Source organism: Salmonella sp. SAL00653, assembly GCF_046552515.1.
GTDB classification, from domain to species: domain Bacteria; phylum Pseudomonadota; class Gammaproteobacteria; order Enterobacterales; family Enterobacteriaceae; genus Salmonella; species Salmonella enterica.
Window position 1 is genome coordinate 1 of the sequence record NZ_JBGDTY010000002.1, and the last position, 57671, is coordinate 57671.

General features: G+C 52.0%; 53 protein-coding genes, 1 tRNA gene and 6 pseudogenes (1 of these 60 running past the window's edge). 30 read left to right on the forward strand and 30 right to left on the reverse strand.

The genetic code is table 11. The annotated features are described in order from the left end of the window. Positions 1-755: 755 nt before the first annotated feature. The 3 genes and pseudogenes from ACLJRU_RS02720 to ACLJRU_RS02730 form a co-directional block, all read left to right on the forward strand. Positions 756-1031: a hypothetical protein gene (locus ACLJRU_RS02720; RefSeq protein WP_000021431.1), complete on the forward strand. Its 276-nt coding sequence runs from the start codon at positions 756-758 to the stop codon at positions 1029-1031. Positions 1032-1121: 90 nt separating this feature from the next. Next, positions 1122-1340: pseudogene (locus ACLJRU_RS02725) on the forward strand (transposase); the annotation flags it as partial. Positions 1341-1379: 39 nt separating this feature from the next. Then, positions 1380-1672 (forward strand): annotated as a pseudogene (locus ACLJRU_RS02730) (tyrosine-type recombinase/integrase); the annotation flags it as partial. Positions 1673-1687: 15 nt separating this feature from the next. Here ACLJRU_RS02730 and ACLJRU_RS02735 read toward each other — a convergent pair. Next, a tRNA-Arg gene (locus ACLJRU_RS02735) sits at positions 1688-1764 on the reverse strand. Positions 1765-2018: 254 nt separating this feature from the next. Between ACLJRU_RS02735 and fimW the strand changes: the two genes are divergently transcribed. The 4 genes and pseudogenes from fimW to fimZ all read left to right on the forward strand — a co-directional run bounded on the left by fimW (position 2019) and on the right by fimZ (position 5066). Next, positions 2019-2615, forward strand: a complete 597-nt coding sequence (fimW, locus tag ACLJRU_RS02740) for a fimbria biosynthesis transcriptional regulator FimW (protein ID WP_001539377.1) — start codon at positions 2019-2021, stop codon at positions 2613-2615. A 161-nt stretch (positions 2616-2776) separates the two neighbouring features. Further along, positions 2777-3089 (forward strand): annotated as a pseudogene (locus ACLJRU_RS02745) (diguanylate cyclase). Positions 3090-3107: 18 nt separating this feature from the next. After that, the gene (gene fimY, locus ACLJRU_RS02750; RefSeq protein WP_023235537.1) at positions 3108-3830 is read left to right on the forward strand and encodes a fimbria biosynthesis regulator FimY; all 723 of its coding nucleotides are present in this window, start codon (positions 3108-3110) and stop codon (positions 3828-3830) included. A 603-nt stretch (positions 3831-4433) separates the two neighbouring features. Then, positions 4434-5066, forward strand: coding sequence for a fimbria biosynthesis transcriptional regulator FimZ (gene fimZ, locus ACLJRU_RS02755; RefSeq protein ID WP_023235536.1), 633 nt, complete (start codon positions 4434-4436; stop codon positions 5064-5066). A 45-nt stretch (positions 5067-5111) separates the two neighbouring features. On the opposite strand, the pseudogene sfmF reads toward fimZ, so the two are convergent. The 5 genes and pseudogenes from sfmF to fimA form a co-directional block, all read right to left on the reverse strand. Next, positions 5112-5429 (reverse strand): annotated as a pseudogene (gene sfmF / locus ACLJRU_RS02760) (fimbria assembly protein); the annotation flags it as partial. Continuing rightward, positions 5420-7319, reverse strand: a pseudogene (gene fimD, locus ACLJRU_RS02765) (outer membrane usher protein FimD); the annotation flags it as partial. The pseudogenes fimD and sfmF, both read right to left, overlap by 10 nt. Before the next feature lie 30 nt (positions 7320-7349). After that, positions 7350-8042: a type 1 fimbria chaperone FimC gene (fimC, locus tag ACLJRU_RS02770; RefSeq protein WP_000935025.1), complete on the reverse strand. Its 693-nt coding sequence runs from the start codon at positions 8040-8042 to the stop codon at positions 7350-7352. Positions 8043-8085: 43 nt separating this feature from the next. Beyond that, entirely contained in the window at positions 8086-8619 is a 534-nt protein-coding gene (gene fimI, locus ACLJRU_RS02775; RefSeq protein ID WP_001539370.1) for a type 1 fimbrial protein subunit FimI, read from the reverse strand. Between the two features lie 75 nt (positions 8620-8694). Then, positions 8695-9249 carry a type 1 fimbrial protein subunit FimA gene (fimA, locus tag ACLJRU_RS02780; RefSeq protein ID WP_000681033.1) on the reverse strand — a complete coding sequence of 185 codons (555 nt, stop codon included), beginning with the start codon at positions 9247-9249 and terminating at the stop codon, positions 8695-8697. Positions 9250-9795: 546 nt separating this feature from the next. Here fimA and folD point away from each other — a divergent pair. From folD to ACLJRU_RS02805, 5 genes are all read left to right on the forward strand, one after another. After that, positions 9796-10662, forward strand: a complete 867-nt coding sequence (folD, locus tag ACLJRU_RS02785; RefSeq protein ID WP_000729165.1) for a bifunctional methylenetetrahydrofolate dehydrogenase/methenyltetrahydrofolate cyclohydrolase FolD — start codon at positions 9796-9798, stop codon at positions 10660-10662. Between the two features lies 1 nt (position 10663). Then, complete coding sequence (gene ybcJ, locus ACLJRU_RS02790; protein ID WP_000190281.1) at positions 10664-10876, forward strand: ribosome-associated protein YbcJ; 213 nt, start codon at positions 10664-10666, stop codon at positions 10874-10876. Positions 10877-11002: 126 nt separating this feature from the next. Further along, positions 11003-11548, forward strand: a complete 546-nt coding sequence (locus ACLJRU_RS02795) for a metal-dependent hydrolase (protein ID WP_001143571.1) — start codon at positions 11003-11005, stop codon at positions 11546-11548. Continuing rightward, positions 11541-11978: an STM0539 family protein gene (locus tag ACLJRU_RS02800; protein ID WP_001038574.1), complete on the forward strand. Its 438-nt coding sequence runs from the start codon at positions 11541-11543 to the stop codon at positions 11976-11978. Before ACLJRU_RS02795 ends, ACLJRU_RS02800 begins: the two co-directional genes overlap by 8 nt. Then, complete coding sequence (locus ACLJRU_RS02805; protein ID WP_000819114.1) at positions 11975-12799, forward strand: DUF2145 domain-containing protein; 825 nt, start codon at positions 11975-11977, stop codon at positions 12797-12799. The genes ACLJRU_RS02800 and ACLJRU_RS02805 overlap by 4 nt, the downstream gene beginning before the upstream one ends. Before the next feature lie 43 nt (positions 12800-12842). Here ACLJRU_RS02805 and cysS read toward each other — a convergent pair whose 3' ends face one another. Further along, positions 12843-14228, reverse strand: a complete 1386-nt coding sequence (cysS, locus tag ACLJRU_RS02810) for a cysteine--tRNA ligase (protein ID WP_000912376.1) — start codon at positions 14226-14228, stop codon at positions 12843-12845. A 172-nt stretch (positions 14229-14400) separates the two neighbouring features. Between cysS and ppiB the strand changes: the two genes are divergently transcribed. From ppiB to purK, 4 genes are all read left to right on the forward strand, one after another. After that, positions 14401-14895 (forward strand): peptidylprolyl isomerase B, encoded by a 495-nt coding sequence (gene ppiB, locus ACLJRU_RS02815; RefSeq protein ID WP_000255991.1) that lies wholly within the window; start codon positions 14401-14403, stop codon positions 14893-14895. Positions 14896-14897: 2 nt separating this feature from the next. Continuing rightward, on the forward strand, positions 14898-15620 hold the full coding sequence (lpxH, locus tag ACLJRU_RS02820; protein WP_000212287.1) for a UDP-2,3-diacylglucosamine diphosphatase: 723 nt from the start codon (positions 14898-14900) through the stop codon (positions 15618-15620). A gap of 117 nt (positions 15621-15737) precedes the next feature. Beyond that, on the forward strand, positions 15738-16247 hold the full coding sequence (gene purE / locus ACLJRU_RS02825) for a 5-(carboxyamino)imidazole ribonucleotide mutase (RefSeq protein ID WP_000098736.1): 510 nt from the start codon (positions 15738-15740) through the stop codon (positions 16245-16247). Next, complete coding sequence (purK, locus tag ACLJRU_RS02830; RefSeq protein ID WP_000815595.1) at positions 16244-17311, forward strand: 5-(carboxyamino)imidazole ribonucleotide synthase; 1068 nt, start codon at positions 16244-16246, stop codon at positions 17309-17311. The genes purE and purK overlap by 4 nt, the downstream gene beginning before the upstream one ends. Positions 17312-17351: 40 nt before the next feature. On the opposite strand, the gene ACLJRU_RS02835 is transcribed toward purK, so the two are convergent. Genes ACLJRU_RS02835 through ACLJRU_RS02850 form a run of 4 tightly spaced genes read right to left on the reverse strand, consistent with a single transcriptional unit; the run spans position 17352 to position 22003 of the window. Beyond that, a complete protein-coding gene (locus ACLJRU_RS02835) occupies positions 17352-18245 on the reverse strand; it encodes a carbamate kinase (protein ID WP_000855344.1) in 894 nt (297 codons plus the stop codon). Positions 18246-18248: 3 nt separating this feature from the next. Next, positions 18249-19058 carry a DUF2877 domain-containing protein gene (locus ACLJRU_RS02840; RefSeq protein WP_000821191.1) on the reverse strand — a complete coding sequence of 270 codons (810 nt, stop codon included), beginning with the start codon at positions 19056-19058 and terminating at the stop codon, positions 18249-18251. An 11-nt stretch (positions 19059-19069) separates the two neighbouring features. Further along, the gene (locus ACLJRU_RS02845) at positions 19070-20329 is read right to left on the reverse strand and encodes a DUF1116 domain-containing protein (RefSeq protein WP_000495330.1); all 1260 of its coding nucleotides are present in this window, start codon (positions 20327-20329) and stop codon (positions 19070-19072) included. Positions 20330-20338: 9 nt separating this feature from the next. After that, positions 20339-22003 carry an acyl-CoA synthetase FdrA gene (locus ACLJRU_RS02850; protein WP_000580906.1) on the reverse strand — a complete coding sequence of 555 codons (1665 nt, stop codon included), beginning with the start codon at positions 22001-22003 and terminating at the stop codon, positions 20339-20341. Positions 22004-22318: 315 nt separating this feature from the next. Here ACLJRU_RS02850 and allD point away from each other — a divergent pair, with 315 nt between their 5' ends. The 3 genes from allD to allE are packed head-to-tail and all read left to right on the forward strand — an operon-like array spanning position 22319 to position 25421. Next, a complete protein-coding gene (gene allD, locus ACLJRU_RS02855) occupies positions 22319-23368 on the forward strand; it encodes an ureidoglycolate dehydrogenase AllD (protein WP_023235530.1) in 1050 nt (349 codons plus the stop codon). 21 nt (positions 23369-23389) lie between these two features. Beyond that, positions 23390-24625 carry an allantoate deiminase gene (allC, locus tag ACLJRU_RS02860; protein ID WP_000589759.1) on the forward strand — a complete coding sequence of 412 codons (1236 nt, stop codon included), beginning with the start codon at positions 23390-23392 and terminating at the stop codon, positions 24623-24625. Between the two features lie 10 nt (positions 24626-24635). Continuing rightward, a complete protein-coding gene (gene allE / locus ACLJRU_RS02865; RefSeq protein ID WP_000540985.1) occupies positions 24636-25421 on the forward strand; it encodes a (S)-ureidoglycine aminohydrolase in 786 nt (261 codons plus the stop codon). A gap of 79 nt (positions 25422-25500) precedes the next feature. Here the strand turns inward: allE and glxK are convergent, their stop codons facing one another. The 10 genes from glxK to allA form a co-directional block, all read right to left on the reverse strand. Further along, a complete protein-coding gene (gene glxK, locus ACLJRU_RS02870) occupies positions 25501-26649 on the reverse strand; it encodes a glycerate 3-kinase (RefSeq protein WP_000706331.1) in 1149 nt (382 codons plus the stop codon). Between the two features lie 22 nt (positions 26650-26671). Continuing rightward, a complete protein-coding gene (locus ACLJRU_RS02875) occupies positions 26672-27970 on the reverse strand; it encodes a uracil/xanthine transporter (RefSeq protein ID WP_001539363.1) in 1299 nt (432 codons plus the stop codon). A gap of 58 nt (positions 27971-28028) precedes the next feature. Then, complete coding sequence (gene allB, locus ACLJRU_RS02880; RefSeq protein WP_023235529.1) at positions 28029-29390, reverse strand: allantoinase AllB; 1362 nt, start codon at positions 29388-29390, stop codon at positions 28029-28031. 78 nt (positions 29391-29468) lie between these two features. Further along, complete coding sequence (locus ACLJRU_RS02885; protein WP_001539360.1) at positions 29469-30923, reverse strand: allantoin transporter; 1455 nt, start codon at positions 30921-30923, stop codon at positions 29469-29471. Between the two features lie 95 nt (positions 30924-31018). After that, positions 31019-32266: an MFS transporter gene (locus tag ACLJRU_RS02890; RefSeq protein WP_000005060.1), complete on the reverse strand. Its 1248-nt coding sequence runs from the start codon at positions 32264-32266 to the stop codon at positions 31019-31021. A 65-nt stretch (positions 32267-32331) separates the two neighbouring features. Further along, complete coding sequence (gene glxR / locus ACLJRU_RS02895; protein WP_001539359.1) at positions 32332-33210, reverse strand: 2-hydroxy-3-oxopropionate reductase; 879 nt, start codon at positions 33208-33210, stop codon at positions 32332-32334. Positions 33211-33310: 100 nt separating this feature from the next. Next, positions 33311-34087, reverse strand: a complete 777-nt coding sequence (gip, locus tag ACLJRU_RS02900; RefSeq protein WP_000943591.1) for a hydroxypyruvate isomerase Gip — start codon at positions 34085-34087, stop codon at positions 33311-33313. A 12-nt stretch (positions 34088-34099) separates the two neighbouring features. After that, complete coding sequence (gene gcl, locus ACLJRU_RS02905) at positions 34100-35881, reverse strand: glyoxylate carboligase (protein WP_023235527.1); 1782 nt, start codon at positions 35879-35881, stop codon at positions 34100-34102. An 84-nt stretch (positions 35882-35965) separates the two neighbouring features. Next, the gene (gene allR, locus ACLJRU_RS02910) at positions 35966-36784 is read right to left on the reverse strand and encodes an HTH-type transcriptional repressor AllR (RefSeq protein ID WP_000141265.1); all 819 of its coding nucleotides are present in this window, start codon (positions 36782-36784) and stop codon (positions 35966-35968) included. 78 nt (positions 36785-36862) lie between these two features. After that, positions 36863-37345 (reverse strand): ureidoglycolate lyase, encoded by a 483-nt coding sequence (gene allA / locus ACLJRU_RS02915; RefSeq protein WP_001539355.1) that lies wholly within the window; start codon positions 37343-37345, stop codon positions 36863-36865. A gap of 226 nt (positions 37346-37571) precedes the next feature. Between allA and allS the strand changes: the two genes are divergently transcribed. Both allS and mnmH read left to right on the forward strand, forming a co-directional pair. After that, positions 37572-38498: an HTH-type transcriptional activator AllS gene (gene allS / locus ACLJRU_RS02920; RefSeq protein WP_000460165.1), complete on the forward strand. Its 927-nt coding sequence runs from the start codon at positions 37572-37574 to the stop codon at positions 38496-38498. Positions 38499-38567: 69 nt separating this feature from the next. Beyond that, positions 38568-39662 (forward strand): tRNA 2-selenouridine(34) synthase MnmH, encoded by a 1095-nt coding sequence (gene mnmH, locus ACLJRU_RS02925; protein WP_001154077.1) that lies wholly within the window; start codon positions 38568-38570, stop codon positions 39660-39662. 38 nt (positions 39663-39700) lie between these two features. On the opposite strand, the gene ACLJRU_RS02930 is transcribed toward mnmH, so the two are convergent. From ACLJRU_RS02930 to ybbA, 6 genes are all read right to left on the reverse strand, one after another. After that, complete coding sequence (locus ACLJRU_RS02930) at positions 39701-40360, reverse strand: methionine ABC transporter permease (protein WP_023235526.1); 660 nt, start codon at positions 40358-40360, stop codon at positions 39701-39703. Further along, positions 40353-41369 carry a virulence-associated ABC transporter ATP-binding protein SfbB gene (gene sfbB, locus ACLJRU_RS02935; protein ID WP_000569666.1) on the reverse strand — a complete coding sequence of 339 codons (1017 nt, stop codon included), beginning with the start codon at positions 41367-41369 and terminating at the stop codon, positions 40353-40355. Before sfbB ends, ACLJRU_RS02930 begins: the two co-directional genes overlap by 8 nt. A gap of 36 nt (positions 41370-41405) precedes the next feature. Continuing rightward, entirely contained in the window at positions 41406-42236 is an 831-nt protein-coding gene (locus ACLJRU_RS02940) for a MetQ/NlpA family ABC transporter substrate-binding protein (protein WP_000524317.1), read from the reverse strand. A gap of 256 nt (positions 42237-42492) precedes the next feature. Continuing rightward, on the reverse strand, positions 42493-43626 hold the full coding sequence (locus ACLJRU_RS02945) for a porin (protein ID WP_000152869.1): 1134 nt from the start codon (positions 43624-43626) through the stop codon (positions 42493-42495). 185 nt (positions 43627-43811) lie between these two features. Then, positions 43812-46226, reverse strand: coding sequence for a putative ABC transporter permease subunit YbbP (gene ybbP, locus ACLJRU_RS02950; protein ID WP_038393952.1), 2415 nt, complete (start codon positions 46224-46226; stop codon positions 43812-43814). Continuing rightward, a complete protein-coding gene (gene ybbA / locus ACLJRU_RS02955) occupies positions 46223-46909 on the reverse strand; it encodes a putative ABC transporter ATP-binding protein YbbA (RefSeq protein WP_001110598.1) in 687 nt (228 codons plus the stop codon). Before ybbA ends, ybbP begins: the two co-directional genes overlap by 4 nt. Here ybbA and tesA point away from each other — a divergent pair. The 3 genes from tesA to cnoX all read left to right on the forward strand — a co-directional run bounded on the left by tesA (position 46880) and on the right by cnoX (position 49333). Then, positions 46880-47494: a multifunctional acyl-CoA thioesterase I/protease I/lysophospholipase L1 gene (gene tesA / locus ACLJRU_RS02960; protein ID WP_001010574.1), complete on the forward strand. Its 615-nt coding sequence runs from the start codon at positions 46880-46882 to the stop codon at positions 47492-47494. The genes ybbA and tesA overlap by 30 nt on opposite strands. Before the next feature lie 154 nt (positions 47495-47648). Beyond that, a complete protein-coding gene (locus tag ACLJRU_RS02965) occupies positions 47649-48419 on the forward strand; it encodes an SDR family oxidoreductase (protein ID WP_001172802.1) in 771 nt (256 codons plus the stop codon). Between the two features lie 59 nt (positions 48420-48478). Then, a complete protein-coding gene (gene cnoX / locus ACLJRU_RS02970) occupies positions 48479-49333 on the forward strand; it encodes a chaperedoxin (protein WP_000116058.1) in 855 nt (284 codons plus the stop codon). Between the two features lie 85 nt (positions 49334-49418). Here cnoX and fetB read toward each other — a convergent pair whose 3' ends face one another. Further along, positions 49419-50198: an iron efflux ABC transporter permease subunit FetB gene (fetB, locus tag ACLJRU_RS02975; protein WP_023235524.1), complete on the reverse strand. Its 780-nt coding sequence runs from the start codon at positions 50196-50198 to the stop codon at positions 49419-49421. After that, positions 50185-50862, reverse strand: coding sequence for an iron efflux ABC transporter ATP-binding subunit FetA (gene fetA / locus ACLJRU_RS02980; protein WP_000140192.1), 678 nt, complete (start codon positions 50860-50862; stop codon positions 50185-50187). Before fetA ends, fetB begins: the two co-directional genes overlap by 14 nt. A 146-nt stretch (positions 50863-51008) precedes the next feature. Between fetA and ACLJRU_RS02985 the strand changes: the two genes are divergently transcribed. Together ACLJRU_RS02985 and ACLJRU_RS02990 are read left to right on the forward strand one after the other, a co-directional pair. Beyond that, complete coding sequence (locus tag ACLJRU_RS02985; RefSeq protein WP_000906146.1) at positions 51009-51926, forward strand: SPFH domain-containing protein; 918 nt, start codon at positions 51009-51011, stop codon at positions 51924-51926. Beyond that, entirely contained in the window at positions 51923-52375 is a 453-nt protein-coding gene (locus ACLJRU_RS02990) for an NfeD family protein (protein WP_000561177.1), read from the forward strand. The genes ACLJRU_RS02985 and ACLJRU_RS02990 overlap by 4 nt, the downstream gene beginning before the upstream one ends. On the opposite strand, the gene cueR is transcribed toward ACLJRU_RS02990, so the two are convergent. Beyond that, a complete protein-coding gene (gene cueR / locus ACLJRU_RS02995) occupies positions 52376-52792 on the reverse strand; it encodes a Cu(I)-responsive transcriptional regulator (RefSeq protein ID WP_001539345.1) in 417 nt (138 codons plus the stop codon). Positions 52793-52901: 109 nt separating this feature from the next. Between cueR and copA the strand changes: the two genes are divergently transcribed. The 4 genes and pseudogenes from copA to ybaK form a co-directional block, all read left to right on the forward strand. Further along, positions 52902-55403, forward strand: coding sequence for a copper-exporting P-type ATPase CopA (gene copA / locus ACLJRU_RS03000; protein WP_023235523.1), 2502 nt, complete (start codon positions 52902-52904; stop codon positions 55401-55403). 153 nt (positions 55404-55556) lie between these two features. Beyond that, positions 55557-56383: pseudogene (locus tag ACLJRU_RS03005) on the forward strand (lysozyme inhibitor LprI family protein). An 85-nt stretch (positions 56384-56468) separates the two neighbouring features. Next, positions 56469-57263, forward strand: a complete 795-nt coding sequence (locus ACLJRU_RS03010; RefSeq protein WP_000421861.1) for a TraB/GumN family protein — start codon at positions 56469-56471, stop codon at positions 57261-57263. Positions 57264-57464: 201 nt separating this feature from the next. Then, a protein-coding gene (gene ybaK / locus ACLJRU_RS03015; RefSeq protein ID WP_000186618.1) for a Cys-tRNA(Pro)/Cys-tRNA(Cys) deacylase YbaK crosses the window boundary here: on the forward strand, positions 57465-57671 show its beginning. Its footprint extends 273 nt past the window's final position; 207 of the gene's 480 nt are visible here — the first part of the coding sequence; its start codon is at positions 57465-57467; its stop codon lies off the right edge, out of view.

Here is a 57671-nt window from a genome sequence, read left to right on the forward strand (position 1 = left end):
GAATAACTTCAACATTATGAAAATCAGCGGATTCGGAAAGGTCTGGAGTGTAGCACTACAAATTGCTTTGATCGATAAAGACGATCAATAATCATTTGTTTAATAGTTTTTACATATAGTAATTACTTAAATTGATTGTTAAAATAGATAGATTGATATTGGAAAATACTTTGAATTACAGTGAGTTTGATGATTACCTGGTGATTTGGGACATACAAAGCTTTGCATGTTTCTCGAAGGTAGGTCGTGTGTTCGCATTGATGACAGGATAACTTGTTGGCTTAAACGGCGGTTACAGAAACTTCTAAGCCGTGGACTCAGGCTCTAATCCAGCATATTAATAACTTTAAAATCAATTGGTTATACTTGTTTTGGTTTCTTTTTTATCCCACTCTCTACTGGGGATTATGCGCTGCTGGCATGCAGATCATCAGAGGAATGTCGCTGGCGTTTTTCAGGGTGTAGATAAAACCGAATTAACAGATGAGAGAGACACTATTGTAGTAGACTCTACCTATGCGTAGAAATGTATCATCGGCCCATGAGATGCGACTAAATTTGGCGCCATGCCGAATGCCGGGAGTACATTTGATAATAAGCAGTATATTGAGGCTACAGAAAGCGTAAAAAAATGTATTTTGCCAGTAGCGGAATCTTATTCATCAAAAATCTCTCTAGTGCACCGTTGCATCTCCGAAATTGGCGGTCATGCGATATTACGACAGACAGGCACGGATATCACTGCCTGATCATTTTTGTCTATTGAGACTATCACGTGGCCGGATGTGAGAATCATCGGCGGGGTTATCGAGAACCTAGATATCTACCAGTTAACCGAAACTACAGCCATTTACTCCAGTTCCACACAGAATTGCAATGCTGATAATGTGCGCACGTTTGGTGGATATAACGGGATTTTCTTCATGCCGCTGGCAACAGGAACTCAAGGGGGCAACTTTGACGGGGTTTCCAATAATGTCTGTCGATTGGAGACGCGTTTCATTGGCCCTGTAGAAGAGAAAGAAAAATAAAACAAGGTGCATCTACGTTTTGTTGAGAGACTGTAATTTAAATTGTGTATCTGCCTGTTTTTGATATATTCATTCCGATAACGAGGACAGGTAAATTGCGGTGATGGCGAGATTGAACTGAACACGCCGCGTGACCGTGAAAACACCTTCAAACCTCAGTTGATTAAGAAGAACCAGACGCGGCCCACACAGATGGACAGCCAGATTTTATCGCTGTATGTCAAAGGCATGGTCACGCGCGAAATCTCCGCCACCTTCAAAGAAATGTACGACGCCGATGTGTCGCTCACATTGATATCCAAAGTCACAGCATCATAAACAAAGCCGTCTTCCTCGCGCTGGGTATCAACACCGAAGGCCAGAAAGCGCAGCCGGGTATGTGACTGGGCGAAAATAAAAATAGAAGACTTTCGCTTTCACGGCCTTAGGCACACATGGGCAAGCTGGTTAATTCAATCAGGAGTTCCACTGTCAGTGCTTTAGGAAATGGGGGATGGAAATCTATTGAAATGGTTCACAGATATGCTCACCTTGCGCCGAACCATTTAACGGAACACGCGAAGCAAATTGACTCGATTTTCAGTGATGATGTCCCAAATATGTCCCATATGGAAAATAAGGAGGGAATTAAAGAGGCATAACCAGTTGATATATAATGGCGCGCCCTGCAGGATTCGAACCTGCGACCCACGGCTTAGAAGGCCGTTGCTCTATCCAACTGAGCTAAGGGCGCCTTGTGAAGTGAAGACTTCGTGTAGACGAAACGCGAGAATTATACGGTCAGGCACTCCTGAGTCAATGGCTTTTGTTCTGGTTGCTGACTAAGTGTACGAATATCGTCTTTTCTGGCGCAATGCCAGGTTCCAGGAAATCGCCTGGACACATCTCAGCACACATAAAGTGGGAATTAAGGCCGCCGGTATTTAGAAAATCAATAAGTTTCTTTAATATTTCACCATGATTCACCTGCCGTGTAGGATATTTTTTATGCTGAGTATCGCTATTAAGGAACAAAACAGTCACTTTGAGCATGGTTTGAAAATCATCATGACGCGTCTGGCGAATCAATGGCAGCAGAAAATTGACTTTCTGCCGCCAGAAGAGATAGATAATGCCGATATCGCTTTCCTAGCCCTGGATGATGATTGGTTCAGCGCAGGCTATTACCAGATACCTATGCATACCCAACATCAGCTACGGGTGATTATTTGTAATAAATGCGATAAAGAAAAGCTCATGTTCAGACCATGTCTGTATATGCTGCCGCATATTTATCGGGAAGATGATGTTGAAGAAATTACCCGGAAAATGATATTGATCTTACATAAACGAGCGCTTCGACATAGCGTCCCTTCTAGCATTTGCCACTACTGCACGACTCGTCATTTTTCAGTAACAGAACGTCACCTGTTAAAACTGATCGCCAGCGGTTATCATTTAAGCGAAACGGCCGCTTTACTTTCACTTTCTGAAGAGCAGACAAAGTCACTCCGCCGGAGCATTATGCGAAAATTACATATTAAAACGGAGCAGCAGTTTTTAAAATATATTAGAGTTAACCTTCATTTCTTACTCAGTAAGTAAACTCACTTAACTTTTTACAAGGCTTACGAAATATCTCACCAATAATTAAGTAACGATACCTACAGGCATTTTTTTAACGCTGCCACAATGATGCCCATAATATCCTGATAGATTCAGGGGTCGAAAATATATGGCTGCATCATAAATGCCTGGAGGAGTGTTTGGTGGCACAGGGTACTTTATTAAAGGAAAGGATAAATCCCCCACACCTGGCGTCTTCGCCCACACGTCATTCATATCTCAACAGCGAATTGTTAAAATCTGAGCCAATCGTTAATCTCTCAACTGCGCAATTAATCGGCTATGAGGTCCTGACGCAACTTCCGTCAGAACATGATAGCGAAGTTTTTTTTTCAGCAGTTAATGCTGATGGAAGGCATTGAAACATCAGAGCAACGAAGCATTGCTTTTTACGCTGGTGCAACGATGGAACAAGGTTATTTATGGCCAGCCATATTACCAGATATATATTAGAACAATGGAAAAAGCAGGATGCGCAGCGTACCACGCAGGGAAAAACACCGCCGTTTAAGAAATGCTAAAGACTGCGCCTGCCGTTATCACTCTCCAACGCCGCAGATATTTGATCGCCTTGAGTTACTGAACCAACAGCTCAATTATGCCTTGCCGGTTGGTATCATTTCTCAGGCAATAATTACAACTGACAACTACCTCGGCTATTCGCTGAGTCACTACTTATTTTCCGGAAAACGTACCGCTGCATTCCGCTCATTAGATGACATTTCTTTGTGGATTGAAAAGGGGTCGCTCAGACAACTGATTGTAGATATGGAGACGCTACCTGTCTCCTGTATTGAGGCGCTTAACCAGCTACGCGCGCTCAGTTGGCAACAAAGCGATATCCAGTTTTACCTGCTGGTATCAGATAAAACCCCCGCTATAGCTCAGTTTATCCGTATGGCTGGGCGTTTTTTTGTCCTGTCGCGACGACAAAATCTGGCCTCTGTACGCGAAGCCTTGTTATCAGCCGCCAAACCTCGCTTATCGGAAAGCTTTAGCCGTACTGACTGGTTGATGATTGAAACTTTAGCGCAAGGTGCCTCTTTAAAAGAAATAGCACGTCAGCAAAGCGTACCTTATCATCGTGTAGTTTACCGGCTTAAACAACTTATCACCCTCCTTAACCTTCCCCACAGGCAAAGCTTTCTTCGGCTGCTCCAGCAGCTAAACGTTACTTTCCACGATATTTTTTAACGGAGTAACGTTTTGGTGAATAAGATTTTTTAAGAAATTACTTATTTTCACTTCCATTAAATGTAAATATTTCACATAAAATTAATATTTACAACTCGTCCTGGTAAGCGATAAAAATTTTTTTCTTACATCGCCCCCTGTCCCTCCTCGTTTTTTGAGGTCTCCAGCGTCAACATCTTTCTGTTATTACATAACAAATACTAAACAATTAGTCTTTCATATTATTTTTATACTTAAAAACAACAGTTTAAACTACTCAATGTCAACTCTAAAGAAAATAGCTCCACCACGGACAAATTTTCTATAACGCCACAGAACATCCTACCCGCTATCCATAATTCGCATTTCGCAAGACTTTTCCGAGAAATCAGACCAGGTATAATCCATATTGTTTTTACTTAATCAGAAATTTCTTTTTTGTTGGTGCAAAATGGATATTCCACATATTTATTACTCTTACGCAAAATAGCCAGTCAACAGGGAGGTCTCATTCTTTATTATTGCTCCACTGTGTGGTGCGTAGACCTGGCTATTTCACAATCTTTAAGGTGTCTGACGCTTATTCTAAAACGAAGGACGCATAACAGTCTGAGGCATACAACAATGAAACCTGCATCTGTTATCATTATGGACGAACACCCTATTGTAAGAATGTCGATCGAAGTTTTACTCGGTAAAAATAGCAATATTCAGGTTATCCTGAAAACGGATGATAGCCGAACAGCGATAGAGTATCTGCGCACTTATCCTGTTGACCTTGTCATTCTGGATATTGAATTACCGGGCACTGACGGCTTTACCTTACTTAAACGAATCAAATCTATCCAGGAACATACCCGGATACTTTTTTTATCGTCGAAATCAGAGGCTTTTTATGCCGGAAGAGCAATAAGAGCGGGCGCAAACGGATTTGTAAGTAAACGCAAAGACCTCAATGATATTTATAATGCGGTAAAAATGATTTTATCCGGCTATTCTTTTTTCCCATCTGAGACGCTTAATTTCATCAGTAATACCCGTACCCCCAAAGGTGGGCACCATGATATGCCACTATCTAACCGCGAAGTTACCGTGCTGCGCTATCTGGCCAATGGAATGTCTAACAAAGAAATTGCCGAGCAACTTTTATTGAGTAACAAGACTATCAGCGCGCATAAGGCCAATATATTTTCTAAACTTGGCCTTCACTCTATCGTTGAGCTTATCGATTACGCCAAATCACACGAATTATTGTAAATGTACTCCCGGCGAATTATCGTTCGGGAGCCACAATAACGGACACTAATTGTAATTGATCAGGAAGGTCGCATCCGCGTTAGCAAGTCCGGGCTGCACGCCATCGGCTAAGGCGATATAGTTCGCATAGAATTTCAGGGTAGCATTGCCGTTGTTGTCAATATCGACGGCCTTGCTGGCCTGTTCAAGCGGCAATCGACGTTGATCGCCATCGCGAATTTCAATCGCCAGTTTTTGCGCCATTGCCGTATCAGCAAGCGCCAGTAATGCCGTGCCGGGCGCTGGCGTCCCGGAAAACGTTATAGACGCCGACCCCGGCGGGCAGCCTTCAAGTTTTAGGCTAAAGGCTACCGGTTGCGTGCCGCCCACGCCGGTCTGCCAGCTATTGTCGCCGTCGCGGTTGCGGTTGGCGTTAAACGTGGCATAAGTACGATCAAGAAGAGTGTCGCGCGCATAACGCCGTCCGGTCAGAACGCTAAACGGAACGGACATATTGAATGCCAGAATGCGGTCGGCGCCTGAGATCCCCACCGATTCGTTCCACGACCATGACAGCGAATAACTTATGCCTTGCCATCCACTGGCGTATCCCAGTTGATACCAGGTATTGGTATCCGCCGTATTCCAGTAATTTTGTTGACTGCCGGAAAGATACAGTGACCCGTAATCCCCCAGATTTTGCGAAATATTGACCTGAAAGCGGCCTTTTTTGCTGTAGCGGAGATTGTGGTAGCTCTGCGCCACCGGCACTTTATGGCGGCGTCCGTCGCTATCGTATTCGTAGTCGTACCCTTCCATACTGCGGTATGCCACATCATCCAGGGTGTAAAATCCGCGCGTGGAATAGCGGTAACCCAGCAATTGAAAATTAGTCCCGTAATTATTCAGCGATTTGGCGTACAGAAAACGCAACGATTGCCCCTGATGGGTGCTGTCATCTGCCAGTTGGCTACGCGCATGTGTGACATCGACCGACACGGCTCCCCAGTCGCCCAAATTTCGCCCCGCCCCGACCACCACGGCACGGTAACGATCGGCAAGTTGCGTACCGCCGTAAGCCGTCAGCCCCGCAGGCAGGCCGGCAATCACCGTTCCCTGGAAAAAGAATGGCGAAGACTGCTGACTATTGCCGCTGCGAAAATCCCCGGCCACCAGGTCATACTTCACCCTGCCCTCACGCTGCAATAGCGGAACGGTAGAGTAAGGCACCGTGTAACGTTGTTGGCTACCGTCTTTTTCATCTACCGTCACCTCAAGGTCGCCGCTGGAAGAGGTAGGATTAAGATCGGTAATCGCAAACGCGCCCGGCGACACATAGCTTTGGTAGATAACATACCCGTTCTGTCGTATCGTCAGCTTTGCCGCCGTCCGGGCGATTCCTCTAACCGTGGGGGCGTAGCCCTGCAGGCTATCGGGATACATATTGTCAGAAGAGTACAGCCGCGCTCCGCGAAAGCCGACGCTGTCGAAAACATCGTTCCCGGTATTGCTGTCCCCCATGACCAGTTCGCTTTTTAGCGGAATGATGGCGCGCTGTACCCAGGTGCCAATGTTGTTCCAGCGTTGCGAATGATAGCCGTCCCCTTTCGAATAGTTCCAGGCTCCGTTATTACGCAACCGCCAGGGGCCATAGTTCAAGCCACTCAGCAGACTCAAAAAATAGCTATCGCTGTCTGTTCCGCGGCTACCGGTAAAACTGTAATTAATGAGTGCGGCGGGTATCCCTTCATCCCACTCTTCCGGCGGGATATAGCCACGCGCGCTGTTGAGCAATGACGCCTGCGGCAAGCTAATGTTTAAGCGCATCGACGCGAAATCGAACGCGACCTCCGCGCCCGGGATTTTCTCAGGAAGGTGAATACACGTGGTATCGACGCCTTTATCTGAGACAGGGAACGCCGCGGTATTCACGCCCAGCCGTTTAATCCACTCCGGTGTAAAACAAGGCATCAGGCCGCCGGATTTATCGCCGGTGCCCACGGCGCCCGCCTCAAAACGAATATCCTGCGTCGCTACGAATTCGTCGTTACGCCAGATATCCACCCGGTAAATACCAGGCGGCTGATGATTACCTTTTTCAAAGCGAGATAAATCCGCCACGGACGCGGTATCCGCCGACAAAAACGCAGGGTTGAAATAACTTTCGCCGCGGCTCGTCAGCGGACACAGCGCCACCAGCACCGACAGCGCCACGCTGCTTAACGGTGATACATAGCCGGGAAATCGCCCTGCAAACCAGGTTGTCTTCTTCATCGTGTTCTCGTGTGGCTTCACGCTCTCTGCTTAACCGAGACTGGCCGTTGTCGCCGACGTCAATGCGCCGTAATCATTGACGGACTGAAATGTCACGTTGCCCTGCGCGCCAGTCGGTAAGGGAATTTGCATGTCGCTTTTTGGCGCGATCATCACGTTATCAATCTTTTTCGCGCCCACGCTGATATTGACCAGCGTGAGGTAATAAGCAGATGGGTTGGTTATCTTGAGATGGTTGCCGACACGGGAAAATTTCAGCAAGGTCGGCGCGTCTTCCGGCGTCTGCGGCAAATTCGCCGGACGCACGAACAGTTTGATGCGCGACAGAATCGCCAGTTGCAGAACGTTTTTTCCTTCAATATGACTTTTATCGACCGACGGGATGGCTTTCACGTTCATCCAGAATAACGACTCCCGATCCCCGGGTAGCGGTTGCCCGGCGTAGATAATACGCAGCGTGTTTTCACTTTTGGGCTCGCTGACGAATAAAGGCGGCGTAACGATAAACGTTTTTTCTTTCTGCCCAGCGTTATTTTCGATCCATGAATTGACGAGGTAACGTTCTTGAGTATCGCTATTACTGATTGCCAGAGAAGTCTGCTTCGCCGCCGAGGGATAAATAACTCGCGTGGCGCCTAATGCAATCCCCCCCGCCGCCTGTACGTTCAGCGAAGTAAATAACGTGAGAAGAACAATAAAGCCTACTTTTATACTATTCAGCATGGTAAAAAATACCTTTTGCATTGAGTCACGTCGGCAAGAAAATTCATGGGTAAACCAGCGTAAACCACACTTCTGAATGAATTCGTCCCGGCGTCATATTTTCTGAAATTGCCCGATAGCGGGCGGTAAAATGCAAAGTCATTTCTGACGTTAAAATGGGCGCGTAATGAAGCGGTAATGTGTTAGGGATGATTTGCCGCTGCTGGTCATCAAATAACGCCAGGCCGATTCCGGCATTACCGATACCTTCGCCGCTGGCCAGAAAAACATGGGGATCTTCCGCAGGCGTAACGCCAGCAAACGCAATGCCGACATGACGCCAGACCTCCGCGCTACAGGAGATTAACCGTAACGAAAATGGAACGCTGACGGGAGCGAAGCTGCCAGGACCGGTAAACGCATTCGTGCGGTACTGTCCCATCAATACGCGCAAATTCTGGCTTTCTGTGGCGACAGCGCAGCCGCCATTGACCAGTTGTCCGCGCAGGTGAACACGCCCGCTCTCCACCATTACCGGCTGCGCAATGACGGGCGACATCAAAACAAGCCCCGCTAGCGCCGCGCCTTTCCTTATCATCTGCTATGTTCTCTATTTATCCCCGATAGCCTCTTCCGTTGAGGCGCCTCCCTTCCCTGGCGTTCCCTGACGGGATTATTCGTATTTCATGATAAAGGTGGCGTCGGCATTAGCCTGGCCTGGCGTCGTGGCGGCGGTTGCCTTATAGCGTGCGGTAAAACGCAGCGTATTGGTGCCTTCAACCAGCGCCTGCTTCGCCGAGAAGGTCGCGCCGTCCGGCTTCAACGGTGAGGAGGTATTATCAAGAATCTCAATCCCGACGCCGGTTGCGGTAGTGCTATTGTCCGCAGAGGAGACAGCCAGCAAATTAGGGTTGGTGTTATCTGCCTGACCAGAGAAAGCCACGGCAGCGGTGGCCGCCACTTTCGGATCGCAGTCATTCAGGACGATGGAGAAAGGCACCTGCGCAGTCGTATTACCAATCGCCGTAAAGCTGGCGGTACGGTATTGACCCAGCGTCACCGTTTGATCGGCGGATTTAGTGCTAACGGCACAGGCTGCATTAACCAGTTTACCTTCGAAATGAATAGTACCGCCACTCACGCTCACCGGAGTAGGATCAGCCGCAACCGCTGCGCCAGCGACAAACATCAGACTCGCAATAGTAGAGGTCATTAATTTATGTTTCATGGATTTCCCTTGAATTACACACACCCGGTTTCGGCATCCTGTCGGCTCCGTTTGAATTATTATCGACATAGCATGTCAGAAAAGTTATCTCTGCATCCTGTAAAGATAGATATCGCAGATTAATTAGTTTTCTGTTTCTCCCCTGAGTATCAGACGCAGTAATTAATCTTTGCGAATATGACATTTCGTCACGGTAATAAATTAAACATTTCGCTAAATAAAAAACAGCCGCAAACTCTTTTAATGACCTAAGCTAATTCTTATTGGAATATAAGAAAGGTCTAATCTTATTTTGTATAAAATGTCGCATTATGCCGCCTGATGCTATTAACGGCGAGGGATTACGGTAACCATAGCCAGGGTGATGAATTGTTTCTTTTTGGTTAATCATGGCGCGCTTACGGGTCACGTCTCAGTATCGTCAACGGACGGGGGAGACGTCGCGTTTGCATCGGAAACACAAACGTTAACTGACAGCGAGGCCCGCTTCTGACAAAATAGCGTTATCCCCTTTGACTTGAAGTAACAGATGGAATCTTCTCTCTGATGGCAGCAAAGATTATTGACGGTAAAACGATTGCGCAGCAGGTGCGATCTGAGGTTGCTCAAAAAGTTCAGGCACGCGTCGCAGCAGGTCTTCGCGCTCCCGGCCTGGCTGTGGTGCTGGTCGGCAGCAATCCGGCCTCACAGATTTATGTCGCAAGCAAACGTAAAGCGTGCGACGAAGTGGGATTCGTCTCCCGCTCCTATGACCTGCCAGAAACCACCAGCGAAGCCGAACTGCTGGCGCTTATCGATACTCTGAATGCAGATAACACGATCGACGGTATTCTGGTGCAGTTGCCTTTACCGGCAGGCATCGACAACGTTAAAGTGCTGGAGCGTATCGCGCCAGATAAAGACGTAGACGGTTTTCATCCTTATAATGTCGGTCGTCTGTGCCAGCGTGCGCCGCGCCTGCGTCCCTGTACGCCCCGCGGTATTGTGACCCTGCTTGAGCGTTACAATATTGATACCTACGGCCTGAATGCGGTGGTCATTGGCGCGTCCAATATCGTTGGACGCCCAATGAGCATGGAGCTGCTGCTGGCTGGCTGTACGACTACCGTTACGCACCGCTTTACCAAAGATCTGCGTCACCATGTCGAGCATGCTGATTTGCTCATTGTCGCCGTAGGTAAACCGGGCTTTATTCCCGGCGAATGGATTAAAGAAGGCGCAATTGTGATTGATGTCGGTATTAACCGTCTGGAAAATGGCAAGGTCGTTGGCGACGTCGTGTTTGACGAAGCCGCGGCGCGCGCGTCATACATCACGCCAGTACCGGGCGGCGTCGGCCCGATGACGGTCGCCACGCTTATCGAAAACACGCTGCAGGCGTGCATTGAATATCACGATCCACAAGGAAAATAACATGGCGACATTCTCTTTAGGCAAGCACCCGCACGTCGAGCTGTGCGATCTGCTCAAGCTGGAAGGCTGGAGCGAAAGCGGCGCGCAGGCGAAAATCGCCATTGCCGACGGGTTGGTGAAGGTTGATGGCGTGGTTGAAACGCGTAAACGCTGCAAAATTGTCGCCGGGCAAACCGTTAGCTTTGAAGGCCAAAGTGTGAACGTCGTGGCCTGATACAAGTGCCGGATAGCGACGCAAAGCGTCTTATCCGGCCTGATTACGCTGTCTTTTCAGATAATCATCCACTTAATCCTCTGCGTTCCAACTGCTAGCATGGCTATTTCCCTGTGAACCATCGCTATGCCTACCGTTATCACCCACGCCGCCGTTCCTCTGTGTCTTGGCGCAGGCTTAGGCCTGAAAGTTATCCCTCCTCGCCTGCTGTTTGCCGGTGTTGTGCTGGCGATGCTCCCCGATGCCGACGTGCTGGCCTTTAAATTTGGCGTCGCCTACGGCAACGTGTTCGGCCATCGCGGATTTACCCACTCTTTACTTTTCGCATTCGTCCTCCCCCTGTTGTGCGTACTCGCGGGACGACGATGGTTTCGAGCGGGGCAGGTGCGCTGCTGGCTGTTTTTAACCGTTTCATTGTTGTCGCACAGCCTGCTGGATTCGATAACCACGGGTGGTAAAGGCGTCGGATGGCTGTGGCCGTGGTCGGATGAACGTTTCTTTGCGCCCTGGCAGGTGATTAAAGTCGCGCCGTTTGCGCTTTCAAGCTACATCACGCCGTATGGACACCAGGTCATTCTCTCAGAATTGCTGTGGGTGTGGTTGCCGGGAAGTATTTTAGTGTTATTTCTATGGGTACTTAAAACGCATATTAAAAGGAATCAATATGAATAAAATGACATTCGCCGCCGCGGTCATCTGTTTCTCATTTTCCCACGCCAGCTATAGCGAAGAAATGTCTGCCACTGGCTGGTATGCGGCATCGTCTGCGGTTGTCAGCGTGGGCAGTTCCGCACTGGTTAGCGGAATTATACTCTCCCCCGTACTGCTGCCGCTCAACCTGAGCATTGGATCTGTTGTCGAAAATAAAAAGCAAAAAACCGCGCTGTTAACCACTAAGTCCCCCGATAACAAAGACATTAAAATGCAAGTTCCTCTAAATGTCGTCAAAGAAGGCAACCTCAAAGCAGGTGATAAAGTCACTCTGGAAAAAACGCAGGAAGGCACCGGCGCTTATTTGAAAAAAGAGGGCAAGGTCCTTGCCCATATGGTAAATCAGGACGACGCAGGACTTTCCAGCAACCAGACGGTACCGGCCAAATGAAGCGGTTCGCGTTTGCCCTGTGGCTCAGCGCAATCTCGCTCAACGCTTATGCAGACAGTGCTAACTGTCACCAAAAAGCAAACACGCCGGAGAGCATCGCAGCGACAATGGATCAGGCGTTACAACTCAAACAGCAGCTTAACAGTCAACCCGATCCGGTCGTCATTCTGGTTCGCCAGGGGCAAGATATGTCGAGCCGACATTTAACCTGGTCACATGCTGGCTATGCCATGCGCCAGCCAAACGGAGACTGGCGGGTTTACCATAATCTGAATACTTGCGGAACCGCTGAATCAGCGCTCTATATACAAGGTCTGTATGAGTTTCTGGCTGATGACCTGGTGAATCAGAGCATTGCCGTTTTGCGCCCGCGTTCAGATATCGCGACGGCATTACAAACGCTCTTACATAGTGCTATCAAACTCAATCTCTTCCACAGTCCCCGCTATAACCTGATTGCGTGGCCTTTTTCCGGCCCTTATCAGAATTCGAATGGCTGGCTTCTCGAAGTGTTTGCGCGAGCAAACGATGCGCAGGTTTGGTCACGTAATGATGCCCGCCGCTGGTTGCAGCTTCAGGGTTATCAACCCTCTATCGTTAGTGCTGGCACTTTTGAACGATTAGGCGCAAAACTGTTCACCCCTAACGTTTTCACCGACGATCAGCCAGCAGAATTGCTGCGAAAAGGAAATGTGGGGCTAAACAGCGGCGACAGCGTCATCCGCTTTATTGCCCATTACAGCCGGGCAATACCCGGGTGTGAACATCAGAATCTGGGGGAGTCGGTGTGTGTTTATCTTTCGCCCGGTGCGAAAAAATAAAAAACAGGCCGTTCTATGCAAATAGAGCGGCCTGTAAAAGCGCTTACTTACGCCGCCAGGTGGTGCCCTGCGGGCCATCTTCCAGAATAATACCCATTTCAGCGAGACGATCGCGCGCCGCGTCCGCCGCCGCCCAGTCTTTCGCTTTACGGGCATCCAGACGCTGTTGAATCAAGGCTTCAATTTCCGCAACTTCACCGTCATCCGCCTGCGCGCCGCTTTGCAGGAAAACATCCGGCTCCTGCTCCAGCAGTCCCAGCACGCCAGAAATCTTCCGCAGATGAGACGCCATCGCATTCGCGGCGGTCATATCCTCGCCCTTCAGACGGTTGACTTCACGCGCCATATCAAACAGGACGGAGTAGGCTTCCGGCGTGTTGAAATCGTCATTCATCGCCTCCACGAAACGCGCTTCAAACGCCTCGCCGCCCGCCGGGGCCGCTGATTTATCCGTTCCACGCAATGCAGTGTATAACCGCTCCAGCGAGGCGCGCGCCTGCTTGAGGTTCTCTTCGCTGTAGTTCAGTTGGCTACGGTAATGCCCGGACATCAGGAAGTAGCGCACAGTTTCCGCATCGTAGTATTTCAGCACGTCGCGCACGGTAAAGAAATTGCCCAGCGATTTGGACATCTTCTCGCGATCCACCATCACCATACCGGAGTGCATCCAGTAGTTGACGTATTCGCCGTCATGCGCGCAGGTAGACTGGGCAATCTCGTTTTCATGGTGCGGGAACATCAGATCGGAACCGCCGCCGTGAATATCAAAATGGTTGCCCAACTGCTTGCAGTTCATCGCCGAACATTCAATGTGCCAGCCCGGACGCCCTTCGCCCCACGGCGACGGCCAGCTCGGCTCGCCCTCTTTCGACATTTTCCACAGCACGAAGTCCATCGGGTTACGCTTCACGTCAACGACATCCACGCGCGCGCCCGCCTGAAGCTGCTCAAGATCCTGACGGGAAAGCTGCCCATAAGTCGGATCGGTCGGTACATCAAACATCACATCGCCGTTATCCGCCACATAGGCGTGCCCTTTCTCGATTAAGGTGCGGGTGAGTTCGATAATTTCCTGAATATGGTGCGTCGCACGCGGCTCGCTGTCCGGACGCAGAATATTCAGCGCGTCGAAGTCCTGATGCATTTCCGCAATCATTCTGTCGACCAGCGCGACAAAACTTTCGCCGTTTTCATTGGCACGTTTAATAATTTTATCGTCGATATCGGTAATGTTACGCACATACTTCAGCTTATAACCGAGAAAACGCAAATAGCGCGCGACAACGTCAAAAGCGACAAACGTGCGTCCGTGGCCAATGTGGCAGAGATCGTAAACGGTGATACCACACACGTACATGCCGACTTCCCCGGCATGAATGGGTTTGAATTCCTCTTTTTGGCGCGTCAGTGTATTAAAAATTTTTAACATCGAAGATTCCGTATAGACGTGTGTGGGTAATTAGGTGTGTATAATACTCATAATTCAACCTTGAAGCAGCACACTTTGCAAGGTGATCGCAGCTTACGGTTATGCTATAACAAGCCCCTATATGTGCCCCATTGCGGGCTAAAGCACCACTCTCTTGGAACAGGATGCAAAAATGGTTACTTTCCACACTAATCACGGCGATATCGTAATCAAAACCTTTGATGATAAAGCGCCTGAAACAGTTAAAAACTTCCTGGACTACTGCCGCGAAGGTTTTTACAACAACACCATTTTCCACCGTGTGATTAACGGTTTCATGATTCAGGGCGGCGGCTTTGAGCCGGGCATGAAACAGAAAGCCACCAAAGAGGCGATCAAAAACGAAGCCAACAATGGTCTGAAAAATACCCGTGGTACGTTGGCAATGGCACGTACTCAGGCGCCACATTCGGCTACCGCGCAATTCTTCATCAACGTGGCAGACAACGACTTCCTGAACTTCTCCGGCGAAAGTCTGCAGGGCTGGGGCTACTGCGTCTTTGCGGAAGTTGTAGAAGGTATGGACGTGGTAGATAAAATCAAAGGCGTCGCCACTGGCCGTAGCGGTATGCACCAGGACGTACCAAAAGAAGACGTCATCATTGAAAACGTGACCGTCAGCGAGTAATCGTGGCGACACTGTTTATTGCAGACTTGCATCTGCAAACGGAAGAACCGGCGATCGTCGCCGGTTTTCTGCGTTTTTTAGCCGTAGAAGCCCGCCAGGCCGACGCGCTGTATATTCTTGGCGATCTCTTCGAGGCCTGGATTGGCGACGACGACCCCAACCCGCTACATCGTGAAATGGCCGTTGCCATTAAATCGCTGGTTGATTCCGGCGTCCCCTGCTTCTTTATTCATGGTAATCGCGACTTCCTGATTGGCAAACGCTTTGCCCGCGAAAGCGGCATGATTCTACTGCCGCAGGAAAAAGTGCTCGACCTGTATGGCCGCAATGTGTTGATTATGCACGGCGATACGCTCTGTACCGATGATGCCGGATATCAGGCGTTTCGCGCCAAAGTCCATAATCCGTGGGTTCAACGACTATTCCTTACCCTGCCGCTGTTTATCCGCCGCCGTATCGCCGCCAGAATGCGCGCCGGCAGTAAAGCCGCCAACAGCAGCAAATCGCTGGATATTATGGACGTCAATGCGCAGACCGTCGTCGCCGAAATGGAAAAACACCGCGTACAGTGGCTGGTTCACGGTCACACCCACCGCCCGGCGGTGCATGAACTTTCCGTCAACGACCAGCCCGCGTTCCGCGTGGTGTTAGGCGCATGGCATCATGAAGGTTCAATGGTAAAAGTCACGCCGGACAACGTTGAGTTAATCGCCTTCCCCCTGTAAATGTTCGTCGAATCGTCCGTTACGGCGCACACGCAACCGTTTTCCTTGCCTGATTATCATGCTATTCTTTGACACCTCAAAAGCAGCGTGTCCCGCACTACAGGAGTTTTAAGACGCATGTCTTCCCGCAATAATCCGGCGCGTGTCGCCATCGTGATGGGGTCCAAAAGCGACTGGGCTACCATGCAATTCGCCGCCGAAATTTTTGAAATTCTGGATGTCCCGCACCATGTAGAAGTGGTTTCCGCCCATCGCACCCCCGATAAACTGTTCAGCTTCGCCGAAACGGCGGAAGAGAACGGATATCAAGTGATTATTGCCGGCGCGGGCGGCGCGGCGCACCTGCCGGGAATGATTGCGGCAAAAACGCTGGTCCCGGTACTCGGCGTGCCGGTACAAAGCGCTGCGCTAAGCGGCGTGGATAGCCTCTACTCCATCGTGCAGATGCCGCGCGGCATTCCGGTGGGTACGCTGGCGATCGGTAAAGCCGGTGCCGCTAACGCCGCCCTGCTCGCTGCGCAGATTCTGGCGCAACACGACGCGGAACTGCATCAGCGCATTGCCGACTGGCGCAAAGCGCAAACCGATGAAGTTCTGGAAAATCCCGATCCGCGGGGGACGCTATGAAGCAAGTTTGCGTTCTCGGCAACGGACAACTGGGCCGAATGCTGCGCCAGGCGGGAGAACCGCTGGGTATCGCCGTCTGGCCGGTTGGCCTGGATGCAGAGCCTACCGCCGTTCCGGTACAGCAGAGCGTCATTACCGCAGAGATTGAGCGCTGGCCGGAAACCGCGCTTACCCGCGAGCTGGCGCGCCACCCGGCCTTCGTCAATCGCGATGTATTTCCGATCATCGCCGACCGTCTGACACAAAAACAGCTTTTCGATAAACTGGGACTCGCGACCGCGCCGTGGCAGCTGCTGTCCAGCGCCGACGAGTGGTCCGGCATCTTTGGCCGTCTGGGCGAACTGGCGATTATTAAGCGTCGCGTTGGCGGCTACGACGGTCGCGGGCAGTGGCGTCTACGCGCGGACGAAACCGGGCAACTGCCGGATGACTGCTATGGCGCATGTATTGTTGAGCGCGGTATCCATTTTTCCGGCGAAGTGTCGTTAGTCGGCGCGCGCGCTCATGACGGCAGTACCGTGTTTTACCCGCTAACGCACAATTTGCATCAGGACGGCATCTTGCGGACCAGCGTCGCGTTCCCACAGGCGAACGCCGAACAGCAGGCGCAGGCGGAATCGATGCTGTCAGCAATTATGCAGGCGCTGAACTACGTCGGCGTAATGGCGATGGAATGTTTTATCACGCCGGAAGGCCTGCTAATCAATGAACTGGCGCCGCGCGTGCATAACAGCGGACACTGGACGCAAAATGGCGCCAGCATCAGTCAGTTTGAATTGCATTTGCGTGCTATTACCGGCCTACCGTTGCCCGCGCCGGTGATTAACGCCCCGTCGGTGATGATCAACCTGATCGGCAGCGAACTGAATTACGACTGGCTGAAGCTGCCGCTGGTACATCTGCACTGGTATGATAAAGCGGTACGTCCGGGGCGAAAAGTCGGCCATCTGAATCTGACCGACAGCGATACCTCACGTCTTAGCGCCACCCTGGAAGCGCTCTCTCCGCTCCTGCCGGGCGAATACGCCAGCGGCATTATCTGGGCGCAAAGTAAGCTTAAATAAACAGCGTGGGCGGCGCATTCTCTGTTGCCGCCCGTCGCGATCACAGACGGATGCAGGTTCCCGCCCTGCCCGCCAGGGTATCGTCAATACGCGATAATGCGCCAATCCATGCCGGCTTTCCGCACCGCTTCACATACCCGCTTACCGCGGTCACCTTCGGCCCCATCGCGCCATCGGCTTTGGCAAACGGCGCCAGCTCATCGGGCGAAGCCTGACGAATAGCGCGCTGCTGCGGCGTTCCCCAATGTTCATACACCGCATCCGCATCCGTCAAAATGATCAGACCATCGGCCGCTATCTGCTCCGCCAGCAATGCCGCCGCCAGGTCTTTATCTATCACCGCCTCGACCCCTTCGCCTTCGCCGGCAACAGGTACCCCGCCACCGCCGCTGCAAATCACCACATGGCCCTCTTTTAGCAATAACTCAATAGCGGCGCTTTCGATAATCTGACGCGGCGCCGGGGAAGCGACGACACGGCGCAGATATTTTCCATCACGTTTCATATGCCAGCCATAAGTCGCTTCCAGCGCCATTTGCTCTTCTGGCGAATAAACGGGACCAATAAACTTTTCCGGTTCAAGAAAAGCAGGATCGTCCGCCGATACCTTTATCCGCGTTAATACTGTAGTCACCGGCGGCATATCGGGTTCAAGCGCCAGACGCTGCGCCAGCATATAGCCGATCATGCCCTGACTCTCCGCCACCAGCACATCCAGCGGATAAGGCTCAACGGCTTTCCAGGCAAGGTTCTGTAAAGCCAACAGGCCGACCTGGGGGCCGTTGCCATGTACTATCGCCAGCCGATACGAGCGGGCAAGTCGCGCCAGCGCAGGCACTGCGTCGGCAATATTGCGATATTGATTCTCTGCCGTTAGCGCTTCTCCGCGCTGCAATAATGCGTTGCCGCCAAGAGCAACTACCAACGTTTTCATTCCCTATCCTTTTACTATTTGTTGTCCAAGCCAGAACCCCAGCAGCGTATCCGCGCCCGAGGTGTGCCCCAGCGCCAGCAGTCCGTCAATCGCCGTTTCTGTGCGAGCATCTCGTCGCAGCGCATGAATAAAGTGGAGTAAAGGCGACGCGAAATAACCCATAGCCGCATAGCGTAAATAGCTAACGCTCACGAGCGTCGTCGCCCGATCAAGGCTGCCGGATTGGGCAAAAAAATTACGCCCGGCGCGTTCATCTATGGCGCCAAAATACCAGGCCGCCAGCAACATTCCCGTCAGCGTGTCGTCATGACTGGGCGTTAAGCCCGGCCCTTTACCCAGCCATAGCCGCCAGTCAGTCGCAGCACCTGCAAGCGCCGACTGAAAGCAGTGACAAAACTGGCGAAGTTCCGGACATAGAGGCTGAGCTGCGGCGACGGTTAACGGCCCAAACAGTCCCGTCTCCTCACTACGCTGCATGTACGTCGCGTTAAGACGCGGCGACGCAAGATAGCGTGGAACCCGCAGCGAACAGCGCCTCTCCGGCTCGCATAAAAGAAACTCGCCAATCTGAATGCCGGCAGCGGTTGACTGCGGTTTTTCGCCATCGGTGAGCACATCGCGCAATGCGTCAAAATCGCCGCCGCGCAGTATCCACCCTCCCGGACTGAAGCCGCTCCCCCGACGGTGAAGCGTTAATAACTCACCGCTTTTCGCCACAAAATTAATAGAGCGACGCCATACCCCTGACATCTGCCAGGGTTGCCGATAATCCGCCGATTGTCGGCTTGCCATAAGAGGATGGATACGTTTCATGAGACGCTCTCTTAACTTACGCCCATGCTTTCCGCCAGCGCTTCCAGCGCCTGCTCGAAACAGGCCAGCGGCGCACGGACGGTTCCCGCGCCAATCTGGCCAATCCCCGCCTCTTTATGCGCGATACCCGTGTTAATCAGCGGCGTAATTCCGGTCTCGACCACGCGGCGGATATCCAGTCCCAGACAGGCCCCCTGAAAATCCCAGCCGGGGATTTGTAGCTGCATGTTGCGTTCGAGATAAATTTCAGCCATCTCTTCAGAAACAGATTTCGCCGCTTCCATTCCCCCGGCACCGACAAAACGCGTTACGCCAGGCGCGGCAATCATCGCAGCGCCGCCAATACCAAACGTTTCAGTAATGGCGCTGTCTCCCATGTCCGGGTTGGCCTGATCCTGCGAAAAACCGGTAAAAAATAGCCCCTGTGGCGTATTAACAGGCGCGGTGAACCAACGGTCGCCCAGACCGCTAACCCGAATGCCAAACATATCGCCATTGCGGGTCATCGCCGTCACAATACTGCCGGCGCGAATCTGCGCGCCCGCGTCCATGGCGGCTTTACAGTAGGCCATCGCCAGATTAAGGAAGAATTGATCGGTGACGCTCAGAAAATCCATCACTTCCGCTATCTGCTGCTTATCGTGTTCCAGACGGGCGATATGCGGCGCCAACGTGCGCATCAGCAATGCGGAAGAAGCGATATTACGCTGGTGGAATTCATCTCCCATCGTAATGCCCTGCGCCATCATTGCGGTCAGGTCGAGGCCCCGCTCCAGACGTCCCAGCGCTGCGCTTAATACCGGCATCAGCACATCACGCATCCAGCGCAAACGTTGCTGAACATCTTCGCCATAGGCGCCGAAACGCATCACTTTGCCGATCCCTTCGTTGAGATTGCAGTACGCGCGATTGCCGTCGGTGATATTTTCCACGACCAGCATCGGCATACTGGCTGAGGTAATACCGCCCATCGGCCCCACAGCGTTAACGTGATGGCAGGGAATAAAGTTGACCTTTCCCTGCTCTAACAGCGCGAGCGCGCTCATTTCATCTTTGGCCCATCCTTCAAACAGGCATGCGCCGATACAGGCTCCTTTCATCGGGCCGGTCATCTCTTGCCAGCGCATCGGCGGGCCGGCATGAAGAAGCGTTTTCCCCTGATTGAGCACGCTAATTAATGAAGAAGCTGGCTTCACATCCAGCCAGTGCGGACGTGCGCGACGAATTTGTTCGATGACTGCAGCGTTGGCTTGCGCCACTGATGTAAACATGGGAACCCCTTATTGCAAACGTTCTAACAGACGAGCCAGTTTTTTATTACCGCCAGCGACAGGCGCCCACTGGTAGTGCACCACGGGCATACCGGCAGCCTGTAAATCCAGCGCGAAGCTACGTAACCCGGCATTAATCACCGCTACCGCTTCCAGTAACCGGGGAGCTGATGGATGAGTGGAAGAGAGAGTGGGTCGAATCAGTTCCGCGGCCAACAGAGTGGCTTCGGGAAGAGAATCCACTACCGTGATGCCGGCATCTTCGAGCGCGGCGATTTGTTGCGAGCGGCACTGAGGATCGCGTTCCGTTCCGGTGACGGTTGCGATGGCGAACAGCGGCTGGTCGCTGGCGCGTGCGGCACATGCCTTCTGCCAGGCCTGAATCAGCGATGCGGCGGGATCGGCGGTCGCGCCAAAACCAATAACGACGTCCACTAATAACACGCGTACCTGCGGCTGTGCGCCAAGCCCGGCGATAAGCTGATTACGTAACGCCGGGTCAATCATCGGATGTGGTCGCCCAACGGTATAAAAGTCATCGCCCAGATCGATAATCTGGTGGCCGTCAGCGTCAAGCATCATGCCATGGTGATGTTCCGTATCCGTCGCGACGCCCAGATAGCCGGCCAGCAGCCCCGCCGCTTCCGCCGCCAGCGTTCCGCCGGTATAGAGACCACGAATCACGCCGCCTGTTGAAACCATTTCTTTACGCTGCGACGTCACGCGAGACAATAAACATGCCAGTCGGGCGGCTTCATCCAGCGTCGAGGCAAACCAGACGTTATCCTCACGCGCAACGGGGGAGGAAAACCCTAAGAACAGCGCTACAACAGGTTTGCCGGTGGCTTTCATCGCCGCGATAATATGCTGGCGAACCGCATCGGCAGGCGGTTTGGAGACAAAGGCCAGCACCTGGCTCTTTTCATCCGCGCTGAGTATGTCCAGTGCCGTTAGCGCGCTGATCCCGCCGACCTCGGCGCTCAAATCGCGTCCGCCAAGCCCGATGGCATGGGTAATCCCTTCCCCCGCCAGCGCAATCTGTGAACAGAGCTCCTGAATACCGGTGCCGGAAGCGCCAATCACCCCGATGTTGCCCTCTGGCATGACGTTAGCGAAAGCCAGCGGCGTATTGGCGATCATAGCGGTGCCGCAATCCGGCCCCATGACCAGCAGTCCTTTATCACGCGCCCGGCGTTTTAGTCTGATTTCATCGTCCAGCGTGACATTATCGGAGAAGATCATCACGTTCAACGAACGATCCAGCGCCTGCTCTGCCAGTTCCGCCGCATATTCGCCGGCCACCGATACCAGCGCCAGATTCGCCTCTGGCAGTTTCTGACAGGCGCTTTCCCAGCGTCTGACCTGGATTAACGACTGGCTGCCGCTGCTTCCCTGCGCCAACTGCTGCAATGCTTCTTCGAGCTGTTGCACAATCACCTGCGTAATGCCGTCATCTACCGCTTCGGTACGAATCGCCACGCAAATGTCATTGGGCGTAGCGCCATGAAAATCGTCATGCCAGAAACCGGTAGTTTCCAGCAGCGACTTATTCGCAGGCGTTCCCATCATTACCGATACATCATCAACATTTTCGGACTCACTCAGCTTTCGAGAAATAATCATTAAGCTGACAGAGTCCTGAAAACACCCTTTTTTAATAAAGGCGTGGATCATAACAACTCCTTAATAATTGCACCCATTGCAATTGCACGAGCAGTGTTAATGTGCGCTTCACGGTATATATCCGGGAGGGTAAATAGAGTGATTAACGTCACATCAAATTTATTAACAAAAGAATTCAAACAACAGCTAAAGGATTAGTTATGATTTTCTAAAAAAGCTTTTTATTTAAGCAAAAAGATAAAACCCGCCTGATTATCAAATAAATTCTAATTATATTTTTTTGCCTGTCTGGATCACATAATCATTTTATTTTCCCGGTATGTTAATCGCAGTCATGCTTCACACCGTCGTTAAAAAGGAAGACAGATGAAAATCAGTCGGGAAACACTCCATCAGCTTATCGAAAATAAGCTTTATAAAGCCGGACTAAAACGTGAGCACGCCGCCACCGTCGCCGACGTACTGGTTTATGCAGATGCCAGAGGTATTCACTCACATGGCGCCGTACGCGTTGAATATTATGCCGAACGAATTTCAAAAGGCGGCACCAACCGGGAGCCGACGTTCCGCATTGAGAATACCGGTCCCTGTACGGCGATACTGCATGCCGATAATGCTGCCGGACAGGTCGCAGCCAAAATGGGAATAGAGCATGCTATTGAAATAGCCAAAAAAAATGGCGTCGCGGTTGTCGGCATTAGCAGAATGGGCCATAGCGGCGCCATCTCTTATTTCGTCCGCCAGGCTGCTCGCGAAGGCCTGATTGGTCTGTCTATCTGTCAGTCCGATCCTATGGTCGTGCCGTTTGGCGGGGCGGATATTTACTATGGCACTAATCCGCTGGCCTTTGCCGCGCCGGGCGAAGGCGATGACATCATTACCTTTGATATGGCCACCACCGTGCAGGCCTGGGGAAAAGTCCTCGATGCACGGTCTCGCAATGAGTCCATTCCGGAGAGTTGGGCCGTCGATAAAAACGGCGCGCCGACACATGATCCTTTTGCCGTCAATGCGTTATTACCCGCCGCAGGCCCGAAAGGTTACGGCCTGATGATGATGAGCGATATTTTGTCCGGCATTCTGCTGGGGCTGCCGTTTGGCCGCCAGGTCAGTTCGATGTATGAAGATTTACACGCCGGACGCAATTTAGGACAACTTCATCTGGTCATTAATCCGGCGTTCTTTTCTTCCTGTGAATTATTCCGCAAACATATTAGTCAGACCATGCAGGAACTCAATGCCGTGAAGCCCGCCCCCGGTTTTAAACAGGTTTATTATCCTGGACAGGATCAGGATATTAAACAGAAAAATGCCGATATGAATGGTATCGATATTGTTGATGATATTTATCAATATCTGATTTCCGATACCCTCTATCTCAAGTCATACGAAACAAAAAATCCCTTTGCCCAATAATTATTGAAACAGGAATTTTCTATGATAAAGCATTTTCGCCACGCGATAGAAGAAACATTGCCCTGGCTCTCTTCCATTGGAGCCGATCCTACGGGTGGAATGACGCGTTTACTTTATTCGCCTGAGTGGCTGGAAACACAGCAGCAGTTTAAAAAGCGAATGGCAGAAAGCGGTCTGGAGACACGCTTTGATGACGTCGGAAATTTATATGGCCGCCTTTGCGGCACACAATTTCCGGAGCAGGTGATTTTAAGCGGTTCGCATATTGATACGGTCGTCAACGGCGGCAATCTGGACGGGCAATTCGGCGCGCTTGCCGCCTGGCTGGCGATCGACTGGCTAAAAGCGACCTACGGCGCGCCGCTGCGCACCGTCGAGGTAGTATCAATGGCTGAGGAAGAAGGCAGCCGTTTCCCTTACGTTTTTTGGGGCAGCAAGAACATTTTTGGCCTGGCGAATCCTGAAGAGGTACGCCATATCCAGGACGCCAAAGGCACAGGCTTTGTCGACGCTATGCAGGCGTGCGGATTTACCCTTCCCGCCGCGCCGCTCGCTGCGCGAACCGATATCCGCGCCTTTGTTGAATTGCATATTGAGCAAGGCTGCGTTCTGGAGAGCAACGGACAGTCGATTGGCGTCGTCAACGCCATCGTCGGGCAACGTCGCTACACGGTGACGCTCAACGGCGAGTCCAACCATGCAGGCACAACGCCAATGGGCTATCGTCGCGATACGGTGCACGCCTTCAGTCGTATTTGCAGTCAGTCCATTGAAAAAGCCAAACAGCATGGCGATCCCCTGGTATTAACGTTCGGCAAAGTTGAGCCGCAGCCGAATACGGTCAATGTTGTCCCTGGAAAAACCACATTTACAATCGATTGCCGGCATACGGACGCCGCGGTACTTCGCGAATTTACCGAACAGTTGGAAAACGATATGCGCGCCATCTGCGATGAAATGGATATCAGCATCGATATCGATTTGTGGATGGACGAAGCGCCGGTGCCGATGAACGCCGAACTGGTCGCGGCCCTCACCAGGCTGTGTGAAACCGAACAACTGAACTATCGCATAATGCATAGCGGCGCAGGTCATGACGCGCAAATTTTCGCGCCGCGCGTCCCTACCTGTATGATTTTCGTCCCCAGCATTAATGGTATCAGCCATAACCCGGCGGAACGTACCAACATTAATGACCTTGCTGAAGGGGTCAAAACTCTGGCATTAATGCTGCATCAACTTGCCTGGCAAAAATAAGGAGCCATCAATGGGATATCTGAATAACGTCACGGGTTACCGCGATGATTTACTGGCGAACCGCGCCATTGTGAAACACGGTAACTATGCGCTCTTAACGCCGGACGGTCTGGTGAAAAATATTATTCCCGGCTTTGAAAACTGTGACGTCACCATCCTTTCGACGCCGAAGCTGGGTGCTTCTTTCGTCGATTATCTGGTCACCTTACATCAGAATGGCGGCAACCAGCAGGGCTTTGGCGGCGAGGGGATTGAAACTTTTCTCTATGTCATTACGGGAAATATTGAAGCTAAAGCAGAAGGAAAAACATTCTCTTTAACTCAGGGCGGATACCTCTATTGTCCACCGGGCGAGATGATGACTTTTAGCAACGCTCAAACGGAAGACAGCCAGCTATTTTTATATAAACGCCGCTATACTCCTGTCGAGGGGCATGCCCCGTGGTTGGTTTCCGGCAATGCCAGCCAGCTGGAGCGTATTCATTATGAAGGCATGGAAGATGTTATTCTGCTGGATTTCCTGCCTAAAGAGCTGGGCTTCGATATGAATATGCATATTCTGTCTTTCGAACCGGGCGCCAGCCACGGCTATATTGAAACCCACGTCCAGGAACATGGCGCTTATATCCTTTCCGGCCAGGGGGTTTATAACCTCGACAACAACTGGGTGCCGGTGAAAAAAGGCGACTACATCTTCATGGGCGCTTATTCCCTGCAGGCCGGATACGGTGTAGGTCGTGGCGAAGCATTCAGCTACATCTACTCCAAAGACTGTAACCGCGACGTTATGATTTAACGGCGGACAGCCCTCCTGATTATTTTTAATTTAGCTATGTTGGATTTTGCCACGGTGAGAACCGTGGCTTTTTTTATGCTTAACGAGTCCCGATATCCTGGCCAAGTTTGATGACGCGGGCAATATTACAGGCGCTGTGGTAGAGATTTTGTTCACCGTTCGCCAGAACTTCCGGCAAAGGCGCCAGCCGCGGCAAAATACTGAATACTGCATCAATACCGTGGCGATGGACCACTTCCACGCCGTCGCCCAGTACGCCGGCAATGCCGATAACCGGGACGTGATGCCGTTTCGCCACTGACGCGACGCCTATCGGCGCTTTTCCTCCCGCCGTTTGCGAGTCGATTCGTCCTTCTCCGGTAATCACCAGCGAGGCCTCTTTTACCGCCTCCTCCAACTTCACCGCCTGCATAACAATCTCAATACCGGGCTTCATTTCCGCTTCCAGAAAGACGATAGCGGCAATCCCCATTCCTCCGGCCGCTCCACCGCCCGGTATTTGAGACATGTCGCGTCCGGTCAGGGCATGTAAAACACGGGCATAATTACGTAATCCATTTTCCAGCGTCTCAACCATTTCAGGCGTCGCCCCTTTCTGCGGACCGAATACCGCCGCCGCACCGCGTGGCCCCACCAACGGGTTATCAACATCACAGGCGACCTCAATACGACACTCTGAAATTCGCGGATCGCACCCCTGCAGGTCAATGCTCGCCAGGCGCGATAAATTGCCCCCTCCGGCGCCAAGCGGCGTTCCCTGCGCGTCCAGAAAACGCACACCGAGCGCCTGCGCTACTCCCATTCCGCCATCCACCGTGGCGCTGCCGCCGATACCCAGAATAATATGGCGAATCCCCGCGTCCAGGGCGTGACGAATCAATTCGCCGGTGCCGAAACTGGATGCCAGCAGCGGATTACGCGCCTCTGGCGCCACCAGCATCAATCCGCTCGCCGCCGCCATTTCAATAATCGCCGTTTTGCCGTCGCCGGTCAGGCCATAAAATCCGTTTACTTTTTCCCCCATCGGCCCGCTAACGTCCACAGAAACCCGTTTCCCGCCGGTCGCTGCCACCATCGCGTCCACGGTTCCTTCTCCACCATCGGCGATCGGTAAACAGACATAGCGCGCATCAGGAAATACGGTTGAAAATCCCGCTTTAATAGCCTGACAGCATTTATCAGCGCTTAAGCTCTCTTTAAATGAATCTGGCGCAATTACAATCTTCATTATGTCTCCTTGTTTTCTCACGTTATTTAATGCGTTCCCACGGAATAAGATTTTCCATAAGCACTGCCAGTAAGATTCCCACCAGTAATCCGTTGCTAAGCAGAGGACGAATCATCAGTGGAAGATCCTGTAAATAGACCGGAGGAAGCCCCATCAAAAAAATGCCGACAAAAAGCGGTAACGCCAGGCGATAAATATTCCGCGCGGTAAACGTAATTTGCTGGCTAAAAACCAAACCGGAATAAAGTAAAGGTAAATAAGAGACCAGCATAACGGCGCTGCTGATCGCCAGTGGAATAGCGCAAAATAAGCGGGTTAACGGCGTTATAATGGCAACCAGCAGACACAGCGCGCTACCGCAGATAAAGGATTTGCGAGAACTGTCGCCGGTTTGCGTTAATAAACCAATGGAAGATACAAAAGGCGAAAAAGGCACGACAGCGAAAGGCACCGTCACTAACGTCATCAGTCCGGAAATCATAAAGCTTCGGCGATAACGAGAACTGCCCGACCCTTGATGCGGATAAAAGATATCGGTACCGCGGATGGCGCCGTAAGTGTTGCTGATGTTGACTAACCCCGTCATCACCGCCGTCACAATAATACCCGGCATCAGCGTGCCGTGGCTGCCCAGCGGAAACCATCGCCAGCTTAATTCACCTGGCGGTAAGTGTGACGAAGGAAAGCATAACCGCCATAGCCCCCACCCGACCACGGTCCCTGCCAGTAACGCGTAACGGGAGATACGCTGCTGCAGGAAAATAATCATCGCGAGGATAAAACACATTACCGCGACCGCCAGCCCAAAGGGGGCCAATTTGATTCTGGCGCTGGTATCGGCAATGCCAAAAGGCAGCCCCAGCATGCCTTTAAAAAATATTGAGGTCAGCTGCGCGCCCAAAAGCAGCATGAAAAAAACCATTACCGCCGGCGTAAACAGGCGAGCCAGACGGTGTCCTAACCCGCTAATGCCGATAAATATCGTCACCATTGCGGAGATCGCGATCCCGACCGACAGGCTGGAGGCGATATCGTTCAGCGGCGTGCCGCGAGACGCCTCGCCAAGCGTAATCGTAAGAATAGCGCCCCACCACAGCCCTGTCGGCCCTTCCATAATGGCGCGGCGATGGCCGCAAAATGCCTGAACCAGGCAGGCCAACGCGGTGGTCAAAAAAGCGTATTGTGTGAGCATTAACAGGTTATCAGCGGGAAGATGAAAAGCGGACAGCAAGGTAGGGGGAACCACAACCGTGTTACAGAAAATAAAGAAAAACCACTGAAAGCCGGACAATACACTTTCGCGGTTAATAACAGGGAACATATCCACACCTTAAAATAGAGAATGCCCGTCGTGACGACGGGCATTAAATCACACCGGATTACTGCTGATGTTTAAGGATAAACTGACCTTTTGGCGGCACAGGGAAGCCATGCTCGATGTCATAAATAACATCGCCGCGCAAAATCGTTTTGGTAATACGCGCGCCAATAGTACGGCCAACATACGGACTGACTTTATGGCGATATTCCAGATCTTCATTTTTCAGAACATAGCTGCTGTCAGGCTGAATAAAGACCAGGTCAGCATCTTTGCCGGGGGCAATACGTCCTTTATGTTTCAGACCAAAAATATCGGCGGCGTTGGTCGCCATTAATTTGCCAAACATCGGCAACGACATACCGCGTTTTTGCACCGCTTCATCAAACATGACGTCCATGCAGTTTTGCAGTCCGGCAATTCCGCCCCATGCTTGCATGATATTGCCTGCTTTCATTTCCGGAGGGCATGGAGAGTGGTCGGATACCAGGCAGTCGATTTCGCCGTTAAACAGTTTTTCCCACATCCCTTTCTGGTTTTCCTGGTCGCGAATTGGCGGAGAACATTTTGCCAGGGTGCCAATCTCTTCGAACTGATCGGTATCGAGGACAAAATAGTGCGGGCACGATTCACAGGTGACATCCTGACCTTCCTGACGCGCGCGCGTTACTTCCTCTACCCCCTCCGGGCTGCTGATATGGCAAACGTGCAGACGGCAACCTGCTGCTTTCGCCAGATACAGCACGCGACGAATGGCTTCCACTTCAGTAAATACCGGACGTGAGGCGACATAATCATGCGCCGTTACGCGTCCTTCGCGTTTAGCTTCTTCACCCAGCTCATCGCAAATCAGAGCATTTTCGCAATGTACCAGTACCGTCTGGTCCATTTCCCCCAGTTTTTGCGCGCCTTTGTAAAACTGCCAGTCATTAACGTCGCGAAAATCATTATCGATGCCACGATCGCCGCAGGTGGCGACAAAGCACTTGAAGCCGACAACGCCCACTTCGTCCAGCTCATGCAGCCGATCCAGGTTATAAGAAACCAAACCGCCCAACTGCGCGGCGTCGATGGTCAATTTACCTTTTGCCGCGTCAAACTTGAGTTCAATCGTCTCACGATCGACCGTCGCCGGCAGCTGATTGAGCGGCATCTCAATCATCGTGGTAATACCGCCTTTCGCCGCCGCGCGCGTACCGGTTTCATAGCCTTCCCAGTGGGTACGGCCCGGTTCAGAAATGTGGGTATGCGCGTCAACCATGCCCGGCGAAACGATCAATCCCGTCGCATCCAGCACATTTTTCGCTTCCTCCAGGTTCTCGCCAATCGCGGCGATTTTTCCGCCCTGGACGGCGATATCGATAACTCTCGCTTCGTTTTCTAAGATGACAGTACCGTTCTTAATAATTAAATCCAAAGACATAACAAACTCCTTGTATGGATACAGATAGTTTTTAAATAGCGCACACTTCATTAAATACGCTTAATGCTTTTTCAATATTTAACCTACGAGTTTTTGCTCTCCTGTATTTTCAAAACCCGTGCGTTTCTTCAATAGCGCATAAGCAACGAACGCAACTATTACGCCTACAAACCAAGACACGCGGGATAAAGGCTCCATAAATGGTATAAACTTGCCGCCTAATGACAGAATGACTGCGACCAGGGTGACTGAAAATGCAGTCAGGTTAAATCCATTATCATAATATTTGTAATCACCGCTGGCGGTGTACAGCTCATCAAGATTAATTTTTCCACGCATTACCACAAAATAATGAGCTAACATTACGCCGATTACCGGGCCAAGCATACCGCCGATAATATCGAGGAACAGATAAATACTGTCCTGATTCTCCATTAATTTCCATGGGCAAATCAGTAGACTGATAATACTGGCAATCATTACGCCATTTTTATAGTTAAGCTTTGTCGGGGCAAGCGCCGCAATTTGATACCCCGCAGGTATAATATTACCGGTGGCGTTGGTTGAAATTGTCGTCATCAGAATCACCAGCACCGCAAAGAATGAAGCAAACAGGCTGTCCCAGCGCTGCACAATATCCAGCACGTTCCAGGTATCCATACCATAATGAATACTGGCTCCGGCAATAATGCACACGCTGGCTACGGCGAATAATATATACGCTACGATAAGCCCCAGCGTTTGTCCCAATGCCTGAGCGCGAAATGAATGCGCGTTTTGCGTGAAATCGGACGCGCTTACCGCTGGCGCAGCCCAGACGGCGACTACGGCGTTAATCACCACCAGGAACAGAAAGCCGCTGTGCTCTGCTTTTTGCACGCCTGAAGGCAGATAGTCCAGAATCGGGCCAATGCCGACCAGCGATATTGCCCAAATAGCCATGCCGCCAAAGACAATGTAAATACATGGATTGAGGATAGCGGTAAATTTATTTAATACTTTACCACCGCCAAAACCGATGCCAACGTTAATAATCCAAAAAATTAGAAAAGTAATTAGTCCTGGCAGTGAAAGACCCAGCAGCTTGAAATCTCCGCCTAATGTCAGAAATCCTGGCCAGATCTTCCCAATCAAAATAAGAAATGCCAGCGTTCCCGCGTAACACTGCAAGCCGAACCACATAATTGCCGCGATTCCCCCTCGTAATAATCCAGGGAATAGCGCGCCGCGGACGCCGTAAGAACCTCGCAATATCATAGCAAAAGGAACGCCATATTTGCTGCCTGCCGCGCCATTCATTACCATCGCTGCCGCAATAAATAATGCGCTGATAATAATGGCCAACATGATATTAAATGTTGATAGCCCCAGTATAAAAAAACCGCCGACCATAACGTAATTTGGCACGTTATGTACAGATCCCATCCATAAGGTGAAATAGTTAAATGCTTTCCAGTTTCGTTGGGTTTCTGTTTTAGGTAATAAGTCTTCGCTATAACCGCGCTGCTGGTATAGCTCTCTTTGATGTTCCATAAATCCCTCTTTTCACGCATCGGATAACGTTGTTATGGGTTTAGCTATGAGGAACAAATAAATATAAAATAAAGAAACAGTAGATATAATTATTTTTAAGCTGAAGCAATACGTTGTGTTGCTTTCTTTTTATATAAAGTGACGACAGCAAAGATCAGCGTTCCGGTAACCACTAAACATGCTGAAATCACAAAACTGATCTCCTTCGACCCCGTTACATCCGAAATAAATCCGGTCAACGTTGGGGCGACAACCGCTGAACTCATGCCAAAGAAGTTAAAAAGGCTGAAAGCTCTTCCCAGACTTTTTGCCGAAGCCTGTTCAGATACAAAGGAGATCAGGATCGGGTCTACCGCCATTTTCCCCAGCAAGCCGTATAGCGTCAGGCTGACCATCAGCATCGTGGTATTCGGGGACAAAACCGTAAACGCCAACATTGCTGCCGCCACAATTTCCAGACCGAGAATAACCTTAACTTTACTGTTACGAAATTTATCTGACAGATGGCTAAAAAATAACGCTCCCGGTACGCCAACCACCGCTACCAGCGCTGATGCCAGCCCGATAGCTCCGCCATCAAATCCTCTTTCAGTCTGGAGATAAGAAGGCAGCCAGGTCACTATCAAATAATAACCGTAGCAGGTACAGAAATAGAGGAAGTAAACGCTACACAATAAACCAGAGAATAAAGGCGCGCGTTTCTCATCTTCCGTAACGGTTTGGGTTTGCTTTTCCGCTTGCGCAGAGTCGCTTTTGGCTTTACCACGAATGACCAGCGTAAAAACGCACAGCATGATTACTAATATCGCGGCCACGATATACAGTACATTCTGCCAGGCCATGCTCATGTTTTTTACTAATATGCTGGAACCGATTAAGCCAATCCCCATCCCTATAGCCGACCCGCTGTTGATAATCGCGTTGGCTAATGCCCGACGGGCCTGCGGCACGTTTGCCGAAGAGAGTGAATAAGCCGAGCTAAAGAAAGAAGCGCATCCTCCGCCTGCCATTAGCGACCCTGTATAGATCATGGCCAGGCCATTGGCTTTCGCGATACAGAGTGTACCAATAATAAAAAGCGTAAATCCGGCCATCAGCATGATTTTTTGACCGAATTTATCGACCAATATTCCGCAAGGGATTTGCATACTGCAGTAAGCAAAAAAGTAAAAACTTGCAATGGCGCCTATTTCTGCATTACTTACATTGTCTAAAGATGCCTGAATTTCTGGATAAATTGGCGTAAGCACGGTGCGATAGATCCAAATCGCTACCCAGCCCAGACTCATTACGACAACAATTTGTTTCCAGTAATCAATCCCGGATTTTTTAGTTTCACTCATGTTCTTCACCTTTACAGAGTGTTCCTTGTGAACAGGTATCGCTGCAGCCGCAGCGATACACATAATTAGGACAATTTATGATTGGCCATTAATTCCAGCGCCTGTACCATTGCCGAATGATCAAGCTGGCTCCCGCCATTTGCCGCACAGGTATTGAATAATTCCTGGCAGGTCGCCGTATTCGGTAAATTCAGCGCCAGCGCTTTTGAGCTTTGCAATGCAAGATTAAGGTCTTTCTGATGAAGCGCGATTTTGAAACCAGGCTCGAACGTCCGGTTGATCATGCGCTCGCCGTGAACTTCCAGAATGCGTGAAGAGGCGAACCCGCCCATTAACGCCTGGCGCACGCGTACCGGATCGGCGCCTGCTTTTGAAGCAAACACTAAGGCTTCAGAAACCGCTTCAATATTCAGCGCAACAATAATTTGGTTAGCCACCTTACAGGTTTGCCCATCCCCATTGCCGCCCACCAGGGTGATATTTTTTCCCTGGATGTCAAAGAGCGGTTTAACGCGGTCAAAGACTTTCTGCTCGCCGCCGACCATAATCGACAGAGTGCCTTCACGCGCCCCGATTTCTCCCCCGGAAACCGGGGCATCCAGGTAATCAGCGCCCATTTCATTAACGCGCTGGGCAAAACGTTTGGTTTCGATAGGAGAAATAGAACTCATATCGACGATGGTTTTTCCCTGAAGCGATGTTTTGGCGCAACCGTGTTCGCCAAATAACACGTCTTCAACCTGCGGCGTATCCGGCACCATTATGAAGATGATGTCTGCAAATTCAGTTACCTGACGTGCAGTCTCAACATTTACCGCCCCCAGCGAGAGCAGTTCGTCCGCGACCGGACCAATAGTCGTAACGTGTAATTGATGACCGGCGCGTGCCAAATTGATAGCCATTGGCGAGCCCATAATTCCCAGGCCAATAAATCCCAGTTTCATATACAACCTCTTTTATTGCTTTCGGTGTTTCCAGATTCAGGCAACACAATCCCCTTCCAACACAGTGGAAAAAAAAGCGCTGCCCGAATTATTCTGCGTTTTAACGGTACTGATTAATCCACGATAATCCCGCTTCCGTGGTAGTCAGTGGTTTATATTCACAGCCAACCCAGCCATCATAACCAGACTGTTTAATGACATTAAAAATAAAGTCATAATTAATTTCCCCGGTCCCCGGCTCGCCGCGACGCGGGTTATCAGCAATCTGTAAATGGCCTATTTTATCGGCCCATGCCGTCATGGTTTGCGTTAATTCCCCTTCCATGCGTTGCATGTGATAAATATCATACTGAATTTTGATATTATCGCTGCCGATATCCTTAATTAATGCTAACGCCTGTTGAGTGCCGGTGAGATGGAATCCCGGCATATCAAAGTGATTAATAGGTTCGATAAGTAATAAAATGTCTTCTTTCGCCAGCATATTTGCCGCATAGCGCAGGTTTTCGACCAACGTGTCGTGGATCTCCGTTGCGGAGAATCCTGACGGCGTTTTACCCACCAGACAATTTATTTTCTTATTGCCTAACGCACGTGCATAACGGATTGCGGCCGCTACGCCATCGCGAAACTCTTCTTCGCGCCCAGGAATACAGGCAATTCCACGTTCGCCAGCCGCCCAGTCGCCAGCAGGTAAATTATGTAACGTATGTTCCAGATTATTATCCCTGAGCTTACGTTTTAACACTTCGATGTCGTTATCGTAGGGAAACATGAATTCCACGCCGCGAAATCCCGACAACGCCGCTTTATCAAAGCGTTCCAGGAAATCATATTCCGTAAACAGCATAGAAAGATTGGCAGAGAAACGTAACATCGATTACCTCCCTTACTCATATTTCATAAAACAGGTTTCTGTTGGCGCATCTTTCGCACTATCCGCAACCTCTTCAAACTCGGTTACGTTATCCAGTTCGCTGCCCATGGAAATATTGGTTACGCGTTCCAGAATGACTTCCACCACCACCGGAACGCGATATTGCGCCATTAGCGCTTTGGCTTGTTCAAATGCAGGCGCAATATCTTCCGGTTTAAAGACACGAATTGCTTTACAGCCTAACCCTTCCGCCACTTTTACATGGTCAACGCCATAGCCATTCACTTCGCTGGAGTTGATATTTTCAAAGGCAAGCTGTACGCAGTAGTCCATGTCAAATGCGCGTTGCGACTGGCGAATCAGACCAAGATAAGCGTTGTTAACCAGCACATGGATATACGGAATGTTAAACTGCGCGCCGACGGCTAACTCTTCAATCAGGAACTGGAAGTCGAAATCGCCGGAAATCGCCACCACATTGCGTTGCGGATCGGCAGCACAAACCCCTAATGCCGCCGGGATTGTCCAGCCAAGAGGCCCCGCCTGGCCGCAGTTGATCCAGTGTCTGTCTTTAAACACATGCAGCATCTGCGCTGCCGCGATTTGCGACAATCCAATGGTGGTGACATAGCACACATCGCGACCAAAGGCTTTGTTCATCTCTTCATAGACGCGCTGCGGCTTCACTGGCACGTTGTCAAAGTGGGTTTTACGCAGCAAAGTCCGTTTACGCTGCTGGCATTCGTCCACCCAGGTCTTCCGGCATGGCAAACGCCCCGCCTTTTGCATCTCCTGCGCGACATCGATCAGCAACGTTAGCGCCGCTTTGGCGTCCGAAACGATGCCCAGATCCGGGCACAACACGCGGCCAATTTGCGTCGGTTCAATATCGATATGGATGATTTTTCGCCCCTGAGTATATTTCTCAACGGACCCCGTATGACGGTTGGCGAAACGGTTACCGATGCCAAAAACCATATCGGATGCCAGCAGAGTGGCGTTGCCGTAGCGGTGTGCCGTTTGCAGGCCGACCATCCCCGCCATTAAGGAGTGATCGTCCGGGATACAGCCCCAGCCCATCAGAGTAGGGATCACCGGTACGCTGGTCAGTTCGGCAAACTGCTGCAGCAGTGGCGCGGCGTCGGCGTTAATAACCCCGCCGCCCGCGACAATTACCGGACGCTCGGACTGAATCAGCATCTCCAGCGCCTTTTCAATCTGTACGCGGCTGGCGGCTGGCTTATATACCGGCAGCGGCTCATACATATCCGGATCGAATTCGATTTCCGCAACCTGGACATCAAACGGTAAATCAACCAGCACAGGACCTGGGCGGCCTGAGCGCATCAGATGAAAAGCCTGCTGTAATACGCGCGGCACCAGCGCCGCCTCACGAACCGTTACTGCCATCTTGCTGACTGGTTTTGCAATTGCTTCAATATCGACTGCCTGGAAATCTTCCTTGTGCAGACGCGCTCGTGGCGCCTGACCGGTAATGCATAAAATCGGGATAGAGTCGGCAGAAGCGGAATAGAGCGCGGTGATCATGTCGGTTCCCGCCGGGCCGGAAGTGCCCAGGCAGACCCCAATATTACCTGCCGCCGCACGTGTGTAGCCCTCAGCCATATGTGAAGCGCCTTCCACATGACGCGCCAGTATATGGCGAATGCCTCCATGCTTACGCATTGCAGAATAGAAGGGGTTGATTGCAGCCCCAGGAACGCCGAATGCTGTGGTGATACCTTCTTTTTCCAGCACATACATTGCCGCATCCACGGCTCTCATTTTTGCCATTTTATTGCTACCTCTTTTTATTGGAAAAAGTTTCCAACTTTTAAAAATTTTAAAAAAGTCCCGCTCCAGCGAGCGGGATGCGGCTCAGGCTACAGGGGGTTTTAGCCCAAGCGCCGTACTGATGTCTTTCGCGGTATCCCGTACCAGTTCCCCCTGGCTGATAAAGCGATCTTCCGTCAGCCGGGAAGCCGGTCCCGATATCGAGATAGCGGCGACCACGCTGCCCGCATCGTCATAGATAGCGGAGGCGATACAATTCAGCCCGACAACATGTTCTTCCTGGTCGACGGTGTAGCCCTGTTCACGCGCCTGCTCCAGATTTTTAAGCAGGATAGGTAAATCCACCAGAGTGGTCGGCGTAAACCGCCGCAAACCGGTATTGACGACGATCCCCACCAGCTCTTCTTCGGTGAGCGGGTAAAGCAGCGCTTTTCCGGCGCCGGAAGCATGTAACGGCAGACGACTCCCTAAGGGCGCGCACATTCTGACCATCGATTTGCACTCCTTTTGACCGATTAACACCGCTTCATTACCGTTGCGAATCGCTACGTTGACCGTCTCGCCAGAAAGCAGCATAAGTCGGTGCATAAAGGGTCCGGCCACCGAGAGGACATCGCGATTATGAATATACGCAGAGCCCACATTAAATACGCCTAAACCAATATGCCACCAGCCAAGCTGGCTATCCTGGTACACAAAATCAGCCGCTTGCAGTACCTTTAACAGGCGAAACGTCGTAGAAAGCGGTAAATCCAGGCTGCCGGAAATATCGCTAACTGATGAACTGCCGCCGCTTCTTTCGAGATATTGCAATATCGCTATGCCCCTCTCCAGCGCCTGAGCGCCTTTCTGCGCAGTCGGCTCTGCCTGTCCTGGCCTGCCGCGTCGTCTTACTTCCGTCATATTTACGTTAACTCCGGCCCAAAATATGAGCATAAACAATGAACAATATGTTCATCTTATGCAAGAAGGCCAATAGCGTCACGCAAAACAGAGTTCATGTGTCGGGATACTTTCAACATCACAGTTATCGCTGCCACCGCGATCCACCGTCAGAAAATCGGTAACCGTCTGCCACGCAAACAGCGGGTGATGCCATACATTACGGTGATAATTGACGCCCTGCCGTCCGTTGCTAATAAACGCCCGCAGCGTGGAGAGATCGGGTTTATCATCGCCGAGCGCGATAATAACGACAAAAGCCTCGCCGTTCATCGGCACAAACGCCTGCGTACCTAAAGGATGACGTTCCAGTTCATGTACCACAATAGGCATCGCGGCCGGTTGCGCCCTGTTAATACTGATCAGCGTGCGATCCTGCTCCAGAACTTCAACCTTCGCCAGGTCGTGATATCGCTCAACTAACCCGTTGTTTATATGAAAAAAGTCACGTTCCTGCGTCTCAATAACATCGCCATAAGCGCTGAACGTCTTCTGATCTAACGGTAATACCTCAAGTTTCATTATTTTTCCCTTGTAGCTCGATTCCGTTTAACCGCGGTTTGGACTCTGTCCGGTTTCAATACCATGCAATCTAAAACCTTCGGGATTTAACATCAACATAAAAGTTGGAATATTTTTCCAAAAGTAGATTTAGACCACAAATCAAACATGGCTATTATGTAAAACTACTTAAAAATCATAGGAAAACAATTCTGGTTTTATCAGGATCGTAAGGAGGCGTCTGACGATGTTTGACCCGGAAACACTGCGTACCTTTATCAGCGTTGCCGAAACGGGGAGTTTCTCCAAAGCGGCGGAGCGCCTGTGTAAAACCACGGCAACCATTAGCTACCGCATCAAACTGTTGGAGGAAAATACCGGCGTAGGGCTGTTCTTTCGCACAACGCGAAGCGTCTCGTTGACGGCGGCGGGCTCTCACCTTCTCTCTCAGGCAAAAGACTGGCTTGCGTGGCTGGACAGCATGCCTGACGAGCTACGCCAGGTTAACGACGGCGTAGAGCGTCAGGTCAATATTGTGGTTAATAACCTGCTCTATAGCCCGCAAGCGGTCGCCAGTCTCTTATCGTGGCTTAATGCGCGTTACCCTTTCACTCAGTTTCACTTTTCCCGGCAAATTTATATGGGCGTCTGGGATTCGCTCCTGTATGAAGGTTTTTCGCTGGCGATTGGCGTAACTGGCACCGAGCCGTTGGCTAATACCTTTATGCTCGACCCTTTAGGTTCCGTACAATGGCGTTTTTTGATGTCTGCGGATCATCCTTTAGCTCACGTCAGCGGGCCTCTAACAGAAGCGCAGTTGCGCCGTTTCCCGGCAATTAATATCGAAGACAGCGCACGTACGCTGACCAAGCGGGTAGCCTGGCGCCTTCCGGGGCAGAAGGAAATTATCGTGCCTGATATGGAAACCAAAATCGCCGCTCATCTGGCAGGCGTCGGTATCGGTTTTGTCCCGCAGCCGCTTTGTCAAACGCTGATCGACAAAAACGAACTGGTAAGCTGTACCATCCCTACGATGCGTCCGCCCTCACCGTTAAGCCTCGCCTGGCATAAATTTGGCGGAGGCAAAGCGGTAGAAGACATTGTGAAATTATTTACCCAACGGCAACCCGAAATAGCCGGTTTTTTATCCATTTTCAATACCGTACGCTGTTAAAAATCAAGCCACTTTGCGAATTGGCGCGTAAAATAACGCAAGGGATGATTTGAGGTTACGTTTTACGTTATGCAAGACAGACAAAAAGCACAGGACTATCGCGCGCTCCTCCTTGCCGATACGCCTTTAATTGATGTACGCGCGCCGATTGAGTTTGAACAGGGCGCCATGCCGGGCGCTATCAACCTGCCATTGATGATGGATGACGAGCGAGCCGCCGTCGGCACCTGCTACAAACGTCAGGGCGCGGATGCGGCGTTAGCGCTGGGGCATCGGCTGGTTTGCGGCGACATTCGCCAGCAGCGGCTTGAGGCCTGGAAAGCCGCGTATCAACGTTTCCCCAACGGGTATCTGTGCTGCGCGCGCGGCGGTCAGCGGTCACATATCGTACAACGTTGGCTGCAAGAAACAGGGATTGACTGCCCGCTTATTGAAGGCGGCTATAAAGCGCTGCGCCAGACAGCAATTCAGGCGACCTGGCAACTGGCACAAAAACCGATACTTTTAATTGGCGGCTGTACGGGCAGCGGCAAAACGCAACTGGTGCGACAACAGCCCAACGGCGTGGATCTGGAAGGTCTCGCGCGTCATCGCGGCTCCTCTTTTGGCCGCACGCTGAACCCCCAGCTCAGCCAGGCCAGTTTTGAAAACAAACTTGCCGTTGAATTGCTGAAAATTAACGCGCGTCAGACGCTAAAAAGGTGGGTACTGGAAGATGAAGGGCGAACGATCGGCGCCAACCATCTGCCTGAGTGTTTACGCGAAAGAATGGCGCAGGCCCCCATTGCGGTAGTGGAAGATCCGTTTGCGCTTCGTCTGGAACGACTGCGTGAAGAGTATTTCATCCGTATGCATCACGACTTCACCCACGCCTACGGCGATGAAGCCGGTTGGCAGGCGTATAGTGAATATCTTCATCATGGACTGTTCGCTATTCGCCGCCGTCTGGGGTTGCAACGCTTTGCCGAACTGACGGACACGCTGGATAGGGCGCTGGCGGAGCAATTATCCAGCGGCAGCACCGACGGCCATATGGCATGGCTGGTTCCGCTACTTAACGAATATTACGACCCGATGTATCGCTATCAACTGGAGAAAAAAGCCGCGAATATCGTTTTTCGCGGCCCATGGCAAGACGTTGCCAACTGGCTAAAAGCGCAATAGCTTATTTTTATTGCCGGCTGACGCTACATTGAGCCGGCTTAGTGTCTGTCGCGCTTGTCGGCACGTTTTGCCAGCCAGTCGCCCAGCATCTGAACGACCTGAATCAGCACAATCAGCGCCACTACGGTAACAACCATCACTTCGGTTTCGTAACGGTAGTAGCCATAGCGAATCGCCAGGTCGCCTACCCCGCCGCCGCCGACAATCCCGGCCATCGCCGAGTAGCCGATTAAGCTTACCAGCGTAATCGTCAGGCCGCGCAGCAGCCCTGCGCTGGCTTCCGGCAACAGTACGGTACAGATAATACGCATCGGACTAGCGCCGAATGCCAGCGCCGCCTCAATAATCCCTTTATCGACTTCACGGAGCGCGCTATCTACCAGGCGTGCATAAAACGCGATTGCGGCCACCGACAGCGGGACGGAGGCTGCAATCGGGCCAATCGTATTGCCCAGCAAAAGCTGCGTTAGCGGCAGTAACAGCACCAGTAAAATAACAAATGGCACCGAGCGGATAATATTCACCAGAACCGAGGCGACGAGATAAATAAAACGGTTCTGCCAGAACAGATGACGATCGGTGACAAAAATCAGAAAACCGAGCGGTAGACCGCCAAGAATCGCCAGCACCGTTGAAATACTCAACATCTGGAAAGTTTCATTGAACGCCAGCGTTAAATCCGGCAATAAATCATCCACGGATCACCTCCACCTGTGCGGTACGTTGACGGATATGCTCCACGGCGGCGGCCACCGCCGTTGGATTATGCGGCGCGGTTAATTGCACCACCAGAATGCCCAACGCGCGTTCGCCGATATATTCAATCTTGCCATGCAGGATATTGACCGCGACGCCAAACTTGATCGCCACCTCCGACAGTACCGGCTGCTCCGCCGAATCGCCGATAAACAAAATTTTCAGCAACTGCCCGGGCAGGTGTTCCCGTAAACGTTCCGGCAGGGTCAAATTAAGGGTATGAGACACCAGTTGCTGTGTGAAAGCGTGTTGCGGGTGGGCAAACACATCAAACACCTCGCCCGATTCCACAACCTTACCGCCCGACATCACCGCCACGCGATCGCAAATAGATTTGATCACGTTCATTTCATGGGTGATCAGCACAATAGTAATCCCGAGCTGTGCGTTGATCTGTCTGAGCAGAGCCAGAATCGTGGCGGAAGTTTCCAGATCCAGAGCGGAAGTTGGTTCGTCACACAACAACACATCCGGATGGTTAGCGATAGCGCGCGCTATCCCCACCCGCTGTTTTTGCCCGCCGCTGAGCTGTACCGGAAAACGGTTCGCTTTATCGGCAAGGCCCACCAGCGTTAAAATTTCCGCCACCCGTGGCGCGATTTTGCTGCGTTCCCAGCCAGCCGCTTTCAGGCTAAACGCAACGTTTTGCGCCACTGTCCGGGTATGCATTAAGTTAAAATGCTGGAAAATTATACCAATACGCTGCCGCGCCTGGCGTAACGCTTTTCCGTCCAGCGCCGAAATTTCCACGCCGTTGACGTTGACGCGCCCCTGGCTGGGACGCGTTAAGGCGTTCAGGGTACGCAGCAGCGTGCTTTTTCCTGCGCCGCTGGTACCGACAATGCCAAAAATCTCGCCCGCGGCGATATGCAGGCTCACATCATCCACCGCGCGCGTGGAGGTACCGCGCCCGGCGGTAAAATCGACGCAGACTTTTTCTATTTCAATCATATTCACCTCAGAAATTGGGGATGGCCACCGCTGCGATCAGGGTGTCGCGGTCATCCATTCCGGTTTCTGGAAGGCGCTATAAATATTCTTTGGATCGTCGATAACCGCGCGATAAGCCGGCGATTTCACCGCCTCGACAATATCTTTGGCAAACGGCTTATCGGCATCTTCACTGCGTACCGCAATGATATTTTTCAGGTTCTCATCCAGGTGTTCCTGCTTAATCGCGCTGGAGAGATCGAGTCCTGCCGCCACCGCAAAGTTCCCGTTAACCAGCGCGCCGGTCACGCCATCCAGCGTGCGCGGTAGCTGTGCGGCTTCCAGCGGTTTGAAAACCAGTCCTTTTGGATTGCTGGCGATATCTCGTTCAGAGGCTTTGGTCGGATCGATATTGTCCTTAATCGTGATAAGCCCCAACGATTGCAGGAAGCGAAGGCCGCGCGCCAGGTTGGTCGGATCGTTGGAGAGGGTAATAATGTCCCCTTTTTTAAGCGCATCCAGGCTGTTGATTTTACGTGAATAGAAGCCCATCCCGGCGGTCGGTACCACAATAAGTTTGCTGAGCTTCAGCCCTTTGTCAGCGGTGAATTTGTCAAAATAGAGGGTATGTTGAAAGAGGTTGGCGTCGATGCTGCCATTAGCTAACGCCATATTGGGCTGGACATAGTCGCTAAACTCGCGCACCACGACCTTATACCCTTTTTCTTTTAATGTCGGCGCAATCGCCTGCTTCACCATGTCGCCATACGGCCCTGGCGCGACGCCAAATACGATCGTTTGCGGGGAACTATCGGCATGGGCAAACTGTAATCCGCAGGCCAGTAATAGCGTGCTGGCCGCAATGCGTAAACTCTGACGCAATCCCATAATTTCTCCATTTTAAATAGTGTGATGCTGTGCCGGATGCCGTTCATGCGGCATCGTCTGTTTTGGCCCAAACGAAAGGCTATTTCTTAACATGACACAGATCACAGCCTGCTGTCCTTGAAATTATTTCATGATGTTTCCTGGTGTGTCGTTAAATGTACGAGGCAGGCGCTCAGGCGTGTGTCAGGCGGGAATGGCGTAAAGGGAAATGCCGGATAAGAGGTCTTAACGCCAACATCCGGCACAGGAAAACGCTTTAGAAATCGTAACGCAGACGCACCAGGTTCATATCGCCCAGATTGTCAGTGCTGGAGGTGAAAACATGTTCATAATCAACGCGGAAACCATAATCCAGTTGGAAGGTGATCCCCACGCCGTTATCGGTACGCAGATAGTCGCGGCCATTCACATATTCAATGCGGTCGCCCATAAAGTACGGTTGAATAGCTTTCACGGCATACTGACCAATCGGGAAAGCGTAACCGACAAAATATTCCAGACCCCACGCATCGCCGGCAAAGTAATCATTCACAGATACTTTTTTGGTCGTCATAAAGTTCTGATACCAACCGCCGCCTGCGGCGATAGTCCAGTTTTCCGGCGTCCAGCTTAACGCGGTACCGACAATATTTTGATCGTAAGTTTTATTGCCGTTGCCGCGCATCTCCGCACGGGTATAGTTCCATGCCGTCCCCCAGGTCAGATCGTCGGTGAGATGGTAATCCGCGCCTAAAGAACCGCCGCCTTTACGTTTGTAATTCAGGCCGTTATTGGCATTATAATCGTCGCTGAACAGATAAGACGCGTAGAGATCGACATTGCCAATGCTTTTCTTATACTTCAATGACTTACGCGTGCGGTAAGAACCATCGTAGTCGCCGTTAATCCCGTTGCCCGGCGCCTGACCTATCATGTCGTAATCCCAGATATCGGTTTTTACGCCCACCACATCGTAATAAATGCTGTTCTGTTGACCGAAGGTCAGCGTTCCCCACGTCGCGCTCTTGAAGCCGGTATACAGCATACGGCGAGTGGTATCAGTCGCGCCCTTCGCATAATGGTTATCCCAGTCAAATACCGCAGGGATATTGACGCCCAGCTCGTAATAGCTAATCCAACTGATATCATCAAACAGATAATAATCCGCGGCGAAGCGGAAACGCGTCCCGCCATCAAAACCATTACGTTTATAACCGTTCGCGCCGTCATTGCCGGTCATATTCTGGAACTGCGGACGAATACTCCCGCCAACGGTGAAATTGAGTCGGCTGAGTGGATTACCCGCCTGGGGATCTTGTTTTAAAACGGTGATTTCCGCCTGAGTGGCGAAAGGCATGAAAGCCACTGCCGCGCCGATCGATGCCGCCAACGCTGTTATTTTAATTGTCATTATATTTTCCTTGATAGATAGCCAATCCAAATCATTTAGCAGGCAAATAATAACTGTTATAAAACCTTACGTGTTGTGTATTTTTTAATGATTTGTGCTACTAAAAATCAAGGAGTTATCAATTTGTGCGACTAAAAAAGTACGCGCCGTTTTAAAAACCGGCGCGAAATTATTCACATCATGAATCATCCGTTAAACTGTCGGAATAGCGCTTTGCCTTTCAGCAAACGAACGCCAAGCCAGCCGCCGCATACGGAAAGCAGCAGCGCGCCGCAAAACGGCAGTGCGACCCATAAACGCCAGTCCGGCTCCCAGGGGAAATCAAAAACGTTGATTTGTAAGATCGCCAGCGCCGTTTCCGCGCCAATCGCGGCGACCAGCCCGGCAACTAATCCCAGCATGGCGAATTCGCACCAGAGTGTGGTACGCAACAGTTTCTTTCCGGCTCCTAACGTGCGCCACACCACCAGCTCCTGATGGCGCTGACGCATCCCGACCTGTACCTGGGCCAGTAATAGCAACATGCCGCAGAGGGTGACTAGCACAACCATCACCTCCAGCGCCCGACTGACCTGCTCCAGCACCTGTCCCACCTGTTTCAGGATCGCCCCGATATCTAACAGGCTGACGGTAGGAGACTCGCGGTTAAGCTGCGTTAACATGCCGTTGCCATTCTCCCAGCGAAAACTGGTCAACCAGCTTTGCGGTTGACCGTCCAGAGCCCCGGAAGGAAAAATGAAGAAAAAGTTGGGCCGCAGGCTTTCCCAGTCCACTTGACGCAGGCTGGTGACTTTAGCGCTAAATGCCTGGGTATCGCCCATAAAGGTTACGCTATCGCCGAGTTTGACGTTCAGCCGCTTCGCCAGCCCCTCTTCCATAGAGACTTCGCCCGGTTTTGGCGGCCAGTGACCGGCGACCAGCGGATTATGCGCCGGGCGCGTATCCTGCCAGGTCAAATTCAGTTCACGGTTGAGCGACTCATCCTGCTGACCTTCCGTCGGATTACCGTTTATCCTGGTTAACCGCGCCCGCACAATCGGATAAAACGTCTGCGGAATCACCTGATGTTCTGCCAAAAAGGCTTTCAGCGGCGCAACCTGTTCTGAAGCAATATTGATAAGGAAATAGTTCGGACTTTCCGGCGGGAGCTGCTGTTGCCAGCGATCAAGGAGGTCGCCGCGCAGCACCAGCAAGAGCGCCAGCAGCATAAACGAAAGCGAAAACGCCGAAAGCTGACTCAACGTTGACCACGGCTGACGCAGAAGTCGGCTGACGGCCAGACGCAGCGGTAGCGACGTCAACGTCATGCCGCGCAGCACGTTAAGCAGCATCCAGCCCACCAGACCGCACAGCAGCGCCAGTATCACGGCGCCCGCCAGAACCGCCCACAACAGCATACTTCCGCCCATCAATCCGGCGAGCAGCGCCACCACGACGGCGCAGGCAACAGGCAAATAAATTTTTAACGGCCAGACGCGAGCAACAACATCGCGGCGCAGCACCCGTAGCGGCTGGGTCGCCAGCAACAATCGATAAGGCCGTAAACCGACCAGCAAAGAGATGACCGTCATCGCGCCCAGCGCCCACAGCCAGGGCCACAGGCTGGCGGGCGGCAAATCGGCGGGCAATACCGGTTTTAGCAGCACCAGCAATATGTTTTCAAACAGTAACCCAATCGCGCCTCCCGTGACGGCGGAAAGCCCCAGCACCATCAACCACTGTCCGATAATAAGTTTACGCAACTGGGCCCGGCCCGCGCCCAACGTTTTTAAAATCGCCACCAGATCGTAGCGGCTACGGCAGTAATGGCTCATCGCCACCGCGACGGCAGCTACCGCCAGCAGTAGCGTTAATAACGCCGAAAGCAGCAAAAACTGCTGCGAACGTTCGAGCGATTTCCCCAATGCCCCGTCATCCTCCTCCAGTCCGTACCAGCGATGTTCCGGTTTAAGCTGCGGTAACAGCCAGCTTTCATAGCCAGCAAGCTGTTGCGGCGTTCCGCCGAATTTATACCGCCACATCACGCGGCTCCCCGGCTGTATCGCACCGGTTTTTTCCACATCGGCCATATTCATCATCAGACGCGGCGCCATCTGAAAAGGGTTAAACCCGGAATCCGGCTCCTGCACCACTTCACCGGCAATACGCAAGGTCACGTCGCCGACATCAATGGTATCGCCCGTTTTCAAATTAAGCAGCGCCATCAGACGCGGCGCCAGCAGTACGCTACCCGGCTGCGGTTTCACTCCGTCAGGACGGGTTTGCAATTCGCCGTACATCGGATAAACGCTATCTACCGCCTTCACGCTGGCCAGTTGCGGCGTATCGCCGGCAAACGTCATGGTCGCAAAGGTTAACTGCTCGCCCACGTTAAGGCCGCGTTTACGCGCCTCTTCAAGCCAGGCTTTCGGTACCTCCCGCGAACTTTGCAGCGTCCGATCGCCTGCCATAAACTCGCGGCTTTGCTGACTTAACCCTTTTTCCATCCGGTCGCTGATACTGCCGAGCGCTAGTACGCAGGCCACCGCCAGACTCAACGCCAGCCAGACAATAATCAGCGACGGCGAGCGCCATTCGCGCCAGAACCAGCGAGCTATCATGCCTCCTCCTGTAACTGACCGTTGACCAACCGCAGCCGCCGGTCGCAGCGCGCCGCCAGCGCCGGGTCGTGCGTCACCAGAATCAGCGTGGTGCCGTGCTCGCGGTTAAGCGAAAATAGCAGGTCGGCGATTTTATCTCCGGTCTGACGGTCAAGGTTGCCCGTCGGCTCATCGGCAAACAGCACATCAGGACGCCCGTTAAACGCGCGCGCCAGCGCTACGCGCTGCTGTTCGCCGCCGGAAAGCTGTGCCGGAAGGTGGTCAAGCCGTTTTCCCAGTCCCAGTTGTTCGAGCAGCGCTTTCGCCCCCGCCTTACTCTGACCGCTGTTTTCACCGCGTAGCAGGGCCGGTAGCTCAACGTTTTCCAGCGCGTTAAGCGTAGGAATAAGCATGAAGGATTGAAAAACAAAACCGACATGCTGAGCGCGAAGCTGCGCCCGCGCCTCTTCGTCCATCTGGTGAAGCGGTTTCCCGACCAGACTGACCTCTCCGCTACTGCCGTCATCCAGTCCGGCGAGAATCGCCAGCAGCGTAGATTTTCCCGATCCTGATTCGCCAATCAGCGCAATGGTTTCGCCGCGTTTGACAACCAGTTCAACTCCGGTAAGGATGGAAAGCTCATGCTCACCCTGACCGACGGACTTCCTGAGACGATGAACTTCAACACTGTTTTCCGCTGGCATTTGCCCTTCCTGTTTTTGATCCTGTTAACTTTCCGTGCCGCCGCCGCAGACACCTTATTAATTCTGGGCGATAGCCTCAGCGCCGGTTACCGTATGGCCGCCAGCGCGGCATGGCCGTCGCTCCTTAATGATAAATGGCAAAACAAAACGTCGGTCGTTAATGCCAGTATAAGCGGAGATACCTCGCAGCAGGGACTGGCGCGTTTGCCGGCGCTGTTGCAACAGCATCACCCGCGCTGGGTAGTGGTGGAACTTGGCGGCAACGATGGCCTACGCGGTTTTGCGCCTGCGCAAACCGAACAGACGCTACGTAAAATCATTCAGACGGTGAAAGCCGCCGATGCCCAACCGTTACTGATGCAAATTCATCTGCCCGCTAACTACGGTCGCCGTTATAATGAATCCTTTAGCGCCATTTATCCTAAGCTCGCCAAAGAGTTCGATATTCCTCTGTTACCGTTTTTTATGGAGGAGGTATATCTGAAACCGCAGTGGATGCAGGATGACGGCATTCATCCCAACCGCGACGCCCAGCCGTTTATTGCCGACTGGATGGCGAAGCAGTTGACCCCTTTTCTCTCCTGAATAATTCGAGTTGCATGAAGGCGGCACGTAAGAGAATTTCCAGGAGCATAGATACCTATGTGACTGGAGTAAACGAACGCACAGGCAACTTGAAGTATGACGGATATAGTTAACCACGACTCTTAAATCAACGGAGATCCTGACAGGTAAAGTTATGCAAAAATCGGTCTTAATAACAGGATGTTCCAGCGGAATCGGTCTGGACAGCGCGCTTGAGCTTAAACGCCAGGGCTTTCAAATCCTGGCGGGCTGCCGCAAACCTGATGATGTCGCCCGGATGAACAGTATGGGATTTACCGGCGTGTTGATCGATCTCGACTCCCCTGAAAGCGTGGATCGTGCCGCCGATGAAGTGATCGCCCTGACCGATAATCGTCTGTATGGGATCTTTAACAATGCCGGCTACGGCGTATATGGCCCCCTTTCCACCATCAGCCGTGAGCAGATGGAGCAACAGTTTTCCAGTAATTTCTTCGGTGCGCATCAGCTTACTATGCGCTTACTTCCCGCCATGTTGCCGCATGGCGAAGGACGCATTGTGATGACCTCATCGGTAATGGGGCTGATTTCCACCCCAGGGCGCGGCGCTTACGCCGCCAGCAAATATGCGCTCGAAGCCTGGTCTGACGCGCTACGTATGGAGCTACGGCACACAGGCATTAAAGTGAGCCTGATAGAACCGGGGCCGATTCGTACCCGTTTTACCGATAACGTTAACCAGACGCAGCGTGATAAACCGGTAGAAAATCCCGGCATCGCCGCACGTTTCACCCGCGATCCTGACGCGGTAGTAGCGAAAGTACGTCATGCTTTTGCAAGCGATAAACCCAGGCTGCGCTATCCCGTTACGCTGGTCACCTGGGCGGTGATGGCGCTGAAACGCATATTGCCGGGCCGGATGCTGGATAAAATTTTACAAAGCTGAGTTGAAGCGCGCCCGTCAGCCCCCATGTAAACGTGACACAGACAAAAGAGAGCGACGCCATGTCCGTACAGAACATTGTCAATATTAATGAATCCAACCTGCAGCAGACCTTAGAGCAGTCCATGACCACGCCGGTACTGTTCTATTTCTGGTCTGAACGCAGCCAACACTGTCTGCAATTAACGCCAGTGCTGGAAAGTCTGGCTGCCCAGTACCACGGTCAGTTTATTCTGGCAAAGCTGGACTGCGACGCCGAACAGATGATCGCCGCTCAGTTTGGGCTGCGTGCCATCCCGACAGTCTATCTGTTCCAGAATGGCCAACCGGTCGATGGTTTCCAGGGACCGCAGCCGGAAGAGGCGATCCGCGCTCTGCTGGATAAAGTACTGCCGCGCGAAGAAGAGCTAAAGGCGCAACAAGCGATGCAGTTAATGCAGGAGGGCAACTACATTGACGCGCTGCCGTTGCTCAAAGACGCCTGGCAGCTCTCTTCGCAGAACAGTGAGATTGGCCTGTTACTGGCGGAAGCGCAAATTGCGCTGAACCGCTCTGAAGAGGCCGAAGCGGTGTTAAAAACTATACCGCTACAGGATCAGGATACCCGTTATCAGGGGCTGGTTGCGCAGATCGAACTGCTTAAACAGGCGGCGGATACGCCGGAAATTCAGCAACTTCAGCAGCAAGTCGCGGACAATCCGCAGGATGCGGCTTTGGCAACGCAACTGGCATTGCAGTTGCACCAGGTCGGACGTAATGAAGAAGCACTGGAATTGCTGTTCAGCCATCTGAGAAAAGATCTTACCGCCGCCGAGGGACAGACGCGCAAAACCTTCCAGGAGATCCTTGCCGCGCTCGGCACCGGCGATGCGCTGGCGTCGAAATACCGCCGCCAGTTGTACGCGCTACTGTATTAATCCTCTCTTGCCTGATGGCGAGCTTATCTGGCCTACCTGTCGTCCTCAGGCCGGATAAGGCGCTTGCGCCATCATCCGGCAACTATCATGATTTCTTGAGCGGCATTACTACCAACTGATGACGCGAATTATAGAACTTCCGGTAGGTTAAATAGCAGGCAATGATGGTAGACAGGCTGGCTGTCGACAACAGCATAAACGTTACCATAATTTGATATTTAATCGCTTTTACCGGATCGATCCCGGCAAAAATCAGCCCGGACATCATCCCCGGCAGGCTCACCAGCCCAACGGTCTTTGCCGAGTCGATCGTCGGGATAAGCGATGCGCGGATACTATCGCGGATAAGCCCGGCGGAGGCCATTTTCGGCGTTGCGCCCAAACTTAATTTTTCCTGGATTTGCTGCTGCTCGCTATGAAAACGCAGCCCCAGTTGGTTGTAGCACAGCCCTACCGCTACCATCGCATTACCGGCGACCATGCCAGCGATGGGAATCACCTGCATCGGCGCAAATTCAATCGAACCGGTAAGCACCAGTACCGTCAGCGTTAGCCCGGCGCCGGCGGTGATGGCGATAAACGAGGAGAGAAATGCCTTATCGATATATTTACTGCGCTTTTGCGCATTCCATGCGGCGTTAAAACAGATGAACAGCACCATCAGCAGCGTCAGGGCGGCATGATTAACGCCAAAGATGTATTTCAGTACATAGCCGACAATAATGAGCTGTATCACCGCCCGGCATACGCTCCACAGAATATCTTTTTCCAGCGCCAGCTTTTCCTTGTGACTGATGAGCATCGCGACCACCACCAGCAGCATCGATAACGCCAGCGAGGTATTGGTAATATTATGCTCGTTCATAACGCGCCTCCTGCATCTCTCCGGCAGATGGCGTTAACGTTATCACCTTATCCGCGTGTTGAATTTCATCTTTATCATGCGTTACCCACAAGACAGCGACCTGCTTATCGCGAACATAGCGATGAATAATATCATTTACATTCCGTTTGTTATGTTCATCCAGCGCACTGGTTATTTCGTCGAGTAACAGTATTTTCGGCAGAAACTGTAGATTACGAATTAGAGCAATACGCTGTTTTTCCCCGCCGGAAAGCGCGGCAATCGGTTTTTGCAGAATCGTCTCCGGCAGTTCAAAACGCGCCAGATCGTCTGCGAAGGCTGTCGGCTGCGGACGCTGATGGCGAATTTGCCAGGGAAAAATCAGGTTATCGTAAACCGTATCGCCAAATAGCGCTGGCGTCTGAGCGCAATAAGAAACCTGCTGGCGATAGGCTTCCGGACTCAGAGTAGTAATATCCTGCCCCTCAAAAAGAATCACGCCGATATCAGGGCTTATTAACGAGGCCACCATTTTCAACAACGTACTTTTTCCGCAGCCAGAAGGACCGGTAATTAACTTAAATTCGCCGCGTTGCAGCGTAAAACTGATGTTATTCACTATTTTTGTCGTCGCAGTCCGGTAACCGACCTGCTTTAACTCAAGCAACATGCTACGTTCTGTCATTTATTGCGCATCCATTGTTCATATTTTTATAGCGATAGTGTATCCCTGTAATTAATAAGGGGGGAACATGCTTTACTGAATCAGGTATAATTCGCTTAATTCGTCAGCAAAATCGGTTTATGGACAACGCAACAGGAGGTTTAGCTATGCTCATTCTTATCCCTATTCTCATTTTCGTCGCGCTGGTGATCGTCGGCGCGGGCGTCAAAATCGTTCCGCAGGGATACCAGTGGACGGTGGAGCGCTTTGGACGTTACACCAAAACCCTGCAGCCGGGATTAAGCCTTGTTGTACCGTTTATGGACAGAATTGGCCGCAAGATCAATATGATGGAGCAAGTGCTGGATATTCCGTCGCAGGAGGTGATCTCAAAAGATAACGCCAACGTCACTATCGATGCGGTCTGTTTTATTCAGGTTATCGATGCGCCGCGCGCCGCCTATGAAGTCAGTAACCTGGAACTGGCGATCATTAACCTGACCATGACCAATATCCGTACGGTGCTCGGTTCGATGGAGCTGGATGAAATGCTCTCCCAGCGCGACAGCATCAACACGCGGCTGCTGCATATTGTCGATGAAGCCACCAACCCGTGGGGAATTAAAGTTACCCGTATCGAAATTCGCGATGTCCGCCCGCCCGCGGAATTGATCTCCTCGATGAACGCCCAGATGAAAGCGGAACGTACCAAACGCGCCTATATCCTTGAGGCCGAAGGGGTACGTCAGGCGGAAATCCTGAAAGCCGAGGGGGAAAAACAGTCGCAGATTCTGAAAGCCGAAGGCGAACGTCAGTCCGCTTTCCTGCAGGCGGAAGCGCGCGAACGTTCCGCCGAAGCGGAAGCCCGCGCTACGCAGATGGTGTCTGAAGCCATCGCCGCCGGGGATATTCAGGCGATAAACTACTTCGTGGCGCAGAAATACACCGAAGCGTTACAGCAAATCGGCTCGGCGAATAACAGCAAAGTGGTCATGATGCCGCTGGATGCCAGCAGTCTGATGGGCGCTATCGCCGGGATCAGCGAGCTGGTTAAGGACAGCGCCAGCGAACGGAAAAAAGCATGATAGCGATGATTCTGGTACATCCGCATATCTTCTGGCTTAGCCTCGGCGGCCTGTTGTTGGCTGCGGAAATGCTCGGCGGTAACGGCTATTTGCTGTGGAGCGGCGTGGCGGCAGTGATTACCGGCTTAACCGTCTGGCTCTTACCGCTCGGCTGGGAATGGCAGGGCGTGCTGTTTGCGGCCTTAACGTTGCTGGCGGCCTGGCTTTGGTGGCGCTGGCTGGCGCGTCGCGTGCGGGAGCAGAAGCCGACCGACAGCCGCCTTAACCAACGCGGACAACAACTGGTAGGCCGCCGATTTATGCTTGATGCCGCGTTAGTTAACGGACGGGGTCATATGCGTGTCGGCGACAGCTCGTGGCCGGTATGCGCTGACGAAGACCTGCGCGCAGGTACGCATGTCGAAGTGATCGCCGTGGAAGGCATCACCTTACGCATTCGTGCCGTTTAATCAACGTGGCTTTTGCGCCTTGTGATGACAGCAGCCGGAAAGATTATCAATAATCGGGCAGTCGGCGCGGTCATCGCCGGGACAACTCTCCGCCAGCGCCAGCAGTTGATCGCGCATTGATTGCAGCTCGCTGATATGGCGCTCGATCTCCGCGACCTTTTCCAGCGTCCGCTTTTTCACATCTGCGCTATGGCGTCGCGGATCGTTAAACAGATTGACCAGTTCGCCACACTCTTCCAGATTAAACCCCACCTGCCTCGCCTGTCGCAGCAACGTCAGCTCGTTTAAATGCTTCTGCGTGTAGGTGCGATAACCATTTTCGCTACGTAATGGCGGCGTCACCAGCCCTTTCTCTTCATAAAACCGAATGGCTTTGCTGGTTAAACCGGTTTTTTTCGCCACATCGCTAATATTCATATTTCCCCCTTGACCTTAACCTTGCTGGAAGGTTTAACCTTTATCACAGTGAGTCACTACGATTACTAAGGTCAATGAATTGATGACCAATCATAAAGGAGTTTTTACTATGTCTCAAACTATCGACCTGACCCTGGACGGTTTGTCCTGCGGTCATTGCGTTAAACGCGTGAAAGAAAGTCTTGAACAACGTCCGGATGTTGAGCTGGCGGACGTTACCGTAACCGAAGCGCACGTTACCGGTACCGCCAGTGCGGACGCGTTAATTGAAACCATCAAACAAGCCGGGTATGGCGCGACGTTAAGCCACCCAAAGGCTAAACCGCTGACGGAGTCATCAATCCCGTCGGAAGCACTGGCAGCGGTTCCTCATGAGCTTCCGGTAGCGACGGCCGATGAAGAAAGCCAACAGTTGCTGTTAAGCGGCATGAGCTGCGCCAGTTGTGTCACCCGCGTACAACATGCGCTACAAAGCGTACCGGGCGTCACGCAGGCACGGGTAAACCTGGCGGAACGCACTGCGCTGGTGATGGGCAGCGCGTCCGCCGCTGATTTAGTGCAGGCGGTGGAAAAAGCCGGCTACGGCGCAGAGGCGATTGAAGATGACATCAAACGCCGCGAGCGCCAGCAGGAAACCGCCATCGCCACCATGAAACGTTTTCGCTGGCAGGCCATCGTTGCCCTAGCGGTCGGTATACCGGTCATGGTCTGGGGGATGATCGGCGATAACATGATGGTGACCGGCGACAACCGCAGCCTGTGGCTGGCTATTGGCCTGATCACGCTTGCGGTGATGGTCTTTGCGGGCGGTCACTTTTACCGTAACGCGTGGAAAAGCCTGCTGAACGGCACGGCGACGATGGATACGCTGGTGGCGCTCGGCACCGGGGTCGCCTGGCTCTACTCCATGAGCGTCAACCTGTGGCCGCAGTGGTTCCCGATGGAAGCACGGCACCTCTATTACGAAGCCAGCGCGATGATTATCGGTCTGATTAATCTCGGACACATGCTGGAAGCGCGCGCCCGTCAGCGTTCCTCAAAAGCGCTGGAAAAATTACTCGATCTCACCCCGCCCACCGCACGCGTCGTGACAGAAGACGGCGAAAAAAGCGTCCCGCTGGCGGACGTTCAGCCAGGGATGCTGCTGCGGCTCACTACCGGCGATCGCGTGCCGGTGGATGGCGAAATTACCCAGGGCGAAGCGTGGCTTGATGAAGCCATGCTGACCGGCGAACCCATTCCGCAGCAAAAAGGCGAAGGCGACAGCGTTCATGCCGGCACCGTCGTCCAGGACGGCAGCGTCCTGTTCCGCGCCAGCGCGGTGGGCAGTCATACCACGCTGTCACGCATTATTCGCATGGTACGCCAGGCGCAGAGCAGTAAACCGGAAATTGGCCAACTGGCCGATAAAATCTCCGCGGTATTCGTTCCCGTCGTCGTGGCCATTGCGCTGTTCAGCGCCGCTATCTGGTATTTCTTCGGGCCGGCGCCGCAAATTGTTTATACGCTGGTCATCGCCACCACCGTACTGATTATCGCCTGCCCTTGCGCATTAGGCCTGGCGACGCCAATGTCGATTATTTCCGGCGTAGGCCGCGCGGCCGAATTCAGCGTGCTGGTACGCGACGCCGATGCCCTGCAACGCGCCAGTACGTTGGATACCCTCGTTTTTGATAAAACCGGGACGCTGACGGAAGGCAAGCCGCAAGTGGTGGCGATAAAAACCTTTAACGGCGTTGAGGAAGCTCAGGCATTACGTCTGGCTGCCGCGCTCGAACAAGGCTCCAGCCACCCGCTGGCCCATGCGATTCTGGAAAAAGCCGGCGATGATAAACTGCCGCAGGTGAACGGTTTCAGAACGCTGCGCGGACTGGGCGTCAGCGGTGAAGCGGAAGGTCATCAACTGCTTCTGGGGAACCAGGCGTTGCTGAACGAACAGCACGTCGCCACGGATGACATGACGGCGGAAATCACCGCGCAGGCCTCGCAAGGCTCGACTCCGGTCCTGCTGGCGATTGACGGTAAAGCGGCGGCGTTACTGGCGGTACGCGATCCATTGCGCAGCGATAGTATTGCCGCGCTTGAACGCCTGCACAACGCCGGATACCGTCTGGTAATGCTCACCGGGGATAACCCAACGACGGCTAACGCGATTGCCAAAGAAGCGGGTATTGATGAAGTGATTGCGGGCGTTCTGCCGGATGGCAAAGCCGATGCGATTAAACGTCTGCAAAGCCAGGGTCGTCAGGTTGCGATGGTCGGCGATGGTATCAACGATGCGCCCGCGCTGGCGCAGGCGGACGTCGGTATCGCGATGGGCGGCGGCAGCGATGTGGCGATTGAAACCGCGGCGATTACGCTGATGCGCCATAGTCTGATGGGCGTGGCGGATGCGCTGGCCATTTCGCGCGCGACGTTGCGCAATATGAAGCAAAACCTGCTTGGCGCATTTATCTACAACAGCATTGGTATCCCGGTGGCCGCCGGTATTCTGTGGCCGTTTACCGGTACCTTGTTAAACCCGGTAGTAGCGGGCGCGGCAATGGCGCTGTCTTCCATTACCGTCGTAAGCAATGCCAACCGGCTATTACGCTTTAAACCGAAAGCGTAAAAAGTCTCTATCAGGCAGCATCAGCTGCCTGATATATTATTAAGCCATCAGTAATTTACCGTATCAATATATAAAAATTTAACCGCACATCCTGTAGAAAAATAAAAAACAACATTTTATAATGTTTTTTTGAATCATAAGGATGTGTTATTTATGTTTAGAAAAGCAGTTCCGCTTCTTTTCCTGCTTTCTCCCGCCGTCAGTTATGCAGGGTTATTTGATTCCACTCCAGAGTTAAAATGTGGCAACGATAATGCAGTCACGGCGGCAAAAGAATGGATTTACAATGAAGCATTAGGTCGTTTACAGCAAGACTATATTAAAGAGCCCTCCACGCTTTTCTTCGATATCCCCCAGACTCAATACGAGCAGCAACTCCGGGCTATTCCTGTTCAATTCAGTGATGTAATCACGCAGAACCCTCAACCAGAAAATGCCAACCTACGAACTTGCTCGGCTACCGTCGCCATGAGTATTCCTCAGCCATTGTTTAAATTAATGAAAGACTTACCAAATACTCTATTCTATATTTCACAAGGGGATGGACAGGTAATAAACAATACGGTGACCTGGAAACAGGTTAACTACAATATTCAGCTAGCAGACAACAACAAAGATATTGTTGTCACCCCTGTGCAGAAAATCGATAAATTGGCGCGGTCTATTTATGTAATGGCAAGAATGACGGTATCTGGTGATAGCATTATAAAGAAAAAAATAACTCACTGATTGAAATCGCAGCAAAGAAATTTGAGAGTAGAGATCGCGAGCTTAATCAGGTCTGGAAATCGCTACCCGCCTCTGCCCGAACGGCATTAAAACAAGAGCAGCGAGTCTGGGTGACCCAAAAAGAGCAGCAGTGCGGCAAACTTAGCGATGCAAAATCCGAGGCCATACCTGCTGAAAAGCGCATCAGTATTTATAAATGCCAGCTTGAAATGACCATCGCCAGAACGGCCTATCTCGACGGTAGCGAATAACCCGACCGATCGTTGACGTCCCGTCAGGGCGCATTGCGCCCTTTTCTCCAACGCGCTAGCATGAGCTTTTTCAAAGGGAGCGCGTATGGAGCTATTAAATCAACTTAAACGTTTATGGCGCGCGCTGCGTGGTACCCCAAATAGTTGGCCTGCTATCGATCTCTCCCTGCCCGGTGGTCGTCATCTGCATCTGGTTGGCAGTATCCATATGGGAACGCGCGATATGGCTCCTCTTCCAGCAAAGCTGGTGAAAAAGCTACGCCAGGCCGATGCGCTGGTCGTTGAAGCGGATATTTCTGGTAATGAAACGCCATTCAGCAATCTCCCCAAATGCCCGCCGTTGGTCGAACGTCTCAGCGCCGGGCAGCTAAGCGCACTGGAAAAACGGGTCAGTGAGTTGGGTATGCCGCTGATCCATTTTGATAATCAACCTTTATGGCAGATAGCTATGGTGCTACAGGCCACGCAGGCGCAACGGCTGGGATTGCGCCCGGACTATGGCATTGATTATCAGCTATTACAGGCTGCCCGCGAAATGTCGCTGCCGGTGCAAGAGCTGGAAGGGGCGAAACACCAGCTCGAACTACTATGCGATCTGCCCGATGGCGGGATGGCGCTGCTCGACGACACGCTGACGCACTGGCACACCAACGCACGGCTTTTGCAGGTGATGATCGGCTGGTGGCTTGAACAGCCGCCGACCAGCGTCGGCGCTTCGCTCCCCAGAACGTTTAGCCAGCCGCTGTATGATGTACTGATGGTGAAACGCAATGAAGCCTGGCGCGACGCGCTGCTGGCACTGCCGCCGGGACGCTACGTGGTAGCCGTAGGGGCGCTACATCTGTACGGCGAAGGCAACCTACCGCAAATATTGAAATAAAAAAATGGCCAATATCGCTATTGGCCCGTCAAAGAGGAATTTCATCGTTATTATTATCCCGACGCTTTCGCTTCGGATCTTCAGATTGTCGCTCAAAGTTGCCGCAACTGCCAAGACCTAATGCACAAGATTATACTATTTTTTAGTCCGCTTTCGGGCGTATGCTGATGGCAAATCACGTCTGTAGTAAGAAGGAACGTTATGACACCCGCAGTTAAGTTACTCGAAAAAAACAAGATTCCGTTTAACATTCACACCTACGATCACGATCCGAATGAAACTAACTTTGGCGATGAAGTGGTGCGTAAGCTCGGGCTAAACGCCGATCAGGTGTATAAAACGCTTTTGGTTGCCGTGAATGGCGATATGAAGCAACTGGCCGTCGCTGTGACGCCTGTAGCCGGGCAG

Excerpts from the sequence above, each read along its gene's own strand:
- fimW (WP_001539377.1), top strand. The coding sequence starts at position 2,019 with ATGCTGAGTATCGCTATTAAGGAACAAAACAGTCACTTTGAGCATGGT.
- fimY (WP_023235537.1), top strand. The coding sequence starts at position 3,108 with ATGCGCAGCGTACCACGCAGGGAAAAACACCGCCGTTTAAGAAATGCT.
- fimZ (WP_023235536.1), top strand. The coding sequence starts at position 4,434 with ATGAAACCTGCATCTGTTATCATTATGGACGAACACCCTATTGTAAGA.
- fimC (WP_000935025.1), bottom strand. The coding sequence starts at position 8,042 with ATGCTGAATAGTATAAAAGTAGGCTTTATTGTTCTTCTCACGTTATTT.
- fimI (WP_001539370.1), bottom strand. The coding sequence starts at position 8,619 with ATGATAAGGAAAGGCGCGGCGCTAGCGGGGCTTGTTTTGATGTCGCCC.
- fimA (WP_000681033.1), bottom strand. The coding sequence starts at position 9,249 with ATGAAACATAAATTAATGACCTCTACTATTGCGAGTCTGATGTTTGTC.
- folD (WP_000729165.1), top strand. The coding sequence starts at position 9,796 with ATGGCAGCAAAGATTATTGACGGTAAAACGATTGCGCAGCAGGTGCGA.
- ybcJ (WP_000190281.1), top strand. The coding sequence starts at position 10,664 with ATGGCGACATTCTCTTTAGGCAAGCACCCGCACGTCGAGCTGTGCGAT.
- ACLJRU_RS02795 (WP_001143571.1), top strand. The coding sequence starts at position 11,003 with ATGCCTACCGTTATCACCCACGCCGCCGTTCCTCTGTGTCTTGGCGCA.
- ACLJRU_RS02800 (WP_001038574.1), top strand. The coding sequence starts at position 11,541 with ATGAATAAAATGACATTCGCCGCCGCGGTCATCTGTTTCTCATTTTCC.
- ACLJRU_RS02805 (WP_000819114.1), top strand. The coding sequence starts at position 11,975 with ATGAAGCGGTTCGCGTTTGCCCTGTGGCTCAGCGCAATCTCGCTCAAC.
- cysS (WP_000912376.1), bottom strand. The coding sequence starts at position 14,228 with ATGTTAAAAATTTTTAATACACTGACGCGCCAAAAAGAGGAATTCAAA.
- ppiB (WP_000255991.1), top strand. The coding sequence starts at position 14,401 with ATGGTTACTTTCCACACTAATCACGGCGATATCGTAATCAAAACCTTT.
- purE (WP_000098736.1), top strand. The coding sequence starts at position 15,738 with ATGTCTTCCCGCAATAATCCGGCGCGTGTCGCCATCGTGATGGGGTCC.
- purK (WP_000815595.1), top strand. The coding sequence starts at position 16,244 with ATGAAGCAAGTTTGCGTTCTCGGCAACGGACAACTGGGCCGAATGCTG.
- ACLJRU_RS02835 (WP_000855344.1), bottom strand. The coding sequence starts at position 18,245 with ATGAAAACGTTGGTAGTTGCTCTTGGCGGCAACGCATTATTGCAGCGC.
- ACLJRU_RS02840 (WP_000821191.1), bottom strand. The coding sequence starts at position 19,058 with ATGAAACGTATCCATCCTCTTATGGCAAGCCGACAATCGGCGGATTAT.
- ACLJRU_RS02845 (WP_000495330.1), bottom strand. The coding sequence starts at position 20,329 with ATGTTTACATCAGTGGCGCAAGCCAACGCTGCAGTCATCGAACAAATT.
- ACLJRU_RS02850 (WP_000580906.1), bottom strand. The coding sequence starts at position 22,003 with ATGATCCACGCCTTTATTAAAAAAGGGTGTTTTCAGGACTCTGTCAGC.
- allD (WP_023235530.1), top strand. The coding sequence starts at position 22,319 with ATGAAAATCAGTCGGGAAACACTCCATCAGCTTATCGAAAATAAGCTT.
- allC (WP_000589759.1), top strand. The coding sequence starts at position 23,390 with ATGATAAAGCATTTTCGCCACGCGATAGAAGAAACATTGCCCTGGCTC.
- allE (WP_000540985.1), top strand. The coding sequence starts at position 24,636 with ATGGGATATCTGAATAACGTCACGGGTTACCGCGATGATTTACTGGCG.
- glxK (WP_000706331.1), bottom strand. The coding sequence starts at position 26,649 with ATGAAGATTGTAATTGCGCCAGATTCATTTAAAGAGAGCTTAAGCGCT.
- ACLJRU_RS02875 (WP_001539363.1), bottom strand. The coding sequence starts at position 27,970 with ATGTTCCCTGTTATTAACCGCGAAAGTGTATTGTCCGGCTTTCAGTGG.
- allB (WP_023235529.1), bottom strand. The coding sequence starts at position 29,390 with ATGTCTTTGGATTTAATTATTAAGAACGGTACTGTCATCTTAGAAAAC.
- ACLJRU_RS02885 (WP_001539360.1), bottom strand. The coding sequence starts at position 30,923 with ATGGAACATCAAAGAGAGCTATACCAGCAGCGCGGTTATAGCGAAGAC.
- ACLJRU_RS02890 (WP_000005060.1), bottom strand. The coding sequence starts at position 32,266 with ATGAGTGAAACTAAAAAATCCGGGATTGATTACTGGAAACAAATTGTT.
- glxR (WP_001539359.1), bottom strand. The coding sequence starts at position 33,210 with ATGAAACTGGGATTTATTGGCCTGGGAATTATGGGCTCGCCAATGGCT.
- gip (WP_000943591.1), bottom strand. The coding sequence starts at position 34,087 with ATGTTACGTTTCTCTGCCAATCTTTCTATGCTGTTTACGGAATATGAT.
- gcl (WP_023235527.1), bottom strand. The coding sequence starts at position 35,881 with ATGGCAAAAATGAGAGCCGTGGATGCGGCAATGTATGTGCTGGAAAAA.
- allR (WP_000141265.1), bottom strand. The coding sequence starts at position 36,784 with ATGACGGAAGTAAGACGACGCGGCAGGCCAGGACAGGCAGAGCCGACT.
- allA (WP_001539355.1), bottom strand. The coding sequence starts at position 37,345 with ATGAAACTTGAGGTATTACCGTTAGATCAGAAGACGTTCAGCGCTTAT.
- allS (WP_000460165.1), top strand. The coding sequence starts at position 37,572 with ATGTTTGACCCGGAAACACTGCGTACCTTTATCAGCGTTGCCGAAACG.
- mnmH (WP_001154077.1), top strand. The coding sequence starts at position 38,568 with ATGCAAGACAGACAAAAAGCACAGGACTATCGCGCGCTCCTCCTTGCC.
- sfbB (WP_000569666.1), bottom strand. The coding sequence starts at position 41,369 with ATGATTGAAATAGAAAAAGTCTGCGTCGATTTTACCGCCGGGCGCGGT.
- ACLJRU_RS02940 (WP_000524317.1), bottom strand. The coding sequence starts at position 42,236 with ATGGGATTGCGTCAGAGTTTACGCATTGCGGCCAGCACGCTATTACTG.
- ACLJRU_RS02945 (WP_000152869.1), bottom strand. The coding sequence starts at position 43,626 with ATGACAATTAAAATAACAGCGTTGGCGGCATCGATCGGCGCGGCAGTG.
- ybbP (WP_038393952.1), bottom strand. The coding sequence starts at position 46,226 with ATGATAGCTCGCTGGTTCTGGCGCGAATGGCGCTCGCCGTCGCTGATT.
- tesA (WP_001010574.1), top strand. The coding sequence starts at position 46,880 with ATGAACTTCAACACTGTTTTCCGCTGGCATTTGCCCTTCCTGTTTTTG.
- ybbA (WP_001110598.1), bottom strand. The coding sequence starts at position 46,909 with ATGCCAGCGGAAAACAGTGTTGAAGTTCATCGTCTCAGGAAGTCCGTC.
- ACLJRU_RS02965 (WP_001172802.1), top strand. The coding sequence starts at position 47,649 with ATGCAAAAATCGGTCTTAATAACAGGATGTTCCAGCGGAATCGGTCTG.
- cnoX (WP_000116058.1), top strand. The coding sequence starts at position 48,479 with ATGTCCGTACAGAACATTGTCAATATTAATGAATCCAACCTGCAGCAG.
- fetB (WP_023235524.1), bottom strand. The coding sequence starts at position 50,198 with ATGAACGAGCATAATATTACCAATACCTCGCTGGCGTTATCGATGCTG.
- fetA (WP_000140192.1), bottom strand. The coding sequence starts at position 50,862 with ATGACAGAACGTAGCATGTTGCTTGAGTTAAAGCAGGTCGGTTACCGG.
- ACLJRU_RS02985 (WP_000906146.1), top strand. The coding sequence starts at position 51,009 with ATGCTCATTCTTATCCCTATTCTCATTTTCGTCGCGCTGGTGATCGTC.
- ACLJRU_RS02990 (WP_000561177.1), top strand. The coding sequence starts at position 51,923 with ATGATAGCGATGATTCTGGTACATCCGCATATCTTCTGGCTTAGCCTC.
- cueR (WP_001539345.1), bottom strand. The coding sequence starts at position 52,792 with ATGAATATTAGCGATGTGGCGAAAAAAACCGGTTTAACCAGCAAAGCC.
- copA (WP_023235523.1), top strand. The coding sequence starts at position 52,902 with ATGTCTCAAACTATCGACCTGACCCTGGACGGTTTGTCCTGCGGTCAT.
- ACLJRU_RS03010 (WP_000421861.1), top strand. The coding sequence starts at position 56,469 with ATGGAGCTATTAAATCAACTTAAACGTTTATGGCGCGCGCTGCGTGGT.